Origin of the sequence: Nesterenkonia sp. CL21 (assembly GCF_031705515.1) — a bacterium.
GTDB classification, from domain to species: domain Bacteria; phylum Actinomycetota; class Actinomycetes; order Actinomycetales; family Micrococcaceae; genus Nesterenkonia; species Nesterenkonia aethiopica.
Window position 1 is genome coordinate 1 of sequence record NZ_JAUTWR010000016.1, and the last position, 50495, is coordinate 50495.

Consider the following 50495-nt stretch of genomic DNA (forward strand, 5'->3'; position numbering starts at 1 on the left):
AGACCGAGGTCTCCCCCTTCGTACAGACCGGGGATTCCCCCCGCTTGTGTCGTGCGTAGATTCCGCGTCCATTGGAGTGTCCTATTCATTGACGAAAACCGTGGACCGGCGCAGGTGCGATGCATCACACCTCGCCATCCCCCTAGCCAAGACGAGGCGGGGTGGAGTGTCAAGGGTTTCGTCAGCTGACGAGCAGGAAATCCAAGGATTCACGGGCGAATCACTCGGCCGGTCGGAGCAGAGCCGCGCAGGCGGGCACGCCGACCCTGTGACGCCGAAGAAAGCAAGCCCTACCGGCCGGGCGGCGCTGCCTCGTAGAGGGAGCCCCGCCTCGACGCGGATCAGTCGATCAGGTCACGCACGGCGATGACCTCATCCCGGCCCGGGCCCACGCCCACACCGGAGATCCGCGTGCCGCTCATCTTCTCCAGGGCCAGCACGTAGTCGCGGGCGTTGACCGGGAGATCATCCAAGGTCCGAGCTCCGGAGATGTCCTCCGTCCACCCGTCGAAGTGCTCGAAGATCGGCTTGGCGTGGTGGAACTCCGTCTGCGTCATCGGCATCTCGTCATACCGCACGCCGTCGACGTCATAGGCCACGCACACCGGGATCCGCTCGATGCCGGTCAGGACGTCCAGCTTGGTGAGGAAGTAGTCGGTGAAGCCGTTGATGCGGGAGGCATGCCGGGCCATGACGGCGTCGAACCACCCGCAACGACGCGGGCGACCGGTGTTCACGCCGAACTCACCTCCGGTCTTCTGCAGGAACTCGCCCCACTCGTCGAACAGCTCCGTGGGGAACGGACCCGCGCCCACCCGGGTGGTGTAGGCCTTCACGATGCCGATGGACCGGTTGATGCGCGTGGGACCGATGCCGGTCCCCACCGAGGCGCCGCCGGCCGTGGGGTTCGACGACGTCACGAACGGGTAGGTGCCGTGGTCGACGTCGAGGTAGGTCGCCTGGCCGCCCTCCATGAGCACGACCTTGCCCTCGTCGAGCGCGTCGTTGAGCAGCAGCGTGGTGTCCACGACCATCGGACGCAGGCGGTCCGCGAAGGACAGGAAGTATTCGGCGATCTCATCGACCGTGATGGAACGCCGGTTGTACAGCTTGACCAGCAGTTCGTTCTTCTGCCGCAGAGCGCCGTCGATCTTCTGGCGGAGGATGGACTCGTCGAAGATGTCCTGCACCCGGATCCCGAGGCGGCCCACCTTGTCCATGTAGGTGGGTCCGATGCCGCGGCCTGTGGTGCCGATGGCCCGCTTGCCCAGGAACCTCTCGGTCACCTTGTCCATGGTCTGGTGATACGGAGCCACCAGGTGCGCATTGGCGGAGATCCGCAGGCGGGAGGTGTCCGCGCCGCGGGCCTCCAGCCCTTCGATCTCCTCGAAGAGCGCCTCCAGGTTCACCACCACGCCGTTGCCGATCACCGGCACCGCGTTCGGGGAGAGGATGCCGGCCGGCAGGAGCTTCAGCTCGAACTTCTCCCCGCCGACGACCACCGTGTGGCCCGCATTGTTCCCACCATTGGGTTTGACCACGTAGTCGACGCGCGAGCCGAGCAGGTCCGTCGCCTTGCCCTTCCCCTCGTCTCCCCACTGGGCACCGACGATCACGATGGCTGGCATGTCGCTCCTTCAGGGTCCCGGCTCTGCGTCGGGACGTCTCGACGTCAGTGCCGTCTCCTTGCGCCGACGACACCGTCGGAAAGTCTACCAACGCGGGTATGACAGCCTGATGACGCCGTCGCGACGCTCCGCAGCCCTCGGTCCTGGACCGCTGCCTCTGCCCTGGCCCGCGACGCCGACGCCTGGTTCAGCCCAGCCGCCCTCCGGAGGCCTCCAAGTAGCAGCCCGCGCACAGCGACTCGTACCAGACATCCTCCCCGTCGATGGCCACCTGGTCACCGTCGAAGATGATCCTGTCCCCCGCCCGGCGGGTGTTGAAGACCGCCTTGGCGCCGCAGCGGCAGATGGTCTTCAGCTCTTCGAGGGAGTGCGCAATGTCCATCAGCCGGGCCGAGCCGGGGAAGGATCGGGTGCGGAAGTCGGTGCGGATCCCGTAGGCCAGCACCGGGACACCGTCCAGCACTGCGATCCGCAGCAGATCGTCCACCTGCTGCTCGGTGAAGAACTGGGCCTCATCCACCAGCAGGCACGCCACCGACTTCACACCCCGGCGGAGCGCACGGGACTCCGCGTCGTCGACGCCGTCCAGCAGGGTGCCGGGAGCGTTGGCCTCCGCATGCTGGCGGAACAGCTCCCGCAGGGCGGCCCGAGGAGGGACCAGGAAGTCCACCGACCGGGTCACTCCGAGCCGGGAGACGATCTCGTCGGCACCTTTGGTGTCCAGCTCCGGCTTGGCGAGCAGCACCCGCTGCCCGCGCTCCTCATAGTTGTAGGCCGCCTGGAGAAGGCCGGTGGACTTCCCGGAGTTCATCGCTCCGTACCGGAAATAGAGCTTGGCCACCTTCGTCCTCTCTGATGCGGCTGCGGGCCCGCTCATTCTACGAGGGCCGCTCCCGCAGAGACCGTACCCACCGTCGCCCTGCCTCGCGGGAGAGTCCTCAAGGACAAAAGTTAGTCCAGTGGTCTTGATTCTGAGGGTGGCCTGTGTCTCAATGGACCCGTGACCAAATACCATGCAGTTCGCGACCAGCTCCTGGACCGCCTGGACGGCATGGCCGCCGGCGACCAGTTCCCCCCGGAGCGGGACCTCGCCCAGGAACTCGGCGTCTCCCGGATGACGCTGCGGCGAGCCATCGACGAGCTCGTCGCCCGCGGAGCGGTGCGCCGACGCCACGGGTCCGGCGTCTTCGCCCTGGGGCCGAAGCTCGACCAGGCCCTCGTCGCCAGTTCCTTCACCGAGGACATGCGCGCCCGCGGGCTCACCCCGGGCGCCCACACGCTGTCCCTCGAGGTCTCCCCCGCGGGACCCCGGATCCGGCGGCAGCTGCAGCTGGACGAGGGCGAGGAGATCGTGACCATTTCGCGGCTGCGCCTGGCGGACGACGAGCCGATCGCCCTGGAGGATCTCACCGTGCCCCGCACGCTGCTTCCGCACCTGCGTGCCGAGCACCTGGAGAACCGCTCGTTCTACGAGCTCCTGCGGGAGCAGCACGGCATCCACGTGGCCCACAGCGTACAGACCATCGAACCCACCGTGCTCGACGACGAGGAGGCGCGACATCTCGACGTGCCCGTCCACACGCCGGCCCTGCTGTTCGAACGGACCTCGCGCAGCGCGGACGGCACCCCGATCGAGTTCGTCCGATCGGTCTACCGGGGCGACCGGTACAAGATCCGCACCGAGCTGACCGTGCCCGTCGCACCGGACACCGCAGAGGACGCCGGCGGCGGGAGGCAGCCATGATCATCGCCGGGCTCATGGCGGGTACCTCTGCCGACGCGCTCGACGTCGCCCTGGTGGAGTTCCGAGCAGAGGAGGAGCCCACCGCCGACGAGCAGACCGGCGGCCTCTCGCTCACGATGCGCCTGCTCGCCTCCCGTGAAGTGCCCTTCGAGCAGCAGCTGGCCCTGGACATCCTGCGGCTGCTCGAGCCCGCAGACGTCCCCCTCCAACTGGTCAGCAGCGTGGACGCCCGCCTGGGCCAGACCAGCGCCGAGGCGGTCAGCACCCTCTGCCGGGACGCCCAGACCAGCTGCGACCTCGTCGTCTCCCACGGCCAGACCGTCCGGCACGACGTCGTCGACGGGGTCGTCACGTCCACCCTGCAGCTGGGCCAGCCCGCGTGGATCGCCGAGGCCACCGGCCTGCCCGTGCTGTCCGACGTCCGGGCTCGTGACGTCGCCGCAGGCGGGCAGGGCGCACCGCTGGCGAGCATCCTCGACCATCTCCTGCTGGCCGGAGGGCGCACCCCCACGGCGATGCTGAACCTCGGAGGCATCGCCAACATCACGGTGGTCTCCCCCACCGCGGAGACGATCGCCTTCGACACCGGGCCCGCCAACGCCCTGATCGACCTGATGGCCCGCCGCATCACCGGCGACCCCCGCGGCTTCGACCGCGACGGCGCCCTCGCCGCCCAGGGGACCGTGGACCCTGTGCTGCTGGCGGACCTGCTCTCCGATCCCTACTACACCCTGCCCGCACCGAAGTCCACGGGCAAGGAGCACTTCCACGCCGACTACCTGGACCGGCATCTCAACCGCCGCCGGGCCGCCGGCACCGCCCCGGACGACGTCGACGTCATCGCCACACTGACGACGCTGACCGCCCGCACCGTCGCCCAGGCCTGCCGGGCCCACGGGGTCCGCGACGTCGTCGCCTCCGGAGGCGGGACGCGAAATCCCACGCTGATGACGCAGCTCCGAGCCGAGCTGCACACTGAGCTGCACTCGGGGCCGCACACCGGGCCGGACGCCGGCGTCGAGCTCCGCACCACGGACGAGGTCTTCGGTCTCCCGGAGGGTGCCAAAGAGGCCTGCCTGATGGCATTGCTCGGCTGGCTCAGCTGGCACGGCCTCCCCGCCACCCTGCCGAGTGTCACGGGAGCGGCCCACCGCAGCATCGCGGGCCGTCTCACTCCGGGCCGCCGGCCGCTCCGCCTTCCTGCCCCCTCGCCCCTGATGCCGACGCGCCTCCGCGTGGTCGGATGACACTGAAAGAGAGCTGACATGCAGACCATCGACCTCCTGGTGATCGTGGCCTATCTGGCCGCCACCGCCTGGCTGGGCCTGAAACTCAGCGGACGCCAGTCAGGACTGAAGGACTACTTCGTGGGCGGGCGCAATCTGCCCTGGTGGGCCGTGTGCCTCTCCGTGGTGGCCACCGAGACCAGCGCCCTGACCGTCATCGGCATCCCGGTGATGAGCTACCTGGGCGACATCAACTACCTGCAGCTCGGCCTCGGGTACATCCTGGGCCGCATCATCGTGGCCTTCTTCATGCTGCCGAGGTACTACGACGGCGAGATGGTCACCGCCTACGCCTACCTGGGCAAGAGATTCGGCCAGTCCACACAGACCACCGCGGGGATCACCTTCCTGTTCACCCGGCTGCTCGCCGACGGGATCCGGGTGCTGGCCGCCGCCATCCCGGTGAACATGATCCTGCAGGGCCTGGGGCTCAACACCAACTACTTCACGATCATCGTCGTCCTGGCGGTGGTCACGATCCTCTACACCTTCATCGGCGGCATCAAGGCCGTGGTGTGGGTCGACGTCGCCCAGATGTTCCTCTACGTCTCCGGCGGAGTCCTCGCGATCATCATCATCACCGCCGCCACCGGAGGCGGCTGGCTCGGTGACGCCGCCGAGGCGGGGAAGCTCACCATGATCGTGCTGGAGGGCAATCCGCTCTCCAACAACGCCTCCTTCGTCGCCTCCCTGCTGGGCGGCATGGTCTTCGCCATGGCCTCCCACGGCTCCGACCAGCTGGTGGTCCAGCGGCTGCTGGCCTGCCGCACCAAGGCGGAGGCGCAGAAGGCCATCATCGTCTCCGGCGTCGTGGTGTTCGTGCAGTTCGCGATCTTCCTGCTGGTCGGGCTGGCGCTGTGGGGCTACTACGAGCACGCCTCGCCGGAGTCGCTCGGCCTGACCCGCGACGACGAGATCTTCCCCCTGTTCATCATCGAAGGTCTTCCCCCCGGCATCTCCGGCCTCCTCCTGGCCGGCATCATCGCCGCCGCCATGTCGACCCTGTCTTCGTCGCTGTCCGCACTCTCCTCCTCCACGGTCACCGACGTCTACGCCCGCTTCCGCAAGGCCCCGGTGACGGACCAGGAGGGCCTGAAGGTCGGGCGCTGGGCGACCATCGGCTGGGGGCTGGCCTTCATCGCCCCGGCCGCTGTGTTCCAGTCCGACGAGGGGAACATCGTGGTCCTCGCACTCGGAGTCGCCGGCATCACCTACGGCGGGCTGCTCGGCGCCTTCGTCTTCGGGATCCACAACCGGCGGGCGCGCGCTGCGGACGCCAACATCGCCTTCCTCGCCGCCGTCGGGGTCAATGCGTTCTTCTTCGTGATGGAGAAGTACGTCACCGGCGAGGTGTGGGTGGCCTGGCAGTGGTACCCGCTACTGGGTGTCCTGGTGACCTTCGCCGTCGGGGGCACGCTGTCCCTGCGGCACCCCGCCCGGCCGAAGCTGCCGGCGGCCCCCGGCCAGCAGCACAACGATCAGGAGAGGACCCCCGGACGATGACCGCTGACGACGCCGACGCCATGCCGGACCGTCCCCTCCCGCCCACGGAGCGGCGCAGTCCGCGCAGCCGCCACCTCGACGAGCTGGACACCCTGGGGGTGCTGCAGCTGCTGACCGCCGAGAACGAGGCGGCCGTCCAGGCCGTCACGGCGGTGCTGCCACAGCTGGCCGAGGTGGTCGACGCCGCCGCCGCACGGATGCGCCGCGGCGGCACCGTCCACTACTACGGGGCCGGCACCTCCGGACGGCTCGGAGTGCTCGACGCCAGCGAGCTCAAGCCGACCTTCAATCTGGAGCCGCACCGGGTCGTGGGGCACATCGCCGGCGGACGGGAGGCCCTGGTGGAGGCCGTGGAGAACGCCGAGGACTCCGCGGAGGAGGGCCGGCGGGACGCCTCGCAGCTGGGCCCCGACGACGTCGCGATCGGTCTGGCGGCCAGCGGCTCCACCCCCTATGTGGGCGGGGCCCTTCAGACCGCCCGCGCGGCAGGGGCCCACACCGTGCTGGTCTCCAACAATCCGCACGCGCCGCTGGCAGGCTCAGCCGACGTCCACCTGGCTCTCGACACCGGACCCGAAGTGGTGACTGGCTCCACCCGGCTGAAGGCCGGCACCGCCCAGAAGCTCGTGCTCAACGGGTTCTCCACGGCACTGATGATCGCTCTGGGCCGCACGTGGCAGAACCTCATGGTCTCCGTGGTGGCCACCAACGCGAAGCTGCGGGACCGCACCGTGCGCATCCTGTGCGAGGCCGTGGGCCTTGAGGAGGCTCCCGCACGGGAGCTCCTGGAGCACGCCGGCGGAGACCTCAAGTCCGCCATCGTCAGCTCGCTGGCGGACGTCCCGGTCACGCGGGCCTCGGCCCTGCTCGACGCCCATTCCGGATCGGTGCGGGACGCGATCGCCGCCGGTCTGCAGCCCGAGGAGCGCGGCTCGTGACCGCCCTCCCACCAGAGGCCGGCGTCCTCGGCCTGGACATCGGCGGATCCGGAAGCCGGATCGCCTGGGCCGGACTCGAACCCGGACCGCGAGAGGTCCTGACAGGCCCCCGGGTGCGGGTCAGTGCCTCGGGAAGCTCCGTCCCCCAGCTGGCGCGGGAGCTGCTCGACACCGCCGCACGCACCTGGCCCGAGCGCATGCGCGCCCTGCACGGCGTCGGCGTCGGCGCCACCGGTGTGGCCTCGCTGGTGAGGGACCCCGCCCGCCTGGCGGCCCAACTCACCGGAGAGACCGCGTGCCCCGCGGCTGTGGCCGTGGACGCCGTCACGGCACATCTGGGAGCCCTGGGCGGAGCGGGCGGCGCCGTCGTCGTGCTGGGCACCGGGGCGATAGCCGTCGGGCACCCCGGCCCGGATGCGACGGGGCTGCATCCCCCGCAGTGGCGCCGTGTGGACGGATGGGGCCACCTGCTCGGAGATCGCGGCGGCGGAGCCTGGGTGGGCAGGCACGGCCTGGAGCTGGCGATGCGCACCCACGACGGCGTCGACGCCTCAGACGCGCACGACCCTCCGCAGCGGCGTGCCGGAGAGGCGCTGCTCGCCGCGGCGCGGAGGCGCTTCGGGGAGCCGGCCACCTGGCCCGGGCAGCTCTACACCCGCGAGGATCGCGCGGGCGTGCTCGGTGAGTTCGCCCGCGACGTCATCGCGCTGGCCGACGGCGGCGACCCGGCTTCGGACCAGCTTCTGCGGCAGGCTGGGAGGGAGGCCGCGCAGAGCGCCCTGGCCGCACTCGTCACCGACGGCGACCTCCACGACGACGGCGCCCCCTCCTCCGATGTCACCCCCTCCCCCTCCGTCCCCGCTGACGTGGTGCTCACCGGAGGGCTCGCGCGCGCCGGCAGCGCGCTGACGGACGGCTTCGCCGCCCGGATCACGGAGCACTCCCGCACCGTCACGGTCCGTCAGGCGGCAGGCGACCCCCTGGACGGCGCGCTCACACTGGCCCGGCTCGCCGCAGGCGACCGCCTCTCACTCCAGGACGGTGCCGTATGGATCTGAGGGGAACCCCGGAGCTCAGCCCCTCCGCCCGCCGTCGTCTGCTGGCCGACCTCACCGGCGCCGTCGGCAGGGACAGGGTCCTGGACCGGGCGATCGATCGACATTCCCGGGCCCATGACGCCTCGCACTACCTGCTGGTGCCCCTGGTGGTGGTGATCGCGGAGAGCATCGAGGAGGTCGCCGCCGTGATGGCCGTCGCCGCCGCGCACCGCGTGCCGGTGACCTTACGCTCCGGGGGCACCAGCCTCTCGGGCCAGGCCTCCGGGGCCGGCATCCTGGTGGACACTCGCCGGGGATTCCGCCGCATAGAGGTCCTCGACGACGGCGAGCGCGTGCGCGCCCAGGCCGGTGCCACACTGCGGGCGGTCAACACGCGTCTGGCCCGCCACGGACGCGCTCTGGGCCCGGACCCCGCCAGCGAGGCCGCCTGCACGATCGGCGGCGTCATCGCGAACAACTCCTCGGGGATGGCCGCCGGGATCGAACACAACTCCACACGGACTCTGGAGTCACTGGTGGCGGTGCTGCCCTCCGGAACGGTGGTCGACACCGCCGCCGAGGACAGTCTGCTCCACCTGCGCCGCCACGAGCCCCGGTTGGTGGCCGACCTCGAACGGCTGCAGGATCGGATCCGTCACGACCCCGACGCCGTCGCGGAGATCCGCGAGCGCTTCTCCCTGAAGAACACCATGGGATACTCGCTCGACGCGTTCTGCGAGGCCGAGGGTCTGCTCCAGCTGCTGAACCGGCTGCTCATCGGCTCGGAGGGCACGCTCGGCTTCGTGGCCGACGCCGTGTTCCGCACCGTGCCGGTCCAGCCGGCTGCGGCGACCGGCCTGCTGATTTTCGACTCCGTGGACGCCGCCGCCCGGTCCCTGCCCGATCTGGTGGGCACCGGGGCGAAGGCGCTGGAGCTCATGGACGCCGAGTCCCTGCGGGTGGCCCGGCGCCTCCCCCAGGCGCCGTCCGCCGTGGACGGGTTCGAGGTCCGGGACCATGCCGCGATCCTCGTGGAGTATCGGGGAGACGATCCCGCCGAACTGGACGGCGTCCTCGGCACCGCTGCGCCCGTGATCAGCGCCCTGCCCACCGTGCGGCCTGCTGAGCTGAGCCGAGACCCGGCCGCGCGCGCCGCGCTGTGGAGCGTCCGCAAAGGTCTGTACGCAGCCGTCGCCGAGGCCCGCCCTCCGGGCACCACCGCGCTGCTGGAGGACGTGGTCGTGCCGGTGGAGCGCCTGGCAGCCGCCTGCCGGGAGCTGGCAGGGCTCCTGGCCGAGCACGGCTACACGGACCCGGTGATCTTCGGACACGCCAAGGACGGAAATCTCCATTTCATGATCACCGAGGACACGGAGGACCCCGCGGACCTGGCCCGCCTGGAGGCCTTCACCGAGGACCTGGTGCGGCTCATCCTGCGGCACGGCGGCAACCTCAAGGCCGAGCACGGGACCGGGCGCGCGATGGCGCCGTTCATCGACCGTCAGTACTCGGCCGCCCTGGTGGAGGTGCTGCACGGCGTCAAGCGCGCCTTCGACCCCGCCGGGGTGCTGAATCCCGGCGTGGTGCTGACCGCAGACACCCGAGCCCACCTGCAGGATCTCAAACCCGTGGACCGGGTGGACGACGAGGTCGACCGCTGTGTGGAGTGCGGATACTGCGAGCCGGTCTGTCCCAGCCGGGACCTCACCCTGACCCCGCGGCAGCGGATCGTGGTGCGGCGGGCGCGCGCCCGGGCGGAGGCCGACGGGGATCTCGCACTCGTCGCCGCGCTGGACGAGCAGCAGCAGTACGAGAGCATCGACACCTGCGCCGCCGACGGCCTCTGCGCCTCCGCCTGCCCGGTGGGGATCGACACGGGCGCGCTGGTGAAGCGCCTGCGCGGTGAACGTCGCGGGCGGCTCAGCGCGGACCTGTGGAGGGCCGCCGCCCGGCACTGGGACACCGCCACGGCGGCAGCGGGCCGCACCCTCGACGCCGCGGCCCATGTGCCTCCCGGACTGATCACCGCCCCCAACCGTGCCGCGCGCGCCCTCATCGGTCCTGACACCGTCCCCCTGTGGTCCACGGACCTGCCCTCCGGGGGCCGACTGCGCAGCCTGCTGACGCCCCCGGCTGACGACGGAGAGGCCGACGGCGGGGCACGGGGCACCGGGGAGGGTGACGCCGCCGTCGGCCAGGCGGCGGCGATCTTCCTGCCCAGCTGCCAAGGCGCGATGTTCGCCCCAGCCGGATCCGCAGGCACCGAGGGCTCCGGCGTGCAGCAGGCCGTGTCCGGGCTGTGCGCCGCGGCCGGCCTGCGGCTGCTCGTGCCCGAAGAGATCGACACGCTGTGCTGCGGCACCCCGTGGTCCTCCAAGGGCTTCACCGCCGGACAGGACGTGATGGCAGAACGGGTGCTCACAGCCGTGGCCGCCCTGCAGAGGCCTGAGGCCGGCACCATCGGACATCCGCCCGTGATCGTGGATGCGACCTCCTGCACCGAAGGTGTCCAGACGATCATGACCGACGCCAGGGCACGGCAGGACCCCCGGGCCGTGTCCGTGGTGGACGCGGTGAGCTTCGTGGTGGAGCACGTGCTGCCGCGGCTGACCGTGGACCCGAGGCGCAGGGTCGAGTCGCTGACCCTCCATCCGACCTGTTCGTCGCAGAAGGCCGGGGTCTCTGCCGACCTGCAGACGCTGGCCGAGGCCGTCGCCGTCGAGGTGCATGTCCCGGCCGACTGGGGGTGCTGCGGCTTCGCCGGTGACCGCGGGATGCTCCACCCGGAGCTCACGGCGTCGGCGACCGCCGCCGAGGCGCGGGAGGTGCGGCAGCTCGACGCCGTCGACCACGCGTCCTGCAACCGGGCCTGCGAGATCGCGATGACCCGGGCGACGGGCCGCGTCTACCGGCACCTTCTCGAGGTGGCCGCCGATGTCCTGGTGGTGTGAGCGAACCGGCGTCGCGTCGGGAGCTCACCGACTACTGCCGCCAGACCTTCGCGACCAAGCCCGGCTGGCAGGGACTCTGATCTCCCCCCGACAGGGTCATCCCCCAGCCGGGGAGGGCTCCGACCGCACCGCCGGGAGGTCGGAGCCCTCCTCGCCCGCGCTGACGGAAGCCTCAGAGCCGCCAGCAGCTGCTCACCGGAGTGACGCCGTTCAGCGTCGCCGCCGTGAACAGCGCCACACCCGGCATGCTGGCCACGTGCCCGCCCACATGGGTGGGCGCCACGTTCGATTCGAACGTCACCCTCGCCCCCTCGCCGCACCACCGCTGCGCCAGGCCACGGCCTGTGGAGTAGGGGATGACGTCATCGAGCAGCGAATGGTTGATCTGCACCGGCACCTCCGGGGCGCGACCGTCCCCGATGCGCTGCGCCGCCAGCGCCGAGGCGAAGGGCTCATCCTGGATGAGCTCGGTGAAGGCGCGGCCGTCCACGGTCAGCGTGGCGGTGTCCACGAGCATGTGGCTGATCAGCGCGGAGACCGTGCACTGGCCGGAGACCTGCTCCAGCCGGGCCAGCCCTTCGTCATTGAGGAACTCGGCAGGGTCCAGCCCCTCGGACTCGACCAGCCCGCCGAGCGCGAACAGGAGGAACGCGTTGTACAGGCTGCTGTCGATCATGTCCCCGACCTCGAACAGGTCTGCCGGCACCGCCCCGGCCGCCCCGGAGATCAGGTTCAGCTCCGGCGCGTGCTCATGCGCCGTCTCCAGGGCCGCGGCCGCCGCGCCTCCGCCCTGCGAATATCCGCGGATGTGCACGGGGCTGTCCGGCCCGAGCCCCACTCCTTCGGCCTGCTGGGCTGCCCGGGCGGCGTCGAGCACCGCATGGGCCTGGTCCACGCGGTTCATATAGGTGTGCGTACCCTCGGTGCCCAGTCCGATGTAGTCCGGCATCACGACGGCGTAGCCCGCCTCCAGCGCCGCAGCCACACCCAGGCCCTCGTACTCGGTGCCGGCGGCCAGCTGCCGGCTCGGGGCGCACTGATCGCCCAGCCCCTGGGTGCCGGGCGCGTGGACGACCAGCGGTCGCTGCGGGTCCTCGCCACCGCGGCGCGGCTCCAGGACCGTGGCGACGGCGGCACGGGCCTGCCCGTTCGAATCCGTGGTGCGGTACATGATGCGGGTGACCTCGGCGTCGTGCTCGATCAGCCCGATGGGGTCCAGGTAGAAGGTGGCGGACTGCTGGCGGACCAGCGCCCCGTCCTGCTCGGGGAGGTCCTGCGGCACGGCGTAGAAGTCCTCATCGGTGCCCTGCGCCAGATCCTCCAGGGCGGCAGCATAGTGCACGTCCTCCTCGGTCAGGTCCGCTGAGGACCCGACGGCGGCTTCGGCCTCCTCCACGGTGACGTCGTCGGGGACCTGCTCAGCCGTCAGGTCGGCGGGACCGGCGTCGTCGGCCTCCTGCCGCTCCTGCCACAGCTGCTCCAGCTCCGCGATGTCCTCCTCGACCGCGAGCTGCTCCGGCTCGGCCGAGGCCGCCGGCATCACCGCCAGCACCAGCACCGCGGCGGACAGCGCCGCGCCCGCTCCGCGGGCGAGGCACCTCATGCTCCGCGGTGGGGACCCTGTGGGCTCTCCATCCGGTGTCCGGCGGCGGGGGCGGGGCGTCACAGAGTTCGTCATCGAGCCTCTCCATCAGTGCGGGATCAGAACCGGAGCACTCATTACCCACGGGTGTAACCCGTGAGTAACCAGTGATCCGCATCACACACTACTGGGAGGGGTGAATCCTGGGAAGACCCCTGCCGACTGAGGCTCTCAGCGCTGGAGCTGGGAGATCTGCTCCGGCGCGGAGGGGTCGCAGTCCCGCAGGAATGTCTGGATCCGGTGGATCTCCTCCGTCTCCCCGATCGCCGTGGCGGCCTGGCCGAGGGCCGCCAGCGAGCGCAGGAAGCCGCGGTTCGGCTCATGGGTCCACGGCACCGGGCCGGACCCGCGCCAGCCGGAGCGGCGCAGCGCATCCAGTCCCCGGTGATAGCCGACCCGGGCGTAGGCGTAGCCCTCCACGGTGTACCCCTGGGACAGCGCGTCCTCTGCCAGCAGCGCCCAGACCAAAGACGACTCCGGGTGCTTGGCAGCCAGGTCCACGGGCTCCTCACCGGCGGCGAGTGACTCCGTGACCTCGGGCTCGGCCGGCAGCAGCGTGGGCTCCGGCTCCATCAGGTTGCGTCCGACGATGCTCATGGCCGCCATCCTACGCGGCTCCCCAGCCCTCACGCGCGGATGATCCCCCGCTCTGACGCCACCCGAACCGCCGCAGTCCGGTTGTCCGCTCCAAGCTTCTGGTAGATGTGCACCAGGTGCGTCTTCACCGTCGCCACGGAGATGAACAGTTGGCGAGCGATCTGCTGGTTGGACAGCCCTGTGGCCAGCAGCTCCAGCAGCTCCACCTCACGGGTGCTCAGCGAGGTGCTGTCATCCCGCATTCTGCCCATCAGCCGGGCGGCGACGGCGGGAGCCAGTGCCGTCCGCCCCGCGGCCGCATCGTGGACCGCTCGATGGATCTCCTCCGGAGCGGCGTCCTTGAGCATATACCCGCTCGCCCCAGCCTCCACCGCGGCCAGAATGTCGGCCTCCGTGTCATAGGTGGTCAGGATCAGCACCGGAAGTCCGGGGCACTGCTGCCGCAGCTGACGAGTCGCCGCAACCCCGTCCATACCCTCCCCCATCTGCAGATCCATCAGCACAAGGTCAGGACGGAGCCCCTCCGTGACGAGCCGCGCGACGACGTCGAGGGCCGCTTTCCCGTCCGCCGCCTCAGCCACCACTCGGATCTTCGGATCCTCACTGAGCATCGCGCGCAGACCCGCTCGGACCACCGGGTGATCATCGACCAACACTGCGCTCAGCCCGTCACCGGGCTGAGCACCGCCCTCGGCTCCGGGACTCTGCCTCACTCCGCCCATCGCTCCACCTCCCCTGGCAGCTCCTGAGGCAGCGCGGGCTCCTGCCCCAGGGGAATGCGGATGGACACCGCCGTTCCCGAGCCGGGGGAAGACTCTACGTGCAGCTGGCCGCCCTGGGCCGCGACACGGTCGCGCAGCGCCCCGAGGCCGACGCCGGTGCCCATGGGGCGCTCGGCGCCGGAGGCAGGGGGCACCCCGACCGTCGTGTGCTGATCGAAGCCGACGCCGTCGTCGACGACGTCGACGAGCAAGGCCTCCTGCAGGAACGTCAGCGTGACGGCGGCCGTGTCAGCCTGGGCATGCCGCAACACATTGGCCAGGGTCGCCTGCACCGCCCGCAGCACCAGCATCGCCTGGCTGCCCGCGACGGGTCGGAGACCTCCGCTGACGCGTAGTCGGCACCGCAGGCCCTGTCCCTGTGCGGCCGCCTGCGCTTCGATCTGCCGGCAGGCACGGCGCAGCTCGTCGAGGAGGCCCGGATCCTGCAGCTCACCGGACTGCAGCACGGCGACGAAGCGTCGAGCCTCATCCAGGTTCTCCCCTGCAGTGCGCACCACCGTGCTCAGCTGGTCCCGGGCCTGCGCAACGGAGCCTGAGTCGAGATTGGAACCTGCGGCACGACTCATCAGGACGATGCTCGCCAGCCCCTGAGCGAGCGTGTCATGGATCTCACGGGCCAGCCGCTCCCGCTCGACGAGCGCGCCCGCCTCCCGCTGGGCGGCGACCAGTTCCTGGCGAGCGCGCTGCAGGTCCTCCATCGTCTCCCGAAGCGCGCGGTTCTCCTGATCCATGATTCTGTAGGCCTGCGCCATCAGCCCGGCACAGACGGCTCCGATGATCGGTCCGATCACCGTGGCGGGATGGTCTCCTCCGGGCTGGTTCCAGAGCGCGAGGACGACGGCACCCGTGAGACCCGCGACGGCGACGACGGCCCATGGGACGCGCAGCAGGTGCAGGTGCAGGAAGAACAGCGGGAAGGCGACCCAGGCGAAGTCTGCGCTGACGGCCAGCAACCCACCCCACAGGCCGGTGACCACGAACAGCCACACCAGCGTGCCGCCCTGTCCGAGCGCTGAGTCCGTCCGCAGAGGTCCGGTGCTCGACGACGCGGACGTCTTCGCCTCCGAGACGCGCCGTTCCACGAACGTGCCGGCCACGTAGACCGCCGCGAACACCAGCGTCAGTGCGGCTCCGGTGACGCGGATTTCGACGGAGTGAGGACCGTCCAGCAGTCGGATGAGCCCAATGACGAGGAGCACCGCCACGCTGGTGTGCAGACCCACGCGCAGGCTGCGCAGGATCACCACACCACGCCCTGCCCGTGGATGCTCATCCGGCCTCAGCATCCCCCCATCGTATGCGGGCGAAGACATCAGGGCATCAACCGAACGGTTGACCGGCACCTCCACCTTTCGGAGGCCGAGGCTCCACCACCCAGGCGATGGAGGACCCGCACTCGCGAAGGAGAGTGGAGGAAGACACGGCGGATGCCCTCCGCCCCGACCGACCAGCGAGGTCGGAACACCCCTGACGATGATCGGAGATCCTGATGTATCTGGCACTTCGCGAAGTCCGCTTCGCCCGCGGGCGCTTCGCACTGATGGGCACAGTGGTCGCCCTGATCACGCTGCTGCTGGTGATGCTCACCGGACTGACCTCCGGACTGGCGCGACAGAACGTCGCCGCGATCGACTCGCTGCCGGCGGATCGGATCGCCTTCGGGGATGACGAGCGCGAACCCAGCTACACAGAGTCCTCCGTCGACGCTGAGCAGCTGGAGACATGGCAGCAGGCCGAAGGCGTGGCCCACGCGGAGCCGCTGGGCATCAGCCAGACCACGGCCGAGGCCGGGAACGCGGTCTCAGTGGCCGTCATCGGACTCGCCGAGGACTCCCGAATGACGCCAGACGGCGAGGCGGCACCGAGTGTGGATCAGACGGTGGTCTCCGAAGAGATCAGCGAGGACCTGGGGCTGACAGTCGGCGATCCGGTGACGGTCAACGGCCAGGAACTCACGGTCAGCGCCGTGACTCCTACCCAGTGGTACAGCCACACCCCGGTGATGTGGACCGCACTGGCGCAGTGGCAGGAGCTCTCCCCTCGCGGCGATGCCGATGCCGTCGGCACCGTCCTGGCGATCACCGCACAGGACGACGCCTCCCCGACCCTCGATGAGCAAACGGTGGATGACGCCGCCGGCACGTGGAGCATGACCCCCACAGAGAGCTTCGACGCGCTGGCGTCCTACTCCTCCGAGAACGGTTCGCTGACGCTGATGCAGGTCATGCTCTATCTGATCTCCGGTCTGGTGATCGCGGCGTTCCTCACCGTGTGGACCGTCCAGCGCACCCGGGACATCGCGGTGCTCAAAGCTCTCGGAGCCTCCACCGGCTATGTGCTGCGCGATGCTCTGGCGCAGGCCGCCGTGGTGCTCACTCTCGGTGCGGGCATCGGTGGTCTCGCCGGGTGGGCCGGCGGTCTCGCCGCCAGCGGGGCAGCGCCTGTCGAACTCACCATGCTGACGACTCTGGCGCCCGCGGCCGGAGTCCTCCTCACCGGGCTCGCCGCCGCCGTTCTCGCTGTCCGCCGGGTCACCCGGGTGGACCCCCTCCTCGCACTCGGCGGCAGCTGATCCGCGCCCGCACTGTCCATCACCCTTCCACCTCATAGGAACACGCATGCCCACATCACCATTCACCTCGGACCAGACGGCATCGGCCGTTCCCTCTGACACCAGCTCCCGCACCGTCCCGGCACACGCGCCGACAGCCCTCGAGCTGGACGGTGTGACCCTCACCTACCCGGACGGCGCAGGAACGCTCACCGCTCTGGACGGGGTCTCGCTCCGCGTCGGCGCGGGTCAGATGCTCGCCCTCGTCGGTCCCTCCGGGTCCGGAAAGTCCAGTCTGCTCGCCGTCGCGGCCACTCTCGTCCAGCCTCAGCACGGCGTGGTGAGCATCGCCGGACGCGATGCCGCCCAGCTCAGCCGCCGAGGCCGCGACCGGCTGCGGCGCGACGAGATCGGCATGATCTTTCAGCAGCCCAACCTGCTGCCGTCGCTGACGTCGCGTGAGCAGCTCATCATTGCTGAAGACATGAGGGGCGGCGCCCGTCGGTCGGCCGCGGCCAGGGCCGACGCCCTGTTGGAGGAGGTCGGCCTGACCGACGCCGCCGGACGGAGACCTCATGAGCTCTCCGGAGGAATGCGCCAGCGTGTCAACATCGCTCGCGCCCTGATCGGCTCGCCGTCGGTGCTGCTGGTGGACGAACCGACGGCCGCGCTGGACCACGACCGTTCCCTGACCGTGGTGCAGCTGCTCGCGAGACTGACGGCCGAGCATCAGGTAGCCACCGTGATGGTCACCCACGACACCGAGTACGTGCCGGTGGCCGACGCCGTGGCCACGATGCGTGACGGCGCTCTGTCCCGCCCCGAACCGACCGACACCGGAAAGACCTCATGGAACTGAGCTCCTCCAGCCCTGGGCCTCAGCTGGGCGACCGGCGAGCATCCCGTGGGGTCTCCTCAGGTCGGAGGAGTGCCGAGCACAGGACCGTCACCGGAGTCATCAGCACGCCCCGACGCCCGCACCTGCTTCTTCGGCGCCCCGTGGATGACCCGGTGACGGATCCAGGCCGAGATCTGGTCGATGATGATGGTGACCACGATGATCACCACCAGGGTGATGCCGATGCGGTCCCAGGCCCGCACGTTGAACAGGGCCGAGAGCAGGGATCCGATGCCGCCGGCGCCCAGCACACCGAGGATCGCCGAGGCCCGGATGTTGACCTCGAAGCGGTACAGCCAGATGGCGATCACCTCCGGCATCACCTGCGGAAGCACCGCCCAGCGGATCATCTGCAGCTTGGTGGCCCCGGCGGCGCGCGAGGACTCCAGCGGCCCCGGATCCACCCCCTCGATCGCCTCCGAGATCAGCTTCGACAGGGTCCCGATGGAGCTCACTCCCAGGGCCAGCGCGCCGGCCAGCGGCCCGAGGCCGAAGATCGGCAGCATCACCGCGATGGCGAACACGATCTCCGGGACCGCGCGGATCACCGAGAGGATGAACCGCACCACCGCATACAGGGGCAGCGGCGTCATGTTCCGCGCGGCCAGAAAGCCCATGGGCAGGGAGAACAGCGCCCCCACCACGGTGCCGATCCAGGCGATCTGCACCGACTCCAGCATGTCGGAGAATGCCGTGGTCCACGCCGCCTGCACCTCCGGGGTCAGCGGCTGGAAGACACCCTGGACCATCAGCGTGGAGTAGTTGAGGAAGTTCGCGGGAAAGTCGGCCAGCCGAGAGAAGTTCGCCCCCGTGGTGGAGATGGCCGCGATGAAGAGGATCCCGAAGGCCAGCATCCCCAGGTTCCACCCCAGCTTGGAGGGCTTCACCGGACGGGCGTCCAGACGATCCGGGGCGAAGCGAGGACCGCCGTCTGCGCCGGAGGAGCTCCGCGACTGTCCGCCGGGTTCGTGGGAGTGGCTCATGTCAGCCTCCGTCGGATGGTCAGGGACAGGAAGTCCACGGCCAGCACCACGACCACCAGGGCGATCATGATCGCCGAGATGTTCTCATAGGCGAAGCGCGAGAGCTGCACGCTGATGATCGAGCCGATGCCTCCCGCGCCCACGATCCCGAGCACCACGGAGGCGCGGATGTTCAGCTCGAAGACGTAGAGGCTGTAGGACAGGTATCCGGGGAGGATCTGCGGCACCACAGCCACCCGGTCGCGCTGCAGCAGGTTCGCCCCTGAAGCGTCGGCGGCCTCCAGCGGACCGCGGTCCACGGCGTCGATGGTCTCACCGGTCAGCTTGGCGATGATGCCGATGTTGAACATCACCAGCGCCAGCACACCGGCCATGGGTCCGGCGCCCCCGGCGGTGCCGCCCAGCATCGCCACGAACAGCAGGCCGTACCCGATGTCCGGGATGGACCGGATCACCGAGTTCAGCGCCTTCACGAACTGGGAGACCCCCGTGTTCGGGCTGGAGACCGGGGAGGCCAACATGGCCAGCAGCAGGCCGATGCAGCACCCCACGGTGGTGGCGACCACCGCCATGGCGAGGGTGACCAGCCACGCGTCGGAGACCCGCCAGATGAATGCCCAGTTCGGGTTCAGGAATCCCTGCAGCACCGGTTCGGCGCGGTGCAGGTCCTCCCACAGCGGGGACAGCGTGAATCCGATTCCGGAGCCGCCCCACCAGGTCACCCCGATCACGGCCAGCGCGCCGAGGATCGGCAGCGTGCCGGTGCGGGTGCGCCAGCCCAGGACCAGCACGGCCACCAGCGCCAGGGCGCCCAGCGCCGGATACAGCGGCACCCGACCCACACCGATGTCGAGGACGAGCGTGGACGAGGAGGTGGCCAGGAAGAACAGGATCAGCAGGACGACGACGGCGGCCAGGCCCAGGTAGCCCGTCACACTGGGACGCGGCTTCTCCGGTCGGTCCGCTCCGCCGGAGGCCGGAGGTCCCCCGGGTGCGGAGGGCGGCGCAGTGACGGTGACGCTCACCGGCCAGCACGCTCCGCCGGTGAGGCGGCCGATCCGCCGCCCTCGACCTCAGGTCCTTCCTCGGGTCCGTCCTCGGCGCCCAGGGCCTCGTCCACGCTCACCGGAGCGTCGGGGGCGACGTCCTCAGCCGTCAGGGACCGCTGGTAGACGCCCTCGATGGCAGCATCGGTGGCGGCCTCCACGGGGCCGTCGAAGACGACCTCCCCGCCGCGCATGCCGATCACCCGGTCTGCGTACCGGCGCGCCATGTCCAGGTGGTGGAGGTTCACGATGGTGGTGATCCCCAGTTCCCGGTTGATGCGTCGCAGGTCCTGCAGCACCTGGTGCGCGGTGGGCGGGTCCAGGGAGGCGACCGGCTCGTCGGCGAGGATCACCTCGGGATCCTGGGCGAGCACCCGGGCGATCGCGACCCGCTGCTGCTGTCCCCCGGAGAGCGCGGAGGCCCGGTTGTAGGCCTTCTCCACGATGCCGACGCGCTCCAGCGACTGGAAGGCGATCTCCTTGTCGGCCGCCCTGTACCAGCCCAGCAGCGAACGCCAGGAGGAGGTCTGGGACGACCGACCCACCAGCACGTTGGACAGCACGGAGATCCGGCTGACCAGGTTGAAGGACTGGAAGATCATGCCGACCCGGGAACGCAGGCGGCGCAGCTGCCGACGGGAGGAGGGGTCGACGACCTCGTCGCCGACGGTGAGGGTGCCCGAGGTGTAGGGCACCAGGCCGTTGATGGTACGGATGAGGGTCGACTTTCCCGCGCCGGACAGGCCGACGATCACGACGAACTCTCCGGCCTCGATGTTGAGGTCGACCTTCTTGAGGCCTGGGAAGCCGCCGGGGTAGACGACATCGACGTTCTCGAATCTGATCATGGGGTTTCCTGTGGACCGTGTCGCGGGAGGCCCCGACCGGCGGTGCGCCGGTCCGGACCTCCCGCGACAGGGGGACGACGGCTGGCGACGTCGCCCGGACGGGGTCGGATGGGCTTACTCGTCGCCGAAGTTCGCGGCCACATCACGGGCGGCGTCGAGAGCGTCGATGTTGGCCTCCACGAGGTCGTCGATCTCATAGACGTCGAAGAGGACCTCCTGACCCTCCTCGGACTCGGTGAGCGCCAGGAAGCCGTCGGTGATCTGCTGCTTCTCCTCGTCGCTGAGGTCAGCGGCGAGGGCGATCCCGTCATTGGGGATGTCCTCGCTCCAGGCGAAGACGACGACCTCGTCGCCGACGTCCTCCTGCTCCTCCACCACGGACTCCCGGGCGTCGTCGAAGCTGACCCCGATGCTGATCTCGCCGTTGTAGACGTTGAGCACCGAGTTCGGGTGGCCCCCGGCGAACTGGGCGTCGATGTCGCTGAGCGGGTCGAAGCCGTTGAGCACCTCCAGCTGGGTGGCCGGGTAGTAGTAGCCGGAGGCGGAACCCTCATCCACGAAGGAGATGGTCTCGCCCTCCTCGATCAGCTCGAGCGCCTCCTCCCCGACCGGTCCGGACTCGGCGGTGTCGGTGCCGTTGCAGAACAGCATCTCGTAGCCCTGGCCGGTCTCCGCCATGACGGGCTCGTCCAGGCAGTAGGTATCCGGATCATTGGTGAACCACTGGGTGACGTAGGTGTCGGAGCCGTAGCGCACGGACTGGAGCACGGCCTCGGCATCGGCCTGGTCGATGGCCTGGACCAGCGCGATCGGGCCGAACATGCCGATGTCGGCCTGCCCGGTCTGCATGGCGGTGACCAGTCCCGCATAGTTGTCGGTGATGTACGGCTCGACATCGCGGTCCAGCTCCTCGGCGAGCAGCTCCGCCAGCGCGTCGGCGTCCTCGACGAGCTGGTCCATGTCCTGCGAGGGGACCAGGCCGAGCACGAGGGCGTCCCCGTCTCCGCCGTCGCCGCCGTCATCGGAGTCCGCGACGCAGCCGGCCAGAGCGAGCGTGAGCACGCCGCCGACGGCGAGTGCGGAGGTGGTCTTGATGCGCATGAGTGATTCCTTGTCGATCATGATGCCGGTGGCTGCCGGACCTGCACATCGATCGAGACCCCCAGTGCACCGTCCGGCAGGCTCCTCGTCCCGAGCCGCGGCACCGCGTGCCTGAGCCTCGTGTCGAGAGCCTCATCCGGGCACGCCGCACCTGACGCGGGGCGCGAGTCTGATCCTCACTCTAGAGCGGAGAGATGGGCCTCACAAGCCACGGAAGGGGCGTTTGATCAGGTGTCACACAGTGTTCACATGCCTGGCGGAAGCCCGTGATGCCGCTCACGACGTCGGCATGAGCGGCATCACGTGACCTGCGAGTAGGTATCGGGGCTGGTCAGCGCCTTGCGCGCACTCGCGCCCAGGACCTGATGATCGGCGCGGCATCGGCGAAGTCCTGGACGCGATGATCCGGCTCTCCGAGTCCGGTGGCGAATCTGTCGATCAGCAGCGTGGTGCCGCCCAGGGCCGCGAGGTGCTCATGATCGTTGCGCCAGATGTCCCCCACCGAGAGGATCTCCTGCGCCGGCACGGGCTCCTCCCCGCCGATCAGCTCCCCGGCCCGACGCAGGACCTCCGGCATGCCGAAGGGCTTCCGAGAATCTGTGATGACGGCGTCGAAGGCCTCGGTGAGCCCGAGCGTCTCGAGCCACGGGCCGAATGCGGCGGCGGGGGCGTTGGTGGCCAGCACGACGCCGGCCTCCGCACGGACCTCGTCGAGCAGCTCGGCCAGGCCTGCGGGCGCGTGGACATCGGTGGTGCCCAGCCCGCGGGCCAGGAGGTCCTCCCGTCCGCCCAGGAAGGCCTGGCCGGCGTCGGCATCGCTGAGGCCCCGCTGGCGGGCCAGCAGCTGGACCAGCTGATAGCCGTCCTGGACCGGCCAGGAGACCGGGTGGGCGCTGGGGGCTCGATGCGGCTCCGCACCCCGTTCGACCGGTTCCTGGTCCACGCCGCGGGGGAAGCCGGTCTCATCGAAGGCGATGTCGGCGGCGAGCAGGTCCTCGACGGCGAGGGCATGCGCGACGGCGGCCTCCACGCCTCCCTCCTCCCCCCGGGCGGCGAGGATCGCGTCCACGCGACGAGCATAGGCGAGCACGGGGTCGTCGCCGAGGCAGACGGTACCGTCGAAGTCGAGGAGCAGCAGGCGGCGGCGCGGTGTGGAGGGTGTCGTCGTCACAGGCCTCAGCCTAGCCCGCGACGGGTGCGGCCCGGGAGGCGGCGGGGAGCTCGCCGCGGAGGCAGAAACGGCTCAGGACCGAGACGTGGGCGTCCACCGAGTCCAGCGCGGGCATCGGCGCCTCGGCCGGCGGGATCAGGATGCCGATCTCGGTGCAGCCGAGCACGACCGCATCGGCGCCGCGGGCCTGCAGCGCCGTCATCGCCGCGAGGAAGTCGCTCCGCGCCGGATCGGTGAAGTAGCCCTGGGTGAGCTCGTCGAAGATCCATCGGTCCAGCGTCCGGCAAGTCTCGGGGTCGGGCACGACGACGTCGATCCCGTGGGCTGCGAGCCGGGCGCGGTAGAAGTCGTCCTGCATGGTGCGGGCGGTCCCCAGGATGCCAAGCGTCCCATGACCCGCGAGGCGAGCCTCCTGAGCGACGGCGTCGGCGATGTGGATCAGCGGCACGTCCACGGACGCCTCCACGGCAGGGGCGACTTTGTGCATCAGGTTGGTGGCGATGGCGAGCGCCTCCGCCCCACCGGCGACGAGCCGCTGCGCTGCGGCGGCGAGCACATCTCCGGCCGTCTCCCAGCGGTCGGCGACCTGGAGGGCGCGGATCTCGGCGAAGTCGGCGGAGTCGATGAGCAGCGGAGCCGAGGCGTGGCCCCCACGAGCGTCAGCGACAGCCATGTTGAGGCCGCGGTAGTACTGCACGGTGGAATGCCAGCTCATGCCTCCGAGCAGACCGATGCGATGCATGATGAATCCTTCCCTGTGGATGCCCCGGGCGGCGCAGGCCACACACGCCCTGACGACATCACCATCATGTTTCCTTGGGGTGATGAACGGTAGACCCAGTCGTGATGCCCCAAGGCATAAGCTGGACTTATGGAAGACTCCGAAGGGACCGCCGCGGCCCATGACAATCACCAGAACAGGAATGGCGCCGCCGAATCGACCAGCCCCGCGACCCGCCCGCTCGCCGTCGACCTGGGCGACGAGTTCACCGACGCGGAGCTGGACCCCGAGGCGCTGCGGGAGCAGGTCAGCCCGGACTATGACCTTCTCCCCGAGGTCGATGCCCCCGGATCGGCTCCCCGTGGCGACCGGATCGGCCGCCACGGCCGCCATCATCACGAGCATCCTGCGCCCCGCCGGGGCGAGGAGGAGCAGCTCGATCTGCGCAAGCTGCTGCTGTTCGAACGCGCCGTCTCCGCCGGCAGCCTCAGCGCCGCCGCCGTCGAACTCGGCTGGTCTCAGCCGGCGGTCTCCCAACAGCTCAGCACCCTCGAGCACTCCCTCGGCACCCGGCTGCTCACCCGCACCACCCGTGGCGTGGTGCCCACCCCGGCCGGCCGTATCCTGCTCGGCCGCGCCGAAGCCATCCGCGCCCAGGCGCGCGGCGCCCTCGAGGACCTGCGCTCCGCCGTCAGCCCCGTGGACCAGACGCTGCGCATCGCAGCCTTCCCCTCTCTGCTCGGAGGCGCGCTGGCGCCGTCGTTGGAGCAGCTGGTCGGCGGAGGCGGAGGGGGCTTCGAGGTCCTCGAGCACGAGCCCCCGGAAGCCCTCGACCTTCTGCGCCGCGGGCGGGTCGACGTCGCCCTGATCTTCCGCCACGGGCCCGGCGAGGCGATCCCCTCCGGCCACCGGGCAGTCGTGCTGGGCGTGGACCGGCACGCGCTGATCCTCCCGCGCCGGTGGGGGCTGGACCGGGATGTCCGCGAGCTCGCCGACGCCGAAGACCTGCCCTGGGTCGCCGGCTGCCGCCGGTGCACCCAGCATCTGACCCAGGTGTGCGAGGCCGCCGGCTTCACTCCGGCCATCCGTCATGTCACCGATGACCCTCAGGCCATCCAGGCACTCGTGGCCCATGGGCTCGGGGTCGCCCTGATCCCCCGTCTCGCCCTGCGAACCCCCGGGGCCACCGGCTTCGCGGACCGGCTCGACGTCGTCGATCTTCCGCAGCTGGTCCCGCGGGAGATCACGGCCGTGCACCCGGAGAGCTGGACCGGCACAGCCCGCCTCGACGAGCTGATCTCCGCCCTGCGCGGCCGGCTCTGAGCGGCCCCCGCGACGCGGAGGCCCCGAAGGAAAAGCCCCCGAAGGAGAAGCGCCCGGGCGCACGGGAGGGCCCGCCACCTGACGGTGACGGGCCCTCCCGAGGTGCCGGCCGCGCCGAGAGCCCTCGACGACGGTCAGCCGATCCGGACGCGACTCAGCGCAGGGTCTTGCCTGCCGAGCCGAGCCGCTGCGCGGCCTCGACGATGCGGGCCGCCATGGACTCCTCGGCCTTGGCGCCCCAGACGCGCGGGTCGTAGGTCTTCTTGTTTCCGACCTCGCCGTCGACCTTCAGCACGCCGTCGTAGTTCGAGAACATGTGCCCGGCCACCGGACGCGTGAACGCGTACTGGGTGTCGGTGTCGATGTTCATCTTGATCACGCCGTAGCTCACGGCGTCGGCGATCTCCTGCTCCGTGGAGCCCGAGCCGCCGTGGAAGACCAGGTCGAACGGGCTGTCCTTGCCGTACTTGGCGGCGGTCTGATCCTGGATCTCCTTGAGGATCTCCGGGCGCAGCTTCACGTTGCCCGGCTTGTACACGCCGTGCACGTTGCCGAAGGTCAGCGCGGTGATGTAGCGCCCCTTCTCACCCAGACCCAGGGCCTCGATGGTGGCGGTGGCGTCCTCGACCGTGGAGTAGAGCTTCTCGTTGATCTCGTTCTCCACGCCGTCCTCCTCACCGCCGACGGCGCCGATCTCGACCTCGAGGATCTGCTGGGCCGCGGCGGAGCGGGGCAGCAGCTCCGCGGCGATGCGCAGGTTCTCCTCCAGGGTCTCGGCGGAACCGTCCCACATGTGGGAGTTGAAGATCGGGTCACGCCCGGCCTTGACCTCCGCCTCGGAGGCCTCGAGCAGCGGCAGCACGAAACCGTCCAGCTTGTCCTTCGGGCAGTGGTCGGTGTGCAGGGCGATGTTGACCCCGTAGTTCTTGGCGACCTGCTTGGCGAAGGCCGCGAAGCCCAGCGAGCCGGCCACCATGTCCTTGATGCTGGCGCCCGACCAGTAGGCGGCGCCGCCGGTGGACACCTGGATGATGCCGTCCGACTCGGCCTCCGCGAAGCCACGGATCGCGGCGTTGAGGGTCTGCGAGCTGGTCACGTTCACTGCCGGGAACGCGTAGCCGCCGGACTTGGCGGCGTCGATCATCTCGTTGTACTTGTCCGGTGTAGCGATGGCCACGGGCGAACTCCTTCGAGTCGTGGGTCAGAGGGTCTCCCGATCCATCCTAGCCGCGCAGACCCGTACGGCGAGCGGCACAGCTCACATCGGTCGCGGGTATACCGGGTAACCTGCTGAGGCGACCGCCTGTGACGCCATGACCGTCACCTCGGGGATTCCTGGTACCGCACTGAACAACGCCTGTATAGAGTGAGACCCATGACACACCTTGCCTCCGGATGGGACCCCCATGACGATGACTTCGCCGTCCCGCTGACCCGAGGGGAGGCGGTCGCGCAACGTCTTCGGGAGGAGATCCTGACCGGGCAGCTGCCTCCCGGGGCTCCCCTGCGAGACGCCGAGCTTGCCTCACGGCTCGGGGTCAGCATCACCCCGGTGCGCGAGTCGGTGGCCACGCTCATGGCCGAGGGTCTGGTCGAAGCCCTGCCCAACAAGCGACGTCGGGTCTCCGTGCTCACCCAACGGCAGGCCGAGGAGCTCAGCGACCTGCTCGGCACTCTGCTGATCATCGCCGTCGAACGCCTCCCGCTGCCGATGGACGACGATGCGGAGATCTCGGAGAGCCCCGTGGGCGCCGTCGCCGCCGCCGCGCGCCTCATGGCGCAGGCATGCCGGTCAGACACCCGAGACACCGCGGAATCCTCCTACCGCACCTTCGCCTCCACGCTGTTCCGCGCGACCGGCCACACCGAGCTGATCAGGGTCGCCGTCCCGACCCTGCGGCGCACCCTGAGCATGTTCCGGCAGTTCCCGGTGGAGGGCCTGCTCCCCACATGGGCTGCGGCGCTGGACGATCTCGCTGACCACCTCGACGACCTCGAGGGCGCCGAGGACCGGTCACAGGCCGAGGCCGCGAGGAAGGCCGCCACCGAGCGGACCGCTCAGCTGGTGCGAGACGTCCTGGCCCTGGTGCACGACACCAGTGAAGACGACGGTGCGGCCTCCGCGGCAGCGGCCGACGCCGCCGACGACGACTGACCTCGCCCGAGCTGCGCAGGTCAGCGACCGATCGACTCCGTGGCCGCCATGCGCCAGTTGACCATCGCCGCCCCCAGCACCACGGCCGCCGCCAGCAGCGGGGCGAACAGCGCCGTCGAGGTGCCCACGTGCTCGCCGATCTGGCCCACCAGCGCCGAGGCAGAGGACTGCCCGACCACGATCCCCGTGGTGGCCACCGTCATCGCAGTGGCGGCACGTCCCCGCGGACTGCGGGCCGAGACCAGACTGAACACCGTCACCAAGGTGGGCCCCAGCCCGATGCCCAGCAGCCCCAGAACCGCCAGCATGCCGCCGAGTCCGGGCACCCATGGCAGCATCGCGGTGCCGACGAGCATCAGCCCGGCGAAGATCAGCCAACGCGCCCGCAGCGAGAACCGCTCCGGAAACAGTCCGGCACCCAGGGCGAAGGCCGCCGAGCCGATCCCCATCACCCCGTAGCCCAGACCCGCACTCTCGCCGTGGCCGGCGTCGGTCATGAAGGAGGTCAGGGAGGTCAGCACTGAGCCGAAGAACAGCCCGATCCCGAGCGCGCCCACCAGCACGGTCAGCAGGGATCCGTGGAACAGCTCCCGCACCGGGGCGACGAGTTCCGGCTCGCCTCCCGAGGGGCGCACCTCCTTCGCACTGCGGTGCAGGGCGAAGGAGGTCACGAAGACCAGGGTCAGCAGCGCCGCCCCGACCACAGGGGCCGCCGGGCTCACCAGCGCGGCCAGCAGTCCCACGATCATCGGCCCGAAGACGAAAGTGACCTCGTCGGCGGCGGACTCATAGGCCATCGTGCGGCTCAGGGTGCGGTTCTGACGGGCCGCCGGCAGCCGACGCAGAATGATGGCCACCAGCCGGGTGCGGGACATCGGCGGGATCTGCGGGGTGGTCGCTCCGATCAGCAGCGCTGCCACCAGCACGGCCCAGTCCGGCAGAGGCGAATAGGCCACCCAGGCCATGGCCAGCAGCGTCACAGTGCTGGCCAGCCCGACCACGAGCACCACGAGCCGCTGGCCCCAGCGGTCCGCGGCCGCACCCACCAGCGGGGCGCACAGGGCCGTGCCCAGGCCCACCATCGCGGAGGTCAGGCCGCCCAGCCCGAGGGAGCCGCGGGCGGAGACCACCAAGGTGAGCACCCCGACGACCATCATCGCGTAGGGGAAGCGCGCGATCAGGGCGATCGGGAAGAAGGACGGGCCGGCCGCACGGACCAGGGTGGGTCCGTCATCAGGGGGAAAGACCGGGACGTCGCGCCCGGAGGACTGGTCCTGGGAGCCGTTCCGGCGATCGGAGTCGAGAGTCGTCATCGTCGCGCACCTCCTGCAGCGCACACATGGAGCAGTGCCGCCTTGGCGTGCTCCACGATGAGCATCACCAGGTAGATACACAGACTGGTCAGAGTCGAGCCACGCAGGGATTCCCGCGCAGGCCGACAGAACAGTGTACAGGACCTCCCCGCACGCTCAGTCGCGGGAGCCGCTGTTCTCCGGACCCAGGGCATCCAGTGCGGCGAGCAGGTCTGCCCGGTGGCGCGCGTCGTCGAGGTCCACCTGCAGCACGCGGGCCGCGGTGCCGACCACGCGCCGCACGGTGTTGCGATGGAGCCCCAGCTCCCGCGCGGCACCGTCCCATCTGCCGTGATGCAGCAGCCAGCAGTGCAGCACCTCCAGGCACTCCTCTCGGCGGCCGTCGTCGAGCGTCCGCAGCGGAGAGAGCATCCGGTCCGCCAGCGCGGCCCGAGCCTCCTGCGGCACCGCCGCCGCCCACCGCCCCGGCGTGCGCGCCGCAGCGGCGTCCTCCGCCGTGAACTCCGCGGCGGTGACCGAGACGCCCCGCGCCTGGGCCACCGCGGTCAGCGCCACGGCCTCATCCATGGCGACTCCGAGCCGACCCACGGGCTGGGCACGGCTGACCGCCACCACCCACCCCTGGTCCTCACAGAGCCGCAGACGACGGCGAGACGGCGGGGTCGCCACCAGGGCGCGCAGATGCCGCCCGTCGCGGTCGGCAAGGCCCGCTGAGACGAGGGTGGACCACCAGGCCAGCTCCTCAGGACCGTCCACGGTCACCTCCTCCGAGACCCCGGGCGGGACGGTGCGTGGTGCGGCGACCACGGCGTAGGCGCAGCTGTCGGCGTCGACGCCGAGCACCTCCCTCAGGAGCTCCGCCGTCTGGTCCTCCGCGGTCTGGCCCTCCGCCGTTTCGCCGGACTCCGGCGTACGCCATGTGCCACCCCGGGCGGCCTCCCCCGACACCGCACGGGCCGGTGCCGTCGCACCGCGCCCCTGCTGCAGGATCAGGCGCATGGTGAGCTGGTCGACCGCGGCGCTGCGCCGACCGGGGGCCCGCAGGATCAGCTCCAGCAGGTCGCCTGCCAGCATGAGCAGGGTCAGGTCGTACTGGGTCAACGGGCGCGGGGCCACCATCAAGACGACCGGGGACGCGGCCGACGCCGGCGCCGGGCCTCGGAGCCTCAGCCTCACCGCTTCGGGCGTCGACGAGCGCGGATCGTCCTCGTGAGCCTGGAGGGCGGTGAAGCGGAGGCGCTCCCGCCCCGCCTCAGGGCGGGAGGCACGCTCCAGCTGCTCCTCACCCACGCCGGGTGGCAGCGTCCCGGACTGCTCGATCAGCCGTCTGCCTCGCAGCTGCACTGCGGTGCCGGTGGCCTCCGCCAGGCGATCCAGGATCTGCCGGACCGGACGTGAGCCGAAGGCCGAGGTGACCATGGAGATGACGCCCCGGCTCGCGGCGGCGGCCTGGGCGACCCGCTCCGACTCCAGCAGCGATGCCAGCGCGACTGTGAGCCGGATGAACGGCACGTCCTCGGGCAGGGCGAGCAGCGGCAGATCATGGGCCTTGCAGGCTGCGATCAAGGCCGGAGGGACGTCGTCGTGGACCGGCATGATCCCGAACAGCAGGGCCGCCACCCCGCCCTCGCGCAGCCGCGCGACGTACTGGTCCACGCTCGCCGGGTCCTCGGGCAGCCCCAGCCCCGTGACCAGCAGCAGCTCATCTCCCGCCAGGTAGCGCCGCGGGTCGTCGAGTTCGATCACCGGCGCCGAGGCCACCGGGATGCGCCGGACGGACCCGGGATCCTGCGGGTGGAGGCAGCGGATGCGCAGCTCCCGCTCATCGAGGAGCCGGCCCAGCTCGACCGTGATGCGACCGCGCCGGTGCTCCTCAGAGCGCAGCTGCTCGATATAGGGCAGCTCCTCCGCGGGCGTCATCTGGTCATTCTATCCCGGCAGACGCTAGAACAGGATGTTTCGTCCCAGGACGTCTGTGATGCGTCGCACTAGCATGACACCAGGCGCGCCGACGGGGGCCTCCCGGCGGCGCACAGCCTCGAGACGCTGCAGGAGACGCCCTCATGATCCTCGACATCGCGGTGATCGCCGTCTACACCGCCACCATCCTCGGCGTGGGCTGGTGGGGCCTGCGCCGGTCCACCACCAAGAGCGACTACCTCGTGGCCGGACGCCGTCTGGGGACGTTCATGTACTCCGCGGCGATGTCCGCCATCGTGCTCGGCGGAGCCTCCACCGTGGGCGGCATCGGCCTGGGCTACAGCTTCGGCGTCTCCGGAGCGTGGCTGGTCACCGCCATCGGGCTGGGGATCCTGCTGCTCTCGGCGCTGTTCGCCCGGCACATCGTCAAGCTGCGCGTCTACACCGTGATGGAGATGCTGGACCTGCGCTACGGGCCGTCCTCCCGCGTCGTCCCGGCCGCGGTGATGTTCCTGTACACGTTCATGCTCGCAGTGACCTCCACCTTGGCCTACGCCACCATCTTCCACGTGCTGCTGGGCGTGCCGAACTGGGCGGGGATCCTCATCGGCGGCAGCGTCGTGGTCATCTACTCCACGCTGGGCGGCATGTGGTCGATCACGATGACCGACGTGATCCAGTTCGTCATCAAGACGATCGGCATCCTGCTGCTGCTCGCCCCGGTGGCGGTCATCCATGCCGGCGGCTTCGCCGAGATCCGCGAGCGCGTGGGGGACTCCTTCTTCTCGCCCACCGCGATCGGCGGCGCCACCATCGTCACCTACATCATCACCTATACGCTCGGACTGCTGATCGGCCAGGACATCTGGCAGCGGGTGTTCACCGCCCGCACCCCGCGCATCGCCATGATCGGCGGCAGCCTGACCGGGGTGTACTGCATCGTCTACGGGATCGCCGGCGCGGTGATCGGCATGTCCGCCCGCGCCATCTGGCCGGATCTGCCCAACCCGGACGAGGCCTTCGCCACGATCGTCCAGGACGCGCTGCCCACCGGCCTGCGGGGCCTCGTGCTCGCCGCCGCCCTGGCGGCCCTGATGTCCACGGCCTCGGGGGCGCTGATCGCCGCCTCCACCGTGCTGACCACCGATCTCATCCCGTACGCCCGCCACCTGCTGCAGCGCGGTGCCGCCCCGGATCCGGCCGAGACGCGGGACCAGGAGGACGTGCGGGGCTACCGCGGCGCCACCCTGCTGCTGGGAGTCGCCGTCATCCTCGTGGCCACCATGGTCACCACAGTGGTGGGCGCGCTGGCCATGGCTTACAACGTCCTGGTCGGCGGTCTGCTCATCGCCATCCTGGGCGGCCTGGTCTGGCGCCGCGGAACCCGTCAGGGCGCCACCTGGTCCATGGTGGTCGGCACAGTGGGCGTCATCGTCACCATGGCCGTCACCGACATCCTCGCCAATGAGCCGATCTACGTGGGTCTCGGCGCCAGCCTGGTGACCTATGTGGTGGTCAGCCTGCTGACTCCGCCCACCTCCGAGGAGGTCCACCGGGAATGGGTCCGCCGGCTCAGCCGCAGCGACACCACCACGATGAGCGAGATCCCGCCCCACGATGAAGGAGCACCGACCCGATGACCTCCCCGGACCTTCCCGCCGGCACGCCCGGCACCGCCGGCACCCCCGGCACGCTGGGCACCCGCATCGGGGGCGACGTCGTCCTCGAGTCCCTGCAGGCGCTCGGGGCCGAGGGTGTGGTGGGGCTGCCCGGCCAGCACGCCCTGGGGCTGTTCGACGCGCTGCGCCGCTCCGAGCTGCCCTGTCTGGCCGCCCGAGTCGAGAACAACGCCGGCTTCATGGCTGACGGTCTGGCCCGCGTCACGGGGAAGCCCGCACCGCTGCTGCTCTCCACGGGCCCGGGTGCGCTGACGTCGCTCGCCGCCCTGCAGGAGTCGGCGGCGTCCTCGGTGCCGGTGCTGGCGATCAGCGCCCAGGTGCCGGTCGCGGGCCTGGGCGGTGGGCGCCACGGGTACCTCCATGAGCTGCCGGACCAGTCGGCGTCGTTCCGAGGGGTCGTGAAGAGCACCTTCACGGTCCGGCGGATCTCCCAGATCCCCTCGGCCCTGGCCGAGGCCTGGACGACGGCGGCCTCCGCCCCCCAGGGGCCCGTGCTGGTGGAGATCCCGCAGGACGTCCTGTTGGAGACGGCCGAGCCGTCCGTGCCGCCGGTGGTGAACCTGACCGCGACGCCGACGGCCCCTCCTGCGCGCGAGGAGCTGGTCCAGCAGGCGGCGGACCTGCTGCGCGGCGCCGAGAACCCGGTGATCCTGGCCGGCGGCGGAGTGGTCCGCGCCGGCGCAGGAGAGTCTCTGCGTCGTCTCGCCGAGGCGCTGCCGGCCCCGGTGGTCACCACGTTCAGCGGCAAGGAGGCCCTGGCCTGGGACCATCCGCTCAACGCGCGCAGCTGGATGGAGGACATCGCCACCACGGAGTTCCTGGAGTCCGCCGATGTGCTCCTGGTGGTCGGCAGCGGCCTCGGGGAGCTCTCCAGCAACTACCACACCTTCGCACCCCGCGGCCGGGTCATCCATGTGGAGGCCGACCTCGGCAAGGTCACCGCCAACCACACGGGGCTCGGCGTCCACGCCGACGCCTCCGCCGCCCTGTCCGGGATGGCCGCCGCCGTCGAGAGCTCCGGTGCGCCGGACCCGGGGCGACGCACTCGAGCCGAACAGCGCGTCACCGCCCTGCTGGCCACCGTGGCCCGTCGGCTCGAGGGCCAGGGGCTCGAGAGCGAACGCGCGCTGCTGTCCGGCCTCCGGCAGGCCGCTCCGGAGGGCACCGACACGTTCTGGGACATGACCATCGCCGGGTACTGGGCCTGGTCGGCATGGGACCCGCGGGATGGACGCTTCGTCTCCGCGCAGGGCGCCGGCGGCCTGGGCCATGCGCTTCCCGCCGCGGCCGGGGCCTCCTTCGCGCGCCGGCTGCGTGGTGAACCGTCAGCCGTGCTGGCCGTCTCCGGCGACGGCGGGGCGCTCTACGGCATCGCCGAGCTCGCCGCCCTGGCCCAGCACCAGCTGGACGTCACCTGGCTGATCGTCGACGACGGCGGCTACGGCATCCTGCGGGAGTACATGGAGTCCGCCTTCGGGACCGCCACGGCCACCGAGCTCGCCCGCCCGGACTTCTGCGCGCTGGCCGCCTCCTTCGGAATCCCGGCGGAACGGGCGACCACGGACGAAGCGCCGGATGCGGTGACCCGGGCCCTGGCCGCCGGTGGTCCCCGTGTGGTCGTGGTCCCCGCCCGGCTGGGGCTGTTCGCCCCCACACACCTGGACCGGCTCGGCTGATGTGCGGTCAGCGCCTGGTCCTGTTCACCGACCAGACCGACCTCGACCCGCAGCCCGCCCGAGAGATGCTGACGCGCCACAGCATCGGGAGCATCCTCGCCGGGCCCGAGGGCCCGCTGGCGGCGGCGCAGGCGACCACCGGCCCCGTGGAGGGCCTGGTGGTGGGCTACGCCGACGTCGACGCCGGCCTCCTGGACGCGCTGCCGGCGCTGCGCGTCATCGCCACCAGCAGCACCGGGCTCGACATGATCGACCTGGAGGCGACCCGAGCTCGGGGGGTCCCGGTGGTGCCCCTGACCGATGCCTCGACGGAGGAGGTCGCCACCCACGCGGTCGCGCTGATGCTGGCCGTGGAACGGCAGCTGCTGGCAGGGGCCCGCACTGTGGCCGCCGGCGGGTGGACGCAGGAGGCCACCGGGCTGACTCCCGCCCCGCGACGGCTCAGCGACCTCACCGTGGGCCTGCTCGGATGCGGCCGCATCGCGCGGCGCGTCGCGGCGCTGCTGCGGCCGCTGGTCGGAGAGATCATCGGCCACGACCCCCACCAAGACTGTCCGGAGATCCATCAGGTCGGCGTGGAGGAGCTGCTGCGCCGCAGCGACGTGCTCAGCCTGCATGCGCCGCTCACGCGGGAGACCCGCGGGCTGCTCGACGAGGAACGGCTTGCTCTGCTCCCGCACGGAGCCACCCTGATCAACTGCGCCCGCGGCGAACTGGTGGATCCCGATGCTCTGCTCTCCGCACTGGACTCCGGCCGGCTGCGTGGGGCCGGGCTCGACGTCCTGCCTGGTGAGCCGCCGTCGCCGTCGTCGCCGCTGCGCCAGCACCCGCAGGTGGTGTGCACCCCGCATACGGCGTTCTGGTCGGCGCCGGCCCTGGAGACCTACAGCCTGCAGCCGGCACGCACCGTGCTGGAGCACCTCACCTCCGGGAGCCTCCCCGCTCACGCGGTGCTGTGACCCGTTCCGGACCCGCCCGACAGCTCGGCCCCTACGGGGCCCGGCAGGCTCACCTTCCCGGAGGTGGGCCGGGTGAGCCTCCCGCAGAAAGTCTGAGCCCTGGTTCAGTCCCCCACGTAGGCGGCCAGATGCTGACCGGTGAGCGTGGCGCCGGCACCGTCCCGGGCCGCGGCGACCAGATCGGACGGGGTGCCTTCGAAGACCACCCGCCCGCCGTCGTGGCCCGCCCCTGGCCCGAGGTCGATGATCCAATCCGCATGGGCCATGACCGCCTGGTGGTGTTCGATGACGATCACGCTCCGCCCGGAGTCCACCAGCCGGTCCAGCAGCCCCAGCAGCTGCTCCACGTCGGCCAGATGCAGACCCGTGGTGGGCTCGTCCAGGATGTAGGTACCACCGTCGTCAGCCATGTGCACCGCCAGCTTCAGGCGCTGCCGCTCACCGCCGGAGAGCGAGTTCAGCGGCTGCCCCAGCGTCAGGTAACCCAGACCGACGTCGGCCAGCCGCCGCAGGATCTTCTGCGCGGCCGGCAGCCGCGCCTCGCCGTCGCTGAAATGCTCCAGCGCCTCATCCACGGACAGGTGCAGCACTTCGCTGATGTTCCGCCCGCCCAGCGTGTACTCCAGCACCGCGGCCTGATAGCGCCGGCCTTCGCACTCCTCGCAGGGAGTCTCCACCGTCTCCATCACCCCGAGCTCGGTGAAGACCACCCCGGCGCCCTTGCACGTGGGGCATGCTCCCTCCGAGTTGGCGCTGAACAGCGCCGGTTTGACCCCGTTGGCCTTCGCGAAGGCCTTCCGGATGGGCTCCAGCAGGCCCGTGTAGGTGGCCGGATTGGAACGCCGAGAGCCTTTGATCCCGGCCTGGTCGACGACGACCACGCCCTCCCTGCCGGCGAGGTTCCCGTGGATCAGGGAGCTCTTGCCGGAGCCCGCCACCCCGGTGACCACGGTGAGGATCCCCGTGGGGACGTCGACGTCGATGCCGGTCAGGTTGTTCTGCTCGGCTCCGCGGATCTCCAGCACGCCGTCCCGCTGCCGGACCGACTCCTTGAGCCGGGCACGGTCGTCCAGGTGACGCCCGGTGAGCGTGTCGGAGGCACGCAGCCCCGGCACGTCACCCGTGTAGACGATCTCACCGCCGGCGGACCCCGCCCGGGGCCCCAGGTCCACGACGTGGTCGGCCACCGCGATGGTCTCCGGCTTGTGCTCCACCACCAGGACGGTGTTGCCCTTGTCCCGCAGGCGCAGCAGCAGGTCGTTCATCCGGGCGATGTCATGCGGGTGCAGCCCGATGGTGGGCTCGTCGAAGACGTAGGTGACGTCGGTCAGTGCGGAACCGAGGTGGCGGATCATCTTGGTCCGCTGGGCCTCACCGCCGGAGAGTGTGCCGGCGGGCCGGTCCAGGCTGAGGTACCCGAGTCCGATCTCCACGAAGGAGTCCAGCGTCTCCCCCAGCGTGGTCAGCAGCGGGGCCACGGACGGCTCGTCCAGGCCGCGCACCCAGGCGGCCAGGTCGGAGATCTGCAGGGCGCAGGCCTCGGCGATGCTGATGCCCGCGATCGTCGAGGATCGGGCGGCCTCGGTGAGCCGGGTGCCGTCGCAGTCCGGGCAGGTGGTGAAGGTGACCACCCGGTCCACGAAGGTCCGGATATGGGGCTGCATGGCCTCACGGTCCTTCGAGAGCATGGATTTGCGCACCTGGGGCACCAGCCCCTGGTAGGTCATGTTGATCCCGTTGATCTTGACCTTCTCCGGCTCCCGGTGCAGGAGGTCGTGGCGCTCCTGGTCGGTGTAGTCGCTGATCGGCTTGTCCGGGTCGAAGAAGCCGGACTCGGTGTAGAACTTCACCGACCAGCCGCCGACCTTGTAGCCCGGCACCGTGATGGCGCCTTCATGGAGGGATTTCGTCTCGTCCACCAGCTGGGTGACGTCGATGTCGCTGACCTGGCCGCGGCCCTCACACTGCGGACACATGCCGCCGGTGATCTGGAAGTCCCGGCGTTCCTTGACCTTCTTGCCCTCCTTCTCGAAGGTCACGGCTCCGGCGCCGCTGATGGAAGCCACGTTGAAGGAGAACGCCTGCGGGGAGCCGATGTGGGGCTCGCCGAGCCGGCTGAACAGGATGCGCAGCAGCGTGTTCGCGTCGGTCGCGGTCCCCACCGTCGAGCGCGGGTTGGCGCCCATGCGCTCCTGGTCCACGATGATCGCGGTGGTCAGGCCCTCCAGGTGGTCCACGTCCGGGCGGCCCTGGGAGGGCATGAACCCCTGCAGGAAGGCGCTGTAGGTCTCATTGATGAGCCGCCGGGACTCGGCCGCGATGGTGCCGAAGACCAGCGAGCTCTTGCCGGATCCAGAGACTCCGGTGAACACGGTCAGTCGTCGTTTGGGGATCTCCACACAGACGTCGCGGAGGTTGTTCTCCCGGGCTCCGGTCACCCGGATGATGTCATGGGTGTCCGACGGCGCAAGCGCGTCAGCTCCTCGGGACGCGGGCGGAGATGTGGGCGTGGCGGTGGTGGTGCGAGCGGGGGTGGGCGACGTCGTCGTCATAGGTTCTCCTGGGGAGCACCGGTCGCGCGTCCCGAACGGGTGAACGCCGGTGACGCGCGATCATGGACAGGTGCACAGCAGTGTAGTGCTCCCCCATGACGGCTTCCTCAGGACGGCTTCCTCAGGACGGCTCCATCAGGACGGCTTCATCGGTCCGCCCCCGACGTGTGACCGTGTGCGGCACGGAACTCGCTGGGCGTGTGTCCCGCCTGCCGCCGGAACCATGCCGTGAAGTTGCTGGGGTCATCGAACCCGATGCGGTCTCCGATGCTGTGCACCGGGAGGTCTGTCTGGACGAGGAGCCGACGGGCCTCCAGCAGGAGGCGCTCGTCGATGACCTTCTTGGGCGTGACGCCTCGGGCCAGCCGAGACGCCCGGGCCAGCGTCCGGGGAGACCAGCCCAGCGCGGCGGCATAGTCGGAGACGTCATGCCAGTCCGCGAACCGTCGTTCCACCAGCCTCCGGAAGTCCCGGAAGGCCGGCGGAAGCTCGGCGAAGTCCTCCTGGCCTCGGTGCCAGGACACCAGCTGGATCAGCAGGGCCGAGAGAGCGTGCCGCAGGGCGGATCGCTTCAGGGGGCGCGACTTCGCACCGTCTGAGGCGAGGTCGCGCACTGCGGTGCTGAGCACGGCGAGACGCGCGGGGTCTGTGTCCTGCGCATCCCACCAGTGGGGCCCTTCCGGAGAGTCGGCGGAGGTGAGCCGGGTGGTGTCCGGGTCCAGGAGCCCGCCAGGGAAGAGCAGCACGGTCCCCTCCAGACGCGTGGGATCCTCCCACAGCTGGACCTGTCCGGGACGCACCCAGAGCACCGTCCCGGGCGCGAGGCGGTGCTCGGCGAAGTCCACCATGTGCCGGGCAGCGCCGTGCTCAATGAGCATCACCTGGTGGAATCCCATCCGCTGCGGCCGATCGAACAGACCGGGCGAGGCCCGGCCCAGCAGGTCATCGACGGTGTGGACCTCCACCTCGCCCGCCTGGCCCGCAGGAGGACGGTAGGCGACGTCCTCAATCGCATCGTGTCCCATATTCACCATGATATGTCCACTTCTCACCGGGACCTTGCACCCGGTGAGGAGTAGATTCACCAAAGTCAGAGACACCGACCCGGACAGGAGAACCATGGCTCACATCGCCGTCATCGGAGGCACCGGCCACGCAGGCTCACACATCGCCGCAGAGGCCGCCCGCCGAGGCCACCACGTCACCACCGTGTCCCGCAATGGATCGGACCGGACTGCTCCCACCGACGCCGCGGGGCAGATCCACCACATCGCCGGCTCCGCCGCCGACGCTGAGCTGGTGGCCCGGTTGGCCACCGACCATGACGTCATCGTCCTCGCCCTGCCGGCGGCCGGGGAGCCCGGTCTGTCCGATCATCTGCGTACGGTTCTGCCTGCCGCGGCGCGCGGAGGAAGCCGCGTCGCCGTCGTCGGAGGCGCCGGCGGCCTGCGAGTCAGCCCGGACGGGCCGATCCTGATGGAGACCGCCGACTTCCCTCCGGAGTACCGTCCCGAGGCGACGGCCCACCGGGAGGCACTCGACGTGCTGCAGCAGGACACCTCAGGGGCGCGCTGGTTCTACCTCTCCCCCGGAGCGATGTTCGGGGCGGAGCTGCAGATCCCGTCGACAGGTGAGTACCGCACCTCGGACGAGGTCCTCCTGACGGACCCGGACGGCCGATCCCAGATCAGCGGGGCCGACTATGCCCTCGCCCTGGTCGACGAGATCGACCGCCCTGCTCACGAGAACCGCCGGTTCCACGCGGCACAGTGACGGAGTGCTCCCGGCGGGAGGGGGTCAGCTGCGCACTGGATCCGCAGATCTCATGCCAGCGGCCTTCTCCCCCTGGGCGCCGTTCGCCAGCACGGGCAGCACCTGGCGCGTGGACACCACGACGGTCGGGTCCACGGTGGCGAGGATCAGCTCATTGCCGGTCCCCGCGACGGCCAGCTCCTGTCCGGCCGGACCGATGACCGCCGAGTGCCCCACGCCCGTGGGGGCGCCCTCCACCGGTTCCCGACCCACCACCCAGGGGTCCGGCTGATCGCAGGCCACCACATGGCAGGTCGCATCCAGCGCCCGGGCACGCACCAGGGTCTCCCACTGCCGGATCTTCCCCTCACCGGCGCCCCAGGAGGCGGAGACCACGACGGCGTCGGCCCCCTCCCGTGCGTAGTGCTGGAACAGCGCGGGGAACCTCACGTCGTAGCAGGTGGCCAGCCCGAGCGTGACACCGTCGAGGCGGATCAGCTGCGGCGTGGCGCCGGGTTCGACGGTGTCGGACTCGCGGAAGCCGAAGGCGTCGTAGAGGTGGATCTTGTCATAGGTGACGTCCACGCCCCGGCCCACCGCGAGCAGGGTGTTGCGCACCCGCGGGCGGCCGGCCCCCGACGCCGTGCCGGGGGTGAACATGCCGGCGATGATCAGCACCCCATGGCGGCCGGCGATGCTGCGCACCTCTTGGGCCCACGGGCCGTCGGTCTCTTCGGCGATCGGCACCAGCGGGTTCCCGAAGGCGCAGTGCATGGCCTCCGGGAACACCACGGCGTCGGCGCCCTGCTGGACTGCCCGTGCGGTGTAGGTCCTGATGAGCTCCAGGTTCACCTGCGGGTCCTCGGTGCTGAGCACCTGGGCGACGGCGATCTTCACGCGGCCTCCTTCTCCTGGTCGGTGGCGCCCTGCGGGCGCCGGAAGTCATCGAACTCGAGCAGCAGGGACACCAGCAGGCCGCCCAGCAGCGCCCAGAACGGGGCGGAGATCCCCAGGATGGTGACGTTGGCGAGCCCGATGATCATGGCCACGAGAGCGCCCAGGCGGAACGTCGACGTCGCGAACGCGCCGCGGAACGCGGTCAGCAGCACCCCCAGCATGGCCAGACCCGCCAGAGCGGTGATCAGGGCCGCGGGCAGCGTGGTCACCAGGGTCACGGCGACGGAGGCGAAGAGCCCGAAGGTCACGAAGATCGTGCCGTTGACGAGCACCGACGCGTAGCGGTCGCGGCGCAGGCGTCCTGCCTCCGGGGACCCGCAGATGGCAGTCATCGGGCCGGCGATGGAGGCGTTGTGCCCGCCCATCCAGGCCACGGCCAGGCTGGCGGCCCCGCTGATCACGGTGATGCTGTTGACCGGTGGCCGGTAGCCCTCGGCGATCAGGACGCCCATGGACTGGATGTTCTCCGCCTGGATGACCAGGGCCAGCGGGATGCCGACCCCGAGCATGGCGAACAGGTTCCACTCCGGGGCTGTGAGCTCCGGGGTGACCCAGGTGAAGCCGTTCCCGCTGGAGTCCATGCCGCCGGTGATCAGCACCGCCGCCACGCCGAAGACCAGCGCCCCGACCACCCCCGGCACCTGCCGCACGAAGCGGCTGAGCAGCACGTATCCGAGCAGCGCGGCGGCCACCACGATCGGAGCGGCGGCGGTCGCGTCGACCACATTGACGGCGTAGCGGATCAGCACCCCGCCGATCATCGCCATGAGGATCGGCATGGGGATCCAGGCCACCAGCACCCGGACCCACCCCGTGAGTCCCAGCACCAGCACCAGGACGCTGGCCACCAGATAGGCGCCGATCATCTCCGCCAACGAGTAGGACTCGAGGCTGGAGACCACCAGGGCCGCCGCCGGGATGGACCAGGCGCCGACGATGGGCTGCTTGTAGTACAGGCCCATGATGAAGGAGATCAGGCCGCCGACCACGTAGACGGCGGAGATCCAGGCGACCGTCTTCCCGGGGGTGAGCCCCGCGCTGTCGGCGCCGTCGACGATGATCAGCGCGGGACCTGTGCAGCCGAACACCGCGGAGACGACGCCGGCGCCCACGCTGGAGATGTTCAGGCTCCGACGCAGGGAACGGATGCTCTCCCGCGGGCCGGGCCCCCGTTCGATGAGCCGATCGGACTCCAGGACGCCGTCAGCGATGTGCTCGTCGTCGGTGTGCCCGTCGTCGGTGTGCCCGTCGTCGACGGCGGCACCGGCGTCGCGTGCGGAGGGTGAGCTGTTCGTGGAGGTCATCTCATGTCCTCACGCGTACCACGGCACGGGCTCATGGCCGAAGTCCTTGAACGCGCCGAACCGGCCGGCGTTGAAGCTCAGCCCGCTGCCGTCGCGGTCCCGGCAGTGCTCCACCTGGCCGAAGAAGACCCGGTGGTCACCGATGGTGTGCTTCTCCACCACACGGCAGTCCAGCTGGGAGAGCGCGTCCCGGATGACGGGCAGCCCGGAAGGGGTGGTGTCGAAGCTGCCGTCGGCGAAGCGTTCGCCTCCCCGGGAGGCGAACTGACGCGCCACGGCCTCCTGTTTGCTGCTCAGGATGGACAGGGCGTACCGGTCGCTGGTCTCGATGGCGTCCCCGGTGCGGGTGTCGAAGTTGAGCGAGATCATCACGATGGGCGGGTCCAGGCTGATGGAGGTCAGCGAGTTGATCGTCATCCCGGCCTGCTCCTGACCGTCGTCGGCGGTCACCACGGCCACTCCGGTGAGGAAGCGGCCGATGCAGCGGCGCATCGCCAACGGTTCGGGCTCGGCGGTGAATGGGGTCATCTGCAGTGGCATGTCAGTCCCTCACTGGTAGTAGCGGACTTCGAACATCTTGGCGCCCTCTTCGGACACCCACGGTCCGTGCTCCATGCCAGGCGGGCGAGTGGCCCAGTCCCCGGCGGAGAAGACACGGTCCAGGCGCAGGTCCCGGAAGGAGCCTTCGAAGATGAAGACCTCCTCCCAGAACTCGTGGGTCAGGGCGCCGTTGGGCGAGGTGTCGGTCCCGGGCTCGAACTTCAGGATCCGGGTGACGGCGTCGCTCTCGGAGTCCTGGGCGAGGATCGCCTCGCTGAGGCCGTCGATGTGCGGGGTGCAGTCCCGGAACTCGACCGAGGCGGTGGGGGTGAACTCGAATTCTGGTTTGGCCATGGTGGTCTCTCCTGTTCAGGTGGTGGCGCCGAGCGCGGCGGGGCGGAGGTCGGCGTCGTCGTGCTCGAGGCTGTAGGAGCCCAGGAAGGAGTCGAGGTCCTCCAGCAGCTCCGGGTAGCCGAAGTTCTGATACGTGTAGACGCCCTTGACCACGAACGGCGCACCGGCGTAGAAGAGCTCGTACTGCTGGTGGCGGCCGGCGAACTCGGAGCCGATGACGTCCCAGGCCAGGCGGAACAGCTTGATGCGCTCCTCGCTGGAGACGTCGGGAGAGGTGATGTAGCGCTCGACGTCGCCGCGGGTGGTCTCGCTGAGCATGTCCTGGTGGCTGGCGGGCATCTGCAGCACCCCTCCGCCGACCAGGTCCCGGAGGATCTGGATGACTCGCGGGTAGAGTTCGGCCTGCAGCCCCATGGCGCCGTAGAGGGCGCGCCGGCCGGGGACCATCATTCCGCTCTCGTCAGGCTCCGCGGTGTACTCGGCGGCCAGCAGGGAGGACTCCACGGAGGTGACCAGCGCGGCGAGCTCCCCGAGCTTCTCCTGGACGCCCGGAATCTTGTCCGTGCCGTTGACCTGGGAGACCTTGCGGGCGATGGAGGCGATGAACTTCAGCTTCTCGGCGAAGCGCGTCTGGGCCTGCCAGTTGCCCAGCGCGTGGGCGCCGGTGGCGAAGAACTGCGCGCGCAGGATGGCGGGGTCCCGGTCCACGAAGACGCGGTCCCACGGGACCAGCACGTCGTCGAAGACCACGAGGGAGTCGGGCTCGTCGAAGCGGGTGGTCAGCGGGTAGTCGAAGGCTCCGGTGGTCGACGGCGCGTACGGACGCCGGTTGATCAGCTTCAGCCCGGGAGCGTTGACCGGCAGCGCGAAGCTCACGGCGAAGTCCGAGTCATCCGGACCCAGCGGCTTGATGCAGGTCACCAGGATCTCGTCCGCGACGGCGGCGCCGGTGGCCAGCATCTGCGAGCCGCGGACCACCAGACCCTCCTCGGTCTCGTCGACGACGCCGACCTGGATGTAGTCCCCCTCCCAGCCGGAGGCCGTGGTGGCGCGGGAATGCTGCGGCGGGATGATCGCGTAGGAGACGAAGAGGTCCTCCTCCAGTACCCGGCGATAGTAGCGGCGCACGTTCTCCGCGAAGGGGCGGCCTTCGACGTCGAAGACGTGGGAGTTGGCGGCGAAGGCCGCCAGGAAGGAGCCCACGTGGTCCGGGCTGCGGCCGACCCAGCCGTGGGTCTGGCGCGCCCAGGTGGTGGTGGCCTGGCGCCGGGCCGCCAGCTCCTCGCGGCTGCGGGGGATCCCCAGCGCGCGGTTGGCGGTGCCGCCGGTCTCCGGGGATTCGTACTGCATGCCCCGGGCGGGGTCGGCGGAGGTGTCGTACAGGGAGGCCATGGTCCGTGCGACGGGCGCGAAGGCGGGGTGCTCAGCGACGTTGCTGACCACCTCGCCGTCGAGGTGGATGGTGCGGCCGTCGTCGAGACTGGCGAGATAGTCCGTGCCGGTTCTCATGAGCAGATCACTTCTCCTTGGTGATGGTGTAGCGGTGGGTCAGCTCCGGGGCGTCGTCGCCCGCGGAGCCCGGGGTCTGGATGCGGCAGGTCAGCTCCCACTCCGTGGCGTACCGGAACGTTCCTGCACGCAACGGAATCGTGCCGCCGAAGCAGATGTAGTCGCCGCCGTCGAGCTCCAGCTCGTGCTCCATGAGCGGCAGGATCTCGCGGGGCTCCCGCAGCGACTCGAAGCTGCCCACCTGGTAGAGCTCGCCGTCGGCGTGGCACTGGGCGGCCACTGCCGCGAGCGTGAAGCTCTCCAGGTCCCCGAGGGGAAGCACGTGGAGTCCCATGGGTTTGGGGCAGGCACGCTTGGAGCGCCCGATGTCCTCGGTCTCCAGCTGTCGGTCGGTGTGGTCGGACCCGAGCCCGAGGTAGTAGCGGCCCTGATGGCGGATGTAGACGGGCTCCACCTCTCCCGAGGTCCGGTCCGAGGAGACCTCCACAGACTGTGCCGTGGTCACAGACTCGGCCGCGATGCGGTAGAACATCGGTGTCCTCGGCGGCGGAGGGACGCCGATGCGGGCGAGCTCCTGGATGTGATGGTCCACGGCGGCCTGGTCGCGGGCCGTGTAGCCGGCCACGACGGCATCGAACGCGTCGAGCTGGAGGTCATGCCCTGTTCCGGGCACATGAAGAGTCAGCACTGATGGTTCCTTCTCAGCAGGTGGCGATGGTTGGGAGCAGACGGACCGCGGGTCAGCGGCCGTCAGTGAGCACGCGTGCGGTGGAGCTCAGGTGGCGGCGGGTGGCCTCGGCGGCGGCCTCGGGGTCGGCGGAGGCGATGGCGTCCACGATCGCCCGATGCTCCCCGATCACGGCCTCGATGCGGTTGGCCGCTTCGACGGCCTGGACGCCGAGCCGCAGCTGCTTGTAGCGGTGGGCCTCATAGAGGTCCTCGAACACGGAGTTCCGGCCCCGCTGGACGATGGTCCGATGGAAGGCGACGTCGAGCCGGACGAACTCCACGGGGTCCCCCGCAGCCTCCTCCTGCGCGGCGAGCAGGTCCCGCAGCGGCGTGACGTCCATGCCCTGGGCGATGGCCTTCCGCGCCGCCCAGATCTCGATGACCTCCCGGACCTCCATGAGAGAGTCCAGGTCCGCCTGTTGGAGGGCGGGCACGACGACGCCGCGATTGGGCAGTCGGCGGATCAGCCCGTCCCCCTGGAGTCGGAGGAGCGCCTCCCGGATCGGAGTCCGGGAGAAGTCCGAGCGGCGAGCCAGCTCGCTCTCGGAGAGGTGCGCCTCCTGATTCCAGGGCAGGGACGTCACCTCCTGGCGGAGCCAGCGGTAGGCCCCGTCGACAGCTGTCTCGACCTGCTCGGTGAAGATGGACATGACACCCCTTCCGTGGTCTGTGTCACACATGATCGTAGACGATCTGTATACAGGTCGTCAACAGGACGTGGTCATCGAGGTGGAGCCAGCGCCGACTCCCCTGCCAGACCACACCTGCCGCCGGCACGAAAGACTCGGACTCGGGCTCGGACTCGGGCTCGGACTCGGGCTCGGACTCGGTCTCGGTCTCGGTCTCGGTCTCGGGCTCGGGCTCGGGCTCGGGCTCGGGCGATGTCACAGATCCGATGCGCGCCCCGTCCTCAGGATGGAGGCCCGCGCCCCGGGTCACGGATAAAAGGACACCTCATGGAGATCGCGCTGTGGATCGTCACCGGCTTCCTGGCCGTGGGATTCCTGGTCGGCGGCATCGCGCTGCTGGCACTGCCGCGTCAGCGGTACCGGGCCCTCGGAAGGAATCAGCACTGGGTGGACATGTTCGACACCGGCACGCTGAAAGGCCTGGCGGCCCTCAAGGTGCTGGCCGCCGCGGGACTCGCACTGCCGACGACTCTCGGCATCGCCGCCTGGCTGGCGCCTCTGAGCGCACTGGGCCTGATGATGTACATGACCGGCGCCACGGCCGTGCGCGTCGTGAGACGCGAGTGGGGCTACGCCCTGGGCGATCTCACCTTCATTGCCCTGTCCGGGTTCGCCGCCTGGGGCTGGGCGTTCGGACCTGGCGCCCAGCTCAGCTGCTGAGGCCAGCCGGTCAGCCCTCGCCGTCGGCGGCGCCCAGCGCGGGACGCAGTTCGAGCCACTCTCTGACGGGCCTGCCGCCGGCGCCGGGGGCGTGGGCCAGCTCTGCAGCGATCTCGCGGGCGCGGCTCTCGTCGGCGACGTCGATCAGCATCCACCCGGCGATGAGGTCCTTCTCCTCGGGCAGCTCGTCACCGACCACCGGCGCCCCCTGATCATCGGAGCTGACCCATGTACCTTCGGGTGCCAGGGCCAGGCTATTGACGTACTCGCCCGTCTGCTGGAGGCGCTCGGCCAGACGCTCCATGAACTCGACGTGGTCGGCGACCTCCTCGGGCGTCCAGTCCCGCATGGGCACGTCGTTGGCCGCCGCAGGTGCGCCCCGGTAGTGCTTGATCAGCAGATACTTCATCCTCGTCCTCTCTCCGACCGCACGGTCACGCGTGACCTCGACCCTAGGGGGAGCGCCGACCCCAGGGAACACCTCACGCCCACCCCACACCGATCAGCGTGGTCGCGTCGAGCTCAGCAGCCCCTGCCCCCTGCAGGGACGCCAGGTACTCCTGGCGGACGCGCTCGGTCTCGTCCTCACTGAGGCCAGTCAGCATCCCGGCGAAGCCGGAGCCGGTGATCACCAACCACGCGAGGGACTCGGAGAGCGAAAGACGCAGCTCAGACTCGGTCACCTCGACGTCCCGGAGCCCGCGGCCCGCGAGCCAGGGGCCGAAGGTCTCGGACGTGTTGACCTCGTCCAGGAGATGGCGTGGCCGGGAGGGGAACTCCTGTCCGGTCACGGCCGCGATCGCCTGCGCCAGATGGCGACCGGAGGCTTCCATGGAGCCGCGTCGCCAGATGGTGACAGCGGCACGACCGCCGGGACGGAGCCTCTTCACCAGATGCTCGGTCCCGGCGGTCATGTCGGAGAAGAAGAAGATCCCCAGGACGCACTGGACGACGTCGTATCCGCTCCGGCCCCAGGACGTCACATCCGCGACCGCCGACGTGATGTTCTCCAAGCCGTCGGCCTGCCGCTCGAGGTCGGCCAGGAGCGGAGCGGCGAGGTCGACAGCGTCGACGTGACCGCCGGGACCCACGCGTCGTGCCGCTGGCAACGCGGACGCCCCGTTGCCGCAGCATGCATCGAGCACCAACTCGCCCTCCTGCGGCGCGGAGAGTTCTACGGTGGAGGCGCCGATGGGCCTCCAGAGATGCTCTCCGAGTCGGTCGAAGTCGCTGGTCGAGCTCGCATCGGAGAAGGCGCGCGTGATGCGCTCACGGGAATCCATGCACCTCATGCTAACGATTCTCATGAGAGGATTCTCGGGTGGGCGCTCACGGCGCGGAATCGCCCCCGCCTGAGCGTTGTTGATCCTGAGGGCCACCACGGAAGCGCCGGGCCGCGGTGGGGCACGATGGCCACCACCGACCACAGAGAGCGGAGAGATCGTGACGCGACAGTTCGACGCCGAGTACTGGGAACAGCACTACCAGGGATTACCGGGGCACTACCCGTCACAGACCGCCATGAGCTCAGGCCCGGGGGACCCCAATCCGCATCTGGTGCGTGAGATCTCTCCGCTGTCACCGGGGAGCGCCCTGGACGCGGGCTGCGGCCACGGGATCGAGGCCGCCTGGCTCGCGGAGCAGGGATGGAAGGTCACCGGCGTCGACATCTCCCGGACGGCACTGGACCGGGCCGCACGGATCCTGCGCGCCCGCGGCATGGATCCGCGTGTGGAGCTCATCGCCGCCGATCTGACCACCTGGGTACCGGAAGGGCAGTACGACCTGGTGACCACCCACTATGCGCATCCCACGATTCCGCAGCTGGACTTCTACCGACGCGTCTCAGGGTGGGTGGCGCCGGGAGGCACGCTGCTGATCATCGGCCACCTGCACGGCGAGGGCGACGCTCACGAACACGATGCTGACGCACACGGCGCTCCCGGACGCGACGCTGACGCACACGGCACGGCCGAGCACGATGCTCCCGGCCACCGGGGGAATCCACCGCTGGAGGCGCAGGTCCGGGCCGCCGACGTCGCCGCCCTGCTGGACGAGTCGTCCTGGCGGATCGAGACCGCGGTGGAGATGAGCCGGACGACTCTGCGTGGGAAGGACAGTGTCAGGCTGGACGACGTGGTGATTCGGGCCATCCGACTGCGCTGAGAGGCCGGGATCTGCGGCGCGTCAGCCGTGCAGGCGGATCCCGCGGGACAGCTGTTCGAAGGCCCGCACGGCGAGCTCAGCGGGCGGCTCGGAACACCCGGCGTCGGCGGCCCAGTGCTCGAATCCGATCCGGACGGCGTCGGTGGCCGCTGCGGCCATCAGCCGCGCGGCCAGCGGATCCACGTCCGGCACGAGGCCGGTGATGACCTCCTGCAGTCGTTCCTCGGAATCGCGATTGACGCGGTCCCAGACCGCCAGGAGGGCGTCGTCCTCGGCGGCCGCCCGCAGCAGGCCCCGCATCATCCGCCGCGTGGAGTCCTCGGCGCCGCCGTCGACGTCCAGCAGCGCCCTGATGACCTGCGGAATGGCGGCCCGCGGGTCACCCGGCCCCGTGTCCGCCAGGGCCTGGCGCCACTGGTCGGCACCGACGCTGAGCAGCGGCGCCACCGATTCCTCCTTGGTCCGGAAGTACCGGTAGAAGGTGCGCAGAGAGACCCCCGCACCGTCGGCGATCCTCTCCGCGGTGACCGCCGAGACGCCGTCGGCCGCGAACAGCCGAGCCGCGGAGCGGGCGATGTCCAGCCGGGTGAACTCCTTGCGACGCTGTGTCAGGGTGGTGGAACTGGTCACATCCAGCAGAGTACGGGAATCACGACCGACGTGCACACGTTGCCATGATGGCACACTGTGCCACTTAGGCAGGATGTGCTCACCGGAGGCGGATGCCCGCTATGCCCGGTGAGGCCGGACGCCTGGGACCCACGTCCCACCGGCCTGCAGTCGAATCCCGCGCATCGCGCCGCGGAGAAAGGATCACCCCATGCCCACAGGATCGACCCTGCCCCCCGCGACCACGACCCCCGGGCCGCGCAGCGCGCTGGCCGCCGGCGCCATGGTGCTGGCGCTGCTCGCCACGGGATGCGCCGCAGAAGACGACGGCGCCACAGACACCCCCGGTGACGAGGACACCGTGCAGGTGGAGGCCCCCGAGGACGAGACCGACGTCGAGGATGACGCTGAGGCCGAGTCCCAGGAGACCGATACAGATGAGACGGAGACTGAGGAGACGGAGGCCGACGGCGCCTCCGACGTGTCGGTGGAGACCGTCGGCGAGAGCCCACACGCCTTCGTGACCGGTCAGGCTCCGGAGGGCCCCGCAGTGGACGTCTCCGGTGAGCTGATCATCGGGCCGGGCGGCTACATGGCGCTGGCTCAGGACGGTCAGCCCCAGGTGCTGGTCTTCGACGAGGACGCGGAGTTCTCCTTCCGCGACGGCGCGCCCTCCGTGACGACGCCGGAGCACGGCACCATCGAGGTGGGCGAGGAGGTCGAGTTCAGCGGAGTGGAGCACCCGCTGGACGACATCGACGGGATTCCGTCGCAGCGCCTGGGCGGCGCCGACCAGCAGGTCCTCTTCGTCACCGGTGACTGAGGAGTCCAGCCGTGTCACCGTGAGCTGTGCATGACGCACGTCGGCCCTGTCGCAGCAGTGTTCACCTGCGTCGCGACAGGGCCGACGTATATCTGAAGGCGCCCGCGAGAGTAACCCGCGCGGCGCCGCAGCGGCCTCAGCTGCTGCGACCGGGGCGCCAGCCGAAGAAGTACAGGATCCAGCCGAGGGCACCCAGCAGGAACAGGCCGACAGTGGCCCAGGCACCTGTGGGCACTCCGGCGATCCGTTCCATGGCGCGCGCCTCGCCTGCCTCGGCGTCGTCCGCGGCGTCTGTCTGATCGGCGGACGGTGCCGCTCCGGTCTCGACCGCGGTCGGGGACTGCCCTCCTTCGCCGGCCTCCAGGGCCTCCGCACCCGCGCCGGGGATCTCGGAGGACCCCGCCGAGGAGCCCCGGAAGCGGTCTTCCAGCGCTGTGGGGGGAGCACCCCGGTCCAGCGCGCTCGCGGACCCGCCGTCTCGTGGGGCGGGCCCTGGGTCGAAGGTCACAGGTTCGTCGCCGCGCGCCACCGGGAGCTCACCGTCGTCACTGGGCGACCAGTCCTGGTCTGAGCCTCCAGCACCGCCGCCGCTCCGAGGAGCGCGGGGAGCCTCGGCCCGTGCCGACCCCTCCGACGGGTCGGCAGAGTCAGCGCTCTCTTCGGACGTCGAGCTGTCCGAGTCCGACTCCGACTCATCATCGGAGCCCCGCGGGGAGGGCTCCGACGTCGGGGACGGGGACGGGGTGGCCTCCGCCTGCTCCTGGGCATCACGCCGCTGCTCCAGCAGCGCCCTGATGTCTGCGCGGGACATGCCCTCGTTCCGGTCATCGGCTGCGGAGCTCTCCGAGTCATCGCCACGGTCGGATCCACCGGGTGTCTCGGGACGCTCCTGGACCGGTTCGCGGTCTTGGGAGCCGGGGGTCTGTCCTCTCTGGTCTGATGAGGATGAGGGCGCCTCGGTTCGAGAGTCTGAGGCTTCAGAGCTCTGCTGCCCCTGTTCCCGCTCGGAGCCGCTCGACTGCCGCTCCGAGCTGGATCGCCCACTGGCGTCGGACTGCCCTGACCCGCCTGTGCGGCCTGTCTGGCCTGTGCGGTCAGCGCCGCGTTCGGGCGACGGGGGTGTGCTCGTGTCGGTTGTGCTGCCGGCATCGGGCCGGTCGCCACCGCTGCCTCGGCCGCCGGTCTCAGGCCGCTCGTTCTGCTGCTGACCGGGCTGCCCACTGGGCGTCTCTGGGCGCGGCTGGGGATCAGCGGGGCGTTCCTCGGGCTGCACCGGCCGCTCCTCCGGAGCGCCTTCGGGATCGGCCGGGCGCTCATCCGGATCGACGGGACGACCCTCGGGCTGCACCGGCCTGCCCTCCGGCTGACCACCATCGTCCTCGTCGGAGTCATCGTCCTC

46 protein-coding genes are annotated in these 50495 nt (G+C 70.4%); 17 read left to right on the forward strand and 29 right to left on the reverse strand.

Going from position 1 to position 50495, the window contains the following annotated elements:
* Positions 1–341: 341 nt before the first annotated feature.
* Complete coding sequence (locus Q7C18_RS15865; protein WP_070158761.1) at positions 342–1628, reverse strand: adenylosuccinate synthase; 1287 nt, start codon at positions 1626–1628, stop codon at positions 342–344.
* A 187-nt stretch (positions 1629–1815) separates the two neighbouring features.
* A complete protein-coding gene (locus Q7C18_RS15870) occupies positions 1816–2469 on the reverse strand; it encodes a thymidine kinase (protein WP_311026203.1) in 654 nt (217 codons plus the stop codon).
* A gap of 159 nt (positions 2470–2628) precedes the next feature.
* Here Q7C18_RS15870 and Q7C18_RS15875 point away from each other — a divergent pair, with 159 nt between their 5' ends.
* From Q7C18_RS15875 to Q7C18_RS15900, 6 genes are read left to right on the forward strand one after another with little or no spacing between them, the layout of a single operon-like run.
* Positions 2629–3372: a GntR family transcriptional regulator gene (locus tag Q7C18_RS15875; RefSeq protein ID WP_311026204.1), complete on the forward strand. Its 744-nt coding sequence runs from the start codon at positions 2629–2631 to the stop codon at positions 3370–3372.
* Positions 3369–4619, forward strand: coding sequence for an anhydro-N-acetylmuramic acid kinase (locus tag Q7C18_RS15880; RefSeq protein WP_311026205.1), 1251 nt, complete (start codon positions 3369–3371; stop codon positions 4617–4619). Before Q7C18_RS15875 ends, Q7C18_RS15880 begins: the two co-directional genes overlap by 4 nt.
* A gap of 18 nt (positions 4620–4637) precedes the next feature.
* Positions 4638–6161 carry a sodium:solute symporter gene (locus Q7C18_RS15885; RefSeq protein ID WP_311026206.1) on the forward strand — a complete coding sequence of 508 codons (1524 nt, stop codon included), beginning with the start codon at positions 4638–4640 and terminating at the stop codon, positions 6159–6161.
* Positions 6158–7099: an N-acetylmuramic acid 6-phosphate etherase gene (locus tag Q7C18_RS15890; RefSeq protein ID WP_311026207.1), complete on the forward strand. Its 942-nt coding sequence runs from the start codon at positions 6158–6160 to the stop codon at positions 7097–7099. Before Q7C18_RS15885 ends, Q7C18_RS15890 begins: the two co-directional genes overlap by 4 nt.
* Positions 7096–8157 carry a BadF/BadG/BcrA/BcrD ATPase family protein gene (locus Q7C18_RS15895; RefSeq protein ID WP_311026208.1) on the forward strand — a complete coding sequence of 354 codons (1062 nt, stop codon included), beginning with the start codon at positions 7096–7098 and terminating at the stop codon, positions 8155–8157. Before Q7C18_RS15890 ends, Q7C18_RS15895 begins: the two co-directional genes overlap by 4 nt.
* Complete coding sequence (locus Q7C18_RS15900; protein ID WP_311026209.1) at positions 8148–11087, forward strand: FAD-binding and (Fe-S)-binding domain-containing protein; 2940 nt, start codon at positions 8148–8150, stop codon at positions 11085–11087. Before Q7C18_RS15895 ends, Q7C18_RS15900 begins: the two co-directional genes overlap by 10 nt.
* 172 nt (positions 11088–11259) lie before the next feature.
* On the opposite strand, the gene Q7C18_RS15905 is transcribed toward Q7C18_RS15900, so the two are convergent.
* The 4 genes from Q7C18_RS15905 to Q7C18_RS15920 all read right to left on the reverse strand — a co-directional run bounded on the left by Q7C18_RS15905 (position 11260) and on the right by Q7C18_RS15920 (position 15394).
* Positions 11260–12690, reverse strand: coding sequence for a lipase family protein (locus Q7C18_RS15905; protein WP_311026210.1), 1431 nt, complete (start codon positions 12688–12690; stop codon positions 11260–11262).
* A 210-nt stretch (positions 12691–12900) separates the two neighbouring features.
* A complete protein-coding gene (locus Q7C18_RS15910) occupies positions 12901–13326 on the reverse strand; it encodes a DUF3151 domain-containing protein (RefSeq protein ID WP_311026211.1) in 426 nt (141 codons plus the stop codon).
* 29 nt (positions 13327–13355) lie between these two features.
* On the reverse strand, positions 13356–14039 hold the full coding sequence (locus tag Q7C18_RS15915; protein ID WP_311026212.1) for a response regulator transcription factor: 684 nt from the start codon (positions 14037–14039) through the stop codon (positions 13356–13358).
* Positions 14036–15394, reverse strand: a complete 1359-nt coding sequence (locus tag Q7C18_RS15920; protein WP_311026213.1) for a sensor histidine kinase — start codon at positions 15392–15394, stop codon at positions 14036–14038. The genes Q7C18_RS15915 and Q7C18_RS15920 overlap by 4 nt, the downstream gene beginning before the upstream one ends.
* Positions 15395–15597: 203 nt before the next feature.
* Here Q7C18_RS15920 and Q7C18_RS15925 point away from each other — a divergent pair, with 203 nt between their 5' ends.
* Positions 15598–16680 carry an FtsX-like permease family protein gene (locus tag Q7C18_RS15925; protein WP_311026214.1) on the forward strand — a complete coding sequence of 361 codons (1083 nt, stop codon included), beginning with the start codon at positions 15598–15600 and terminating at the stop codon, positions 16678–16680.
* A 46-nt stretch (positions 16681–16726) separates the two neighbouring features.
* Positions 16727–17518 carry an ABC transporter ATP-binding protein gene (locus Q7C18_RS15930; RefSeq protein ID WP_311026215.1) on the forward strand — a complete coding sequence of 264 codons (792 nt, stop codon included), beginning with the start codon at positions 16727–16729 and terminating at the stop codon, positions 17516–17518.
* A gap of 56 nt (positions 17519–17574) precedes the next feature.
* Here Q7C18_RS15930 and phnE (Q7C18_RS15935) read toward each other — a convergent pair whose 3' ends face one another.
* From phnE (Q7C18_RS15935) to Q7C18_RS15960, 6 genes are all read right to left on the reverse strand, one after another.
* Positions 17575–18540, reverse strand: a complete 966-nt coding sequence (gene phnE, locus Q7C18_RS15935) for a phosphonate ABC transporter, permease protein PhnE (protein WP_311026216.1) — start codon at positions 18538–18540, stop codon at positions 17575–17577.
* Positions 18537–19565 (reverse strand): phosphonate ABC transporter, permease protein PhnE, encoded by a 1029-nt coding sequence (phnE, locus tag Q7C18_RS15940; protein ID WP_170922642.1) that lies wholly within the window; start codon positions 19563–19565, stop codon positions 18537–18539. Before phnE (Q7C18_RS15940) ends, phnE (Q7C18_RS15935) begins: the two co-directional genes overlap by 4 nt.
* The gene (gene phnC, locus Q7C18_RS15945; protein ID WP_083277658.1) at positions 19562–20434 is read right to left on the reverse strand and encodes a phosphonate ABC transporter ATP-binding protein; all 873 of its coding nucleotides are present in this window, start codon (positions 20432–20434) and stop codon (positions 19562–19564) included. The genes phnE (Q7C18_RS15940) and phnC overlap by 4 nt, the downstream gene beginning before the upstream one ends.
* Positions 20435–20548: 114 nt before the next feature.
* Positions 20549–21535: a phosphate/phosphite/phosphonate ABC transporter substrate-binding protein gene (gene phnD, locus Q7C18_RS15950; RefSeq protein WP_070161382.1), complete on the reverse strand. Its 987-nt coding sequence runs from the start codon at positions 21533–21535 to the stop codon at positions 20549–20551.
* A gap of 331 nt (positions 21536–21866) precedes the next feature.
* A complete protein-coding gene (locus Q7C18_RS15955; protein WP_311026217.1) occupies positions 21867–22706 on the reverse strand; it encodes an HAD family hydrolase in 840 nt (279 codons plus the stop codon).
* Positions 22707–22716: 10 nt separating this feature from the next.
* Positions 22717–23448, reverse strand: a complete 732-nt coding sequence (locus Q7C18_RS15960; protein ID WP_070161398.1) for an aspartate/glutamate racemase family protein — start codon at positions 23446–23448, stop codon at positions 22717–22719.
* A 129-nt stretch (positions 23449–23577) separates the two neighbouring features.
* On the opposite strand from Q7C18_RS15960, the gene Q7C18_RS15965 reads away from it, so the two are divergent.
* Positions 23578–24750 carry a LysR family transcriptional regulator gene (locus Q7C18_RS15965; protein ID WP_311026218.1) on the forward strand — a complete coding sequence of 391 codons (1173 nt, stop codon included), beginning with the start codon at positions 23578–23580 and terminating at the stop codon, positions 24748–24750.
* A gap of 154 nt (positions 24751–24904) precedes the next feature.
* Here the strand turns inward: Q7C18_RS15965 and fbaA are convergent, their stop codons facing one another.
* The gene (fbaA, locus tag Q7C18_RS15970; RefSeq protein ID WP_070161376.1) at positions 24905–25927 is read right to left on the reverse strand and encodes a class II fructose-bisphosphate aldolase; all 1023 of its coding nucleotides are present in this window, start codon (positions 25925–25927) and stop codon (positions 24905–24907) included.
* Positions 25928–26125: 198 nt separating this feature from the next.
* Here fbaA and Q7C18_RS15975 point away from each other — a divergent pair, with 198 nt between their 5' ends.
* Entirely contained in the window at positions 26126–26905 is a 780-nt protein-coding gene (locus Q7C18_RS15975; RefSeq protein WP_311026219.1) for a GntR family transcriptional regulator, read from the forward strand.
* A 20-nt stretch (positions 26906–26925) separates the two neighbouring features.
* Here the strand turns inward: Q7C18_RS15975 and Q7C18_RS15980 are convergent, their stop codons facing one another.
* Together Q7C18_RS15980 and Q7C18_RS15985 are read right to left on the reverse strand one after the other, a co-directional pair.
* Positions 26926–28218 carry an MFS transporter gene (locus tag Q7C18_RS15980; protein WP_311026220.1) on the reverse strand — a complete coding sequence of 431 codons (1293 nt, stop codon included), beginning with the start codon at positions 28216–28218 and terminating at the stop codon, positions 26926–26928.
* A gap of 156 nt (positions 28219–28374) precedes the next feature.
* Entirely contained in the window at positions 28375–30138 is a 1764-nt protein-coding gene (locus Q7C18_RS15985) for a PucR family transcriptional regulator (protein ID WP_311026221.1), read from the reverse strand.
* A gap of 143 nt (positions 30139–30281) precedes the next feature.
* Here Q7C18_RS15985 and Q7C18_RS15990 point away from each other — a divergent pair, with 143 nt between their 5' ends.
* From Q7C18_RS15990 to Q7C18_RS16000, 3 genes are read left to right on the forward strand one after another with little or no spacing between them, the layout of a single operon-like run.
* A complete protein-coding gene (locus Q7C18_RS15990) occupies positions 30282–31778 on the forward strand; it encodes a sodium:solute symporter (protein WP_070161162.1) in 1497 nt (498 codons plus the stop codon).
* Positions 31775–33493, forward strand: coding sequence for a thiamine pyrophosphate-binding protein (locus Q7C18_RS15995; RefSeq protein WP_311026222.1), 1719 nt, complete (start codon positions 31775–31777; stop codon positions 33491–33493). Before Q7C18_RS15990 ends, Q7C18_RS15995 begins: the two co-directional genes overlap by 4 nt.
* A complete protein-coding gene (locus tag Q7C18_RS16000) occupies positions 33493–34452 on the forward strand; it encodes an NAD(P)-dependent oxidoreductase (protein ID WP_311026223.1) in 960 nt (319 codons plus the stop codon). Before Q7C18_RS15995 ends, Q7C18_RS16000 begins: the two co-directional genes overlap by 1 nt.
* A gap of 104 nt (positions 34453–34556) precedes the next feature.
* Here Q7C18_RS16000 and Q7C18_RS16005 read toward each other — a convergent pair whose 3' ends face one another.
* Both Q7C18_RS16005 and Q7C18_RS16010 read right to left on the reverse strand, forming a co-directional pair.
* Entirely contained in the window at positions 34557–37004 is a 2448-nt protein-coding gene (locus tag Q7C18_RS16005; protein ID WP_311026224.1) for an excinuclease ABC subunit UvrA, read from the reverse strand.
* Between the two features lie 146 nt (positions 37005–37150).
* Positions 37151–38029, reverse strand: coding sequence for an AraC family transcriptional regulator (locus Q7C18_RS16010; RefSeq protein WP_311026225.1), 879 nt, complete (start codon positions 38027–38029; stop codon positions 37151–37153).
* 94 nt (positions 38030–38123) lie between these two features.
* Between Q7C18_RS16010 and Q7C18_RS16015 the strand changes: the two genes are divergently transcribed.
* Entirely contained in the window at positions 38124–38777 is a 654-nt protein-coding gene (locus Q7C18_RS16015) for an NAD(P)-dependent oxidoreductase (protein WP_085437546.1), read from the forward strand.
* Positions 38778–38801: 24 nt separating this feature from the next.
* Here the strand turns inward: Q7C18_RS16015 and Q7C18_RS16020 are convergent, their stop codons facing one another.
* The 8 genes from Q7C18_RS16020 to Q7C18_RS16055 are packed head-to-tail and all read right to left on the reverse strand — an operon-like array spanning position 38802 to position 45037.
* Complete coding sequence (locus tag Q7C18_RS16020) at positions 38802–39653, reverse strand: carbon-nitrogen hydrolase family protein (protein ID WP_311026226.1); 852 nt, start codon at positions 39651–39653, stop codon at positions 38802–38804.
* Positions 39650–41017, reverse strand: a complete 1368-nt coding sequence (locus Q7C18_RS16025; protein WP_311026227.1) for a benzoate/H(+) symporter BenE family transporter — start codon at positions 41015–41017, stop codon at positions 39650–39652. The genes Q7C18_RS16020 and Q7C18_RS16025 overlap by 4 nt, the downstream gene beginning before the upstream one ends.
* A gap of 9 nt (positions 41018–41026) precedes the next feature.
* On the reverse strand, positions 41027–41545 hold the full coding sequence (locus tag Q7C18_RS16030) for a flavin reductase family protein (protein WP_311026228.1): 519 nt from the start codon (positions 41543–41545) through the stop codon (positions 41027–41029).
* 21 nt (positions 41546–41566) lie between these two features.
* Positions 41567–41911, reverse strand: coding sequence for a cupin domain-containing protein (locus Q7C18_RS16035; protein ID WP_311026229.1), 345 nt, complete (start codon positions 41909–41911; stop codon positions 41567–41569).
* Between the two features lie 15 nt (positions 41912–41926).
* Positions 41927–43420, reverse strand: a complete 1494-nt coding sequence (locus Q7C18_RS16040; RefSeq protein ID WP_311026230.1) for a 4-hydroxyphenylacetate 3-hydroxylase N-terminal domain-containing protein — start codon at positions 43418–43420, stop codon at positions 41927–41929.
* Between the two features lie 7 nt (positions 43421–43427).
* Complete coding sequence (locus Q7C18_RS16045) at positions 43428–44108, reverse strand: DUF2848 family protein (protein WP_311026231.1); 681 nt, start codon at positions 44106–44108, stop codon at positions 43428–43430.
* A 52-nt stretch (positions 44109–44160) separates the two neighbouring features.
* Entirely contained in the window at positions 44161–44799 is a 639-nt protein-coding gene (locus Q7C18_RS16050; RefSeq protein ID WP_070161178.1) for a GntR family transcriptional regulator, read from the reverse strand.
* 22 nt (positions 44800–44821) lie between these two features.
* Positions 44822–45037 (reverse strand): hypothetical protein, encoded by a 216-nt coding sequence (locus tag Q7C18_RS16055; RefSeq protein WP_311026232.1) that lies wholly within the window; start codon positions 45035–45037, stop codon positions 44822–44824.
* 68 nt (positions 45038–45105) lie between these two features.
* Between Q7C18_RS16055 and Q7C18_RS16060 the strand changes: the two genes are divergently transcribed.
* The gene (locus tag Q7C18_RS16060) at positions 45106–45498 is read left to right on the forward strand and encodes a DoxX family protein (protein WP_311026233.1); all 393 of its coding nucleotides are present in this window, start codon (positions 45106–45108) and stop codon (positions 45496–45498) included.
* Between the two features lie 10 nt (positions 45499–45508).
* On the opposite strand, the gene Q7C18_RS16065 is transcribed toward Q7C18_RS16060, so the two are convergent.
* Both Q7C18_RS16065 and Q7C18_RS16070 read right to left on the reverse strand, forming a co-directional pair.
* Positions 45509–45907: a YciI family protein gene (locus Q7C18_RS16065; protein WP_311026234.1), complete on the reverse strand. Its 399-nt coding sequence runs from the start codon at positions 45905–45907 to the stop codon at positions 45509–45511.
* A gap of 73 nt (positions 45908–45980) precedes the next feature.
* On the reverse strand, positions 45981–46781 hold the full coding sequence (locus Q7C18_RS16070; protein WP_311026235.1) for a methyltransferase domain-containing protein: 801 nt from the start codon (positions 46779–46781) through the stop codon (positions 45981–45983).
* 160 nt (positions 46782–46941) lie between these two features.
* Between Q7C18_RS16070 and Q7C18_RS16075 the strand changes: the two genes are divergently transcribed.
* On the forward strand, positions 46942–47664 hold the full coding sequence (locus tag Q7C18_RS16075; protein WP_311026236.1) for a class I SAM-dependent methyltransferase: 723 nt from the start codon (positions 46942–46944) through the stop codon (positions 47662–47664).
* Between the two features lie 21 nt (positions 47665–47685).
* Here the strand turns inward: Q7C18_RS16075 and Q7C18_RS16080 are convergent, their stop codons facing one another.
* A complete protein-coding gene (locus Q7C18_RS16080) occupies positions 47686–48294 on the reverse strand; it encodes a TetR/AcrR family transcriptional regulator (RefSeq protein WP_311026237.1) in 609 nt (202 codons plus the stop codon).
* Between the two features lie 190 nt (positions 48295–48484).
* On the opposite strand from Q7C18_RS16080, the gene Q7C18_RS16085 reads away from it, so the two are divergent.
* Entirely contained in the window at positions 48485–49096 is a 612-nt protein-coding gene (locus Q7C18_RS16085; RefSeq protein ID WP_311026238.1) for a hypothetical protein, read from the forward strand.
* A 136-nt stretch (positions 49097–49232) separates the two neighbouring features.
* Here the strand turns inward: Q7C18_RS16085 and Q7C18_RS16090 are convergent, their stop codons facing one another.
* Positions 49233–49907: a hypothetical protein gene (locus tag Q7C18_RS16090; protein ID WP_311026239.1), complete on the reverse strand. Its 675-nt coding sequence runs from the start codon at positions 49905–49907 to the stop codon at positions 49233–49235.
* Positions 49908–50495 lie beyond the last annotated feature (588 nt).

What these genes read in the sequence shown, in the direction of transcription:
- Q7C18_RS16015 (WP_085437546.1), top strand. Translation starts at nt 38,124, where the DNA reads ATGGCTCACATCGCCGTCATCGGAGGCACCGGCCACGCAGGCTCACAC.
- Q7C18_RS16090 (WP_311026239.1), bottom strand. Translation starts at nt 49,907, where the DNA reads ATGTCCCGCGCAGACATCAGGGCGCTGCTGGAGCAGCGGCGTGATGCC.
- Q7C18_RS15890 (WP_311026207.1), top strand. Translation starts at nt 6,158, where the DNA reads ATGACCGCTGACGACGCCGACGCCATGCCGGACCGTCCCCTCCCGCCC.
- Q7C18_RS16085 (WP_311026238.1), top strand. Translation starts at nt 48,485, where the DNA reads ATGCCCACAGGATCGACCCTGCCCCCCGCGACCACGACCCCCGGGCCG.
- Q7C18_RS16060 (WP_311026233.1), top strand. Translation starts at nt 45,106, where the DNA reads ATGGAGATCGCGCTGTGGATCGTCACCGGCTTCCTGGCCGTGGGATTC.
- Q7C18_RS16040 (WP_311026230.1), bottom strand. Translation starts at nt 43,420, where the DNA reads ATGAGAACCGGCACGGACTATCTCGCCAGTCTCGACGACGGCCGCACC.
- Q7C18_RS15985 (WP_311026221.1), bottom strand. Translation starts at nt 30,138, where the DNA reads ATGACGCCCGCGGAGGAGCTGCCCTATATCGAGCAGCTGCGCTCTGAG.
- Q7C18_RS15960 (WP_070161398.1), bottom strand. Translation starts at nt 23,448, where the DNA reads ATGCATCGCATCGGTCTGCTCGGAGGCATGAGCTGGCATTCCACCGTG.
- Q7C18_RS15990 (WP_070161162.1), top strand. Translation starts at nt 30,282, where the DNA reads ATGATCCTCGACATCGCGGTGATCGCCGTCTACACCGCCACCATCCTC.
- Q7C18_RS15980 (WP_311026220.1), bottom strand. Translation starts at nt 28,218, where the DNA reads ATGACGACTCTCGACTCCGATCGCCGGAACGGCTCCCAGGACCAGTCC.
- phnD (WP_070161382.1), bottom strand. Translation starts at nt 21,535, where the DNA reads ATGCGCATCAAGACCACCTCCGCACTCGCCGTCGGCGGCGTGCTCACG.
- Q7C18_RS16000 (WP_311026223.1), top strand. Translation starts at nt 33,493, where the DNA reads ATGTGCGGTCAGCGCCTGGTCCTGTTCACCGACCAGACCGACCTCGAC.
- Q7C18_RS15865 (WP_070158761.1), bottom strand. Translation starts at nt 1,628, where the DNA reads ATGCCAGCCATCGTGATCGTCGGTGCCCAGTGGGGAGACGAGGGGAAG.
- Q7C18_RS16010 (WP_311026225.1), bottom strand. Translation starts at nt 38,029, where the DNA reads ATGGGACACGATGCGATTGAGGACGTCGCCTACCGTCCTCCTGCGGGC.
- Q7C18_RS15975 (WP_311026219.1), top strand. Translation starts at nt 26,126, where the DNA reads ATGACACACCTTGCCTCCGGATGGGACCCCCATGACGATGACTTCGCC.
- Q7C18_RS15925 (WP_311026214.1), top strand. Translation starts at nt 15,598, where the DNA reads ATGTATCTGGCACTTCGCGAAGTCCGCTTCGCCCGCGGGCGCTTCGCA.
- Q7C18_RS16025 (WP_311026227.1), bottom strand. Translation starts at nt 41,017, where the DNA reads ATGACCTCCACGAACAGCTCACCCTCCGCACGCGACGCCGGTGCCGCC.
- Q7C18_RS15965 (WP_311026218.1), top strand. Translation starts at nt 23,578, where the DNA reads ATGGAAGACTCCGAAGGGACCGCCGCGGCCCATGACAATCACCAGAAC.
- Q7C18_RS16035 (WP_311026229.1), bottom strand. Translation starts at nt 41,911, where the DNA reads ATGGCCAAACCAGAATTCGAGTTCACCCCCACCGCCTCGGTCGAGTTC.
- Q7C18_RS15910 (WP_311026211.1), bottom strand. Translation starts at nt 13,326, where the DNA reads ATGAGCATCGTCGGACGCAACCTGATGGAGCCGGAGCCCACGCTGCTG.
- phnE (WP_311026216.1), bottom strand. Translation starts at nt 18,540, where the DNA reads ATGAGCCACTCCCACGAACCCGGCGGACAGTCGCGGAGCTCCTCCGGC.
- Q7C18_RS15885 (WP_311026206.1), top strand. Translation starts at nt 4,638, where the DNA reads ATGCAGACCATCGACCTCCTGGTGATCGTGGCCTATCTGGCCGCCACC.
- Q7C18_RS15930 (WP_311026215.1), top strand. Translation starts at nt 16,727, where the DNA reads ATGCCCACATCACCATTCACCTCGGACCAGACGGCATCGGCCGTTCCC.
- Q7C18_RS15880 (WP_311026205.1), top strand. Translation starts at nt 3,369, where the DNA reads ATGATCATCGCCGGGCTCATGGCGGGTACCTCTGCCGACGCGCTCGAC.
- phnC (WP_083277658.1), bottom strand. Translation starts at nt 20,434, where the DNA reads ATGATCAGATTCGAGAACGTCGATGTCGTCTACCCCGGCGGCTTCCCA.
- Q7C18_RS16030 (WP_311026228.1), bottom strand. Translation starts at nt 41,545, where the DNA reads ATGACCCCATTCACCGCCGAGCCCGAACCGTTGGCGATGCGCCGCTGC.
- Q7C18_RS16050 (WP_070161178.1), bottom strand. Translation starts at nt 44,799, where the DNA reads ATGTCCATCTTCACCGAGCAGGTCGAGACAGCTGTCGACGGGGCCTAC.
- Q7C18_RS15900 (WP_311026209.1), top strand. Translation starts at nt 8,148, where the DNA reads ATGGATCTGAGGGGAACCCCGGAGCTCAGCCCCTCCGCCCGCCGTCGT.
- Q7C18_RS16005 (WP_311026224.1), bottom strand. Translation starts at nt 37,004, where the DNA reads ATGACGACGACGTCGCCCACCCCCGCTCGCACCACCACCGCCACGCCC.
- Q7C18_RS15905 (WP_311026210.1), bottom strand. Translation starts at nt 12,690, where the DNA reads ATGAGGTGCCTCGCCCGCGGAGCGGGCGCGGCGCTGTCCGCCGCGGTG.
- Q7C18_RS16070 (WP_311026235.1), bottom strand. Translation starts at nt 46,781, where the DNA reads ATGGATTCCCGTGAGCGCATCACGCGCGCCTTCTCCGATGCGAGCTCG.
- Q7C18_RS16065 (WP_311026234.1), bottom strand. Translation starts at nt 45,907, where the DNA reads ATGAAGTATCTGCTGATCAAGCACTACCGGGGCGCACCTGCGGCGGCC.
- Q7C18_RS15995 (WP_311026222.1), top strand. Translation starts at nt 31,775, where the DNA reads ATGACCTCCCCGGACCTTCCCGCCGGCACGCCCGGCACCGCCGGCACC.
- Q7C18_RS15920 (WP_311026213.1), bottom strand. Translation starts at nt 15,394, where the DNA reads ATGCTGAGGCCGGATGAGCATCCACGGGCAGGGCGTGGTGTGGTGATC.